This window comes from Micromonospora sp. NPDC002411 (genome assembly GCF_053592955.1).
Genome location: NZ_JBSFBM010000005.1, coordinates 1 through 55,954, shown reverse-complemented (window position 1 = coordinate 55,954; position 55,954 = coordinate 1). Strand labels below are relative to the sequence as shown.

General features: G+C 70.3%; 58 protein-coding genes and 1 pseudogene (1 of these 59 cut by a window edge). 35 read left to right on the top strand and 24 right to left on the bottom strand.

Going from position 1 to position 55,954, the window contains the following annotated elements:
* Positions 1-1,566: the 5' portion of a HelD family protein gene (locus tag ACWCO3_RS01675; RefSeq protein ID WP_358053475.1), read on the bottom strand. It extends 609 nt beyond the left edge of the window; the window shows 1,566 of its 2,175 coding nt (coding positions 1-1,566); it begins with the start codon at positions 1,564-1,566; the stop codon falls past the left edge of the window.
* A gap of 274 nt (positions 1,567-1,840) precedes the next feature.
* Between ACWCO3_RS01675 and ACWCO3_RS01670 the strand changes: the two genes are divergently transcribed.
* Together ACWCO3_RS01670 and ACWCO3_RS01665 are read left to right on the top strand one after the other, a co-directional pair.
* A complete protein-coding gene (locus ACWCO3_RS01670) occupies positions 1,841-2,500 on the top strand; it encodes an MSMEG_1061 family FMN-dependent PPOX-type flavoprotein (RefSeq protein ID WP_145783267.1) in 660 nt (219 codons plus the stop codon).
* Between the two features lie 36 nt (positions 2,501-2,536).
* On the top strand, positions 2,537-3,031 hold the full coding sequence (locus ACWCO3_RS01665) for a nuclear transport factor 2 family protein (RefSeq protein WP_167524863.1): 495 nt from the start codon (positions 2,537-2,539) through the stop codon (positions 3,029-3,031).
* A gap of 36 nt (positions 3,032-3,067) precedes the next feature.
* Here the strand turns inward: ACWCO3_RS01665 and ACWCO3_RS01660 are convergent, their stop codons facing one another.
* From ACWCO3_RS01660 to ACWCO3_RS01645, 4 genes are all read right to left on the bottom strand, one after another.
* Positions 3,068-5,551: a tetratricopeptide repeat protein gene (locus tag ACWCO3_RS01660; RefSeq protein WP_450007937.1), complete on the bottom strand. Its 2,484-nt coding sequence runs from the start codon at positions 5,549-5,551 to the stop codon at positions 3,068-3,070.
* A 66-nt stretch (positions 5,552-5,617) separates the two neighbouring features.
* Positions 5,618-6,640, bottom strand: a complete 1,023-nt coding sequence (locus ACWCO3_RS01655; protein WP_167524862.1) for a zinc-dependent alcohol dehydrogenase — start codon at positions 6,638-6,640, stop codon at positions 5,618-5,620.
* A complete protein-coding gene (locus ACWCO3_RS01650) occupies positions 6,637-7,827 on the bottom strand; it encodes a radical SAM/SPASM domain-containing protein (protein WP_357936963.1) in 1,191 nt (396 codons plus the stop codon). Before ACWCO3_RS01650 ends, ACWCO3_RS01655 begins: the two co-directional genes overlap by 4 nt.
* Positions 7,828-7,924: 97 nt before the next feature.
* Positions 7,925-8,392 (bottom strand): NUDIX hydrolase, encoded by a 468-nt coding sequence (locus ACWCO3_RS01645; protein WP_450007934.1) that lies wholly within the window; start codon positions 8,390-8,392, stop codon positions 7,925-7,927.
* Here ACWCO3_RS01645 and ACWCO3_RS01640 point away from each other — a divergent pair.
* Entirely contained in the window at positions 8,370-9,296 is a 927-nt protein-coding gene (locus tag ACWCO3_RS01640; protein WP_357936965.1) for an AAA family ATPase, read from the top strand. The genes ACWCO3_RS01645 and ACWCO3_RS01640 overlap by 23 nt on opposite strands.
* Here ACWCO3_RS01640 and ACWCO3_RS01635 read toward each other — a convergent pair.
* Positions 9,194-9,934: a class I SAM-dependent methyltransferase gene (locus ACWCO3_RS01635; protein ID WP_357936966.1), complete on the bottom strand. Its 741-nt coding sequence runs from the start codon at positions 9,932-9,934 to the stop codon at positions 9,194-9,196. The genes ACWCO3_RS01640 and ACWCO3_RS01635 overlap by 103 nt on opposite strands.
* 124 nt (positions 9,935-10,058) lie before the next feature.
* Here ACWCO3_RS01635 and ACWCO3_RS01630 point away from each other — a divergent pair, with 124 nt between their 5' ends.
* Positions 10,059-10,499, top strand: a complete 441-nt coding sequence (locus ACWCO3_RS01630; protein ID WP_357936967.1) for a hypothetical protein — start codon at positions 10,059-10,061, stop codon at positions 10,497-10,499.
* 97 nt (positions 10,500-10,596) lie between these two features.
* Positions 10,597-11,169, top strand: a complete 573-nt coding sequence (locus ACWCO3_RS01625) for an AAA family ATPase (RefSeq protein ID WP_145783254.1) — start codon at positions 10,597-10,599, stop codon at positions 11,167-11,169.
* A gap of 149 nt (positions 11,170-11,318) precedes the next feature.
* Here ACWCO3_RS01625 and ACWCO3_RS01620 read toward each other — a convergent pair whose 3' ends face one another.
* Positions 11,319-11,597, bottom strand: coding sequence for a hypothetical protein (locus ACWCO3_RS01620; RefSeq protein ID WP_145783252.1), 279 nt, complete (start codon positions 11,595-11,597; stop codon positions 11,319-11,321).
* Positions 11,598-11,659: 62 nt separating this feature from the next.
* Here ACWCO3_RS01620 and ACWCO3_RS01615 point away from each other — a divergent pair, with 62 nt between their 5' ends.
* On the top strand, positions 11,660-12,214 hold the full coding sequence (locus ACWCO3_RS01615; RefSeq protein ID WP_145783248.1) for an HAD domain-containing protein: 555 nt from the start codon (positions 11,660-11,662) through the stop codon (positions 12,212-12,214).
* A gap of 105 nt (positions 12,215-12,319) precedes the next feature.
* Here the strand turns inward: ACWCO3_RS01615 and ACWCO3_RS01610 are convergent, their stop codons facing one another.
* The 3 genes from ACWCO3_RS01610 to ACWCO3_RS01600 form a co-directional block, all read right to left on the bottom strand.
* Positions 12,320-14,167, bottom strand: a complete 1,848-nt coding sequence (locus ACWCO3_RS01610) for a glycoside hydrolase family 15 protein (RefSeq protein WP_358053487.1) — start codon at positions 14,165-14,167, stop codon at positions 12,320-12,322.
* 118 nt (positions 14,168-14,285) lie between these two features.
* Complete coding sequence (locus ACWCO3_RS01605) at positions 14,286-14,888, bottom strand: response regulator transcription factor (RefSeq protein ID WP_145783244.1); 603 nt, start codon at positions 14,886-14,888, stop codon at positions 14,286-14,288.
* A complete protein-coding gene (locus ACWCO3_RS01600) occupies positions 14,885-16,033 on the bottom strand; it encodes a sensor histidine kinase (protein ID WP_357936969.1) in 1,149 nt (382 codons plus the stop codon). The genes ACWCO3_RS01605 and ACWCO3_RS01600 overlap by 4 nt, the downstream gene beginning before the upstream one ends.
* A 107-nt stretch (positions 16,034-16,140) precedes the next feature.
* Between ACWCO3_RS01600 and ACWCO3_RS01595 the strand changes: the two genes are divergently transcribed.
* The 4 genes from ACWCO3_RS01595 (at position 16,141) to ACWCO3_RS01580 (ending at position 19,870) form a co-directional block, all read left to right on the top strand.
* Positions 16,141-17,040, top strand: a complete 900-nt coding sequence (locus tag ACWCO3_RS01595; RefSeq protein ID WP_145783241.1) for an ABC transporter ATP-binding protein — start codon at positions 16,141-16,143, stop codon at positions 17,038-17,040.
* A 19-nt stretch (positions 17,041-17,059) separates the two neighbouring features.
* Entirely contained in the window at positions 17,060-17,779 is a 720-nt protein-coding gene (locus ACWCO3_RS01590) for an ABC transporter permease (protein ID WP_358053492.1), read from the top strand.
* 53 nt (positions 17,780-17,832) lie between these two features.
* Complete coding sequence (locus ACWCO3_RS01585) at positions 17,833-18,546, top strand: GOLPH3/VPS74 family protein (protein WP_357936970.1); 714 nt, start codon at positions 17,833-17,835, stop codon at positions 18,544-18,546.
* 130 nt (positions 18,547-18,676) lie between these two features.
* A complete protein-coding gene (locus ACWCO3_RS01580) occupies positions 18,677-19,870 on the top strand; it encodes a low temperature requirement protein A (protein ID WP_145783237.1) in 1,194 nt (397 codons plus the stop codon).
* A gap of 20 nt (positions 19,871-19,890) precedes the next feature.
* Here ACWCO3_RS01580 and ACWCO3_RS01575 read toward each other — a convergent pair whose 3' ends face one another.
* Entirely contained in the window at positions 19,891-20,445 is a 555-nt protein-coding gene (locus ACWCO3_RS01575; RefSeq protein ID WP_145783235.1) for a hypothetical protein, read from the bottom strand.
* Positions 20,446-20,924: 479 nt separating this feature from the next.
* Here ACWCO3_RS01575 and ACWCO3_RS01570 point away from each other — a divergent pair, with 479 nt between their 5' ends.
* The 11 genes from ACWCO3_RS01570 (at position 20,925) to ACWCO3_RS01520 (ending at position 30,614) form a co-directional block, all read left to right on the top strand.
* The gene (locus ACWCO3_RS01570; RefSeq protein WP_208745048.1) at positions 20,925-21,701 is read left to right on the top strand and encodes a hypothetical protein; all 777 of its coding nucleotides are present in this window, start codon (positions 20,925-20,927) and stop codon (positions 21,699-21,701) included.
* Positions 21,702-21,915: 214 nt separating this feature from the next.
* Positions 21,916-22,791, top strand: a complete 876-nt coding sequence (locus ACWCO3_RS01565) for an endonuclease/exonuclease/phosphatase family protein (protein ID WP_450007925.1) — start codon at positions 21,916-21,918, stop codon at positions 22,789-22,791.
* Between the two features lie 375 nt (positions 22,792-23,166).
* Positions 23,167-23,496, top strand: a complete 330-nt coding sequence (locus tag ACWCO3_RS01560; RefSeq protein WP_354887701.1) for a TraR/DksA family transcriptional regulator — start codon at positions 23,167-23,169, stop codon at positions 23,494-23,496.
* A 173-nt stretch (positions 23,497-23,669) separates the two neighbouring features.
* A complete protein-coding gene (locus ACWCO3_RS01555; RefSeq protein WP_450007922.1) occupies positions 23,670-24,713 on the top strand; it encodes an aromatic ring-hydroxylating dioxygenase subunit alpha in 1,044 nt (347 codons plus the stop codon).
* Positions 24,710-24,916, top strand: a complete 207-nt coding sequence (locus tag ACWCO3_RS01550; RefSeq protein ID WP_145783224.1) for a hypothetical protein — start codon at positions 24,710-24,712, stop codon at positions 24,914-24,916. Before ACWCO3_RS01555 ends, ACWCO3_RS01550 begins: the two co-directional genes overlap by 4 nt.
* A 2-nt stretch (positions 24,917-24,918) precedes the next feature.
* Positions 24,919-25,866, top strand: coding sequence for a PDR/VanB family oxidoreductase (locus tag ACWCO3_RS01545; protein WP_145785714.1), 948 nt, complete (start codon positions 24,919-24,921; stop codon positions 25,864-25,866).
* A 30-nt stretch (positions 25,867-25,896) separates the two neighbouring features.
* The gene (locus ACWCO3_RS01540; protein ID WP_450007919.1) at positions 25,897-26,652 is read left to right on the top strand and encodes an IclR family transcriptional regulator; all 756 of its coding nucleotides are present in this window, start codon (positions 25,897-25,899) and stop codon (positions 26,650-26,652) included.
* 76 nt (positions 26,653-26,728) lie between these two features.
* A complete protein-coding gene (locus tag ACWCO3_RS01535; protein WP_145783220.1) occupies positions 26,729-27,655 on the top strand; it encodes an SDR family oxidoreductase in 927 nt (308 codons plus the stop codon).
* 23 nt (positions 27,656-27,678) lie between these two features.
* A complete protein-coding gene (locus tag ACWCO3_RS01530; RefSeq protein WP_145783218.1) occupies positions 27,679-28,560 on the top strand; it encodes an amidohydrolase family protein in 882 nt (293 codons plus the stop codon).
* 17 nt (positions 28,561-28,577) lie between these two features.
* A complete protein-coding gene (locus ACWCO3_RS01525; protein WP_358165448.1) occupies positions 28,578-29,030 on the top strand; it encodes a MaoC family dehydratase in 453 nt (150 codons plus the stop codon).
* A 60-nt stretch (positions 29,031-29,090) separates the two neighbouring features.
* Entirely contained in the window at positions 29,091-30,614 is a 1,524-nt protein-coding gene (locus ACWCO3_RS01520; protein WP_357936974.1) for an acyl-CoA synthetase, read from the top strand.
* Here the strand turns inward: ACWCO3_RS01520 and ACWCO3_RS01515 are convergent.
* The 7 genes from ACWCO3_RS01515 to ACWCO3_RS01485 form a co-directional block, all read right to left on the bottom strand.
* Positions 30,538-31,425: a PaaX family transcriptional regulator gene (locus ACWCO3_RS01515; RefSeq protein WP_358074442.1), complete on the bottom strand. Its 888-nt coding sequence runs from the start codon at positions 31,423-31,425 to the stop codon at positions 30,538-30,540. The genes ACWCO3_RS01520 and ACWCO3_RS01515 overlap by 77 nt on opposite strands.
* A 39-nt stretch (positions 31,426-31,464) precedes the next feature.
* Positions 31,465-32,277: an ABC transporter ATP-binding protein gene (locus ACWCO3_RS01510; protein ID WP_145783210.1), complete on the bottom strand. Its 813-nt coding sequence runs from the start codon at positions 32,275-32,277 to the stop codon at positions 31,465-31,467.
* Positions 32,270-33,094 (bottom strand): ABC transporter permease, encoded by an 825-nt coding sequence (locus ACWCO3_RS01505; protein ID WP_145783208.1) that lies wholly within the window; start codon positions 33,092-33,094, stop codon positions 32,270-32,272. Before ACWCO3_RS01505 ends, ACWCO3_RS01510 begins: the two co-directional genes overlap by 8 nt.
* Positions 33,091-33,891: an ABC transporter permease gene (locus ACWCO3_RS01500; RefSeq protein WP_145783206.1), complete on the bottom strand. Its 801-nt coding sequence runs from the start codon at positions 33,889-33,891 to the stop codon at positions 33,091-33,093. The genes ACWCO3_RS01505 and ACWCO3_RS01500 overlap by 4 nt, the downstream gene beginning before the upstream one ends.
* 65 nt (positions 33,892-33,956) lie before the next feature.
* Entirely contained in the window at positions 33,957-34,931 is a 975-nt protein-coding gene (locus ACWCO3_RS01495; RefSeq protein WP_450007913.1) for an ABC transporter substrate-binding protein, read from the bottom strand.
* Positions 34,932-35,125: 194 nt separating this feature from the next.
* Positions 35,126-36,298: a 4-hydroxybenzoate 3-monooxygenase gene (gene pobA / locus ACWCO3_RS01490; RefSeq protein ID WP_450007911.1), complete on the bottom strand. Its 1,173-nt coding sequence runs from the start codon at positions 36,296-36,298 to the stop codon at positions 35,126-35,128.
* Between the two features lie 27 nt (positions 36,299-36,325).
* Entirely contained in the window at positions 36,326-37,786 is a 1,461-nt protein-coding gene (locus ACWCO3_RS01485) for a benzaldehyde dehydrogenase (RefSeq protein WP_450007909.1), read from the bottom strand.
* Positions 37,787-38,015: 229 nt separating this feature from the next.
* Between ACWCO3_RS01485 and ACWCO3_RS01480 the strand changes: the two genes are divergently transcribed.
* The 8 genes from ACWCO3_RS01480 to ACWCO3_RS01445 are packed head-to-tail and all read left to right on the top strand — an operon-like array spanning position 38,016 to position 44,243.
* Positions 38,016-38,876: a CoA transferase subunit A gene (locus ACWCO3_RS01480; RefSeq protein ID WP_244311764.1), complete on the top strand. Its 861-nt coding sequence runs from the start codon at positions 38,016-38,018 to the stop codon at positions 38,874-38,876.
* Positions 38,873-39,661, top strand: coding sequence for a CoA-transferase subunit beta (locus tag ACWCO3_RS01475; RefSeq protein WP_450007907.1), 789 nt, complete (start codon positions 38,873-38,875; stop codon positions 39,659-39,661). Before ACWCO3_RS01480 ends, ACWCO3_RS01475 begins: the two co-directional genes overlap by 4 nt.
* Positions 39,658-40,407: a protocatechuate 3,4-dioxygenase subunit beta gene (gene pcaH, locus ACWCO3_RS01470; RefSeq protein ID WP_450007905.1), complete on the top strand. Its 750-nt coding sequence runs from the start codon at positions 39,658-39,660 to the stop codon at positions 40,405-40,407. The genes ACWCO3_RS01475 and pcaH overlap by 4 nt, the downstream gene beginning before the upstream one ends.
* On the top strand, positions 40,400-40,972 hold the full coding sequence (gene pcaG, locus ACWCO3_RS01465) for a protocatechuate 3,4-dioxygenase subunit alpha (protein ID WP_145783196.1): 573 nt from the start codon (positions 40,400-40,402) through the stop codon (positions 40,970-40,972). Before pcaH ends, pcaG begins: the two co-directional genes overlap by 8 nt.
* Positions 40,947-42,287, top strand: a complete 1,341-nt coding sequence (gene pcaB, locus ACWCO3_RS01460; RefSeq protein ID WP_450007902.1) for a 3-carboxy-cis,cis-muconate cycloisomerase — start codon at positions 40,947-40,949, stop codon at positions 42,285-42,287. Before pcaG ends, pcaB begins: the two co-directional genes overlap by 26 nt.
* Entirely contained in the window at positions 42,284-43,063 is a 780-nt protein-coding gene (gene pcaD / locus ACWCO3_RS01455) for a 3-oxoadipate enol-lactonase (protein ID WP_357936982.1), read from the top strand. The genes pcaB and pcaD overlap by 4 nt, the downstream gene beginning before the upstream one ends.
* Positions 43,060-43,440: a 4-carboxymuconolactone decarboxylase gene (pcaC, locus tag ACWCO3_RS01450; RefSeq protein ID WP_145783191.1), complete on the top strand. Its 381-nt coding sequence runs from the start codon at positions 43,060-43,062 to the stop codon at positions 43,438-43,440. Before pcaD ends, pcaC begins: the two co-directional genes overlap by 4 nt.
* Positions 43,437-44,243: an IclR family transcriptional regulator gene (locus ACWCO3_RS01445; protein ID WP_244311762.1), complete on the top strand. Its 807-nt coding sequence runs from the start codon at positions 43,437-43,439 to the stop codon at positions 44,241-44,243. The genes pcaC and ACWCO3_RS01445 overlap by 4 nt, the downstream gene beginning before the upstream one ends.
* Here ACWCO3_RS01445 and ACWCO3_RS01440 read toward each other — a convergent pair.
* From ACWCO3_RS01440 to ACWCO3_RS01430, 3 genes are all read right to left on the bottom strand, one after another.
* Positions 44,234-45,610 carry a permease prefix domain 1-containing protein gene (locus tag ACWCO3_RS01440; protein ID WP_145783189.1) on the bottom strand — a complete coding sequence of 459 codons (1,377 nt, stop codon included), beginning with the start codon at positions 45,608-45,610 and terminating at the stop codon, positions 44,234-44,236. The genes ACWCO3_RS01445 and ACWCO3_RS01440 overlap by 10 nt on opposite strands.
* Entirely contained in the window at positions 45,607-45,972 is a 366-nt protein-coding gene (locus ACWCO3_RS01435) for a PadR family transcriptional regulator (RefSeq protein ID WP_145783187.1), read from the bottom strand. The genes ACWCO3_RS01440 and ACWCO3_RS01435 overlap by 4 nt, the downstream gene beginning before the upstream one ends.
* 157 nt (positions 45,973-46,129) lie before the next feature.
* Complete coding sequence (locus ACWCO3_RS01430) at positions 46,130-46,873, bottom strand: SDR family NAD(P)-dependent oxidoreductase (protein ID WP_450007897.1); 744 nt, start codon at positions 46,871-46,873, stop codon at positions 46,130-46,132.
* Between the two features lie 178 nt (positions 46,874-47,051).
* On the opposite strand from ACWCO3_RS01430, the gene ACWCO3_RS01425 reads away from it, so the two are divergent.
* The 4 genes from ACWCO3_RS01425 to ACWCO3_RS01410 all read left to right on the top strand — a co-directional run bounded on the left by ACWCO3_RS01425 (position 47,052) and on the right by ACWCO3_RS01410 (position 51,819).
* Positions 47,052-48,779 (top strand): phosphodiester glycosidase family protein, encoded by a 1,728-nt coding sequence (locus ACWCO3_RS01425; protein WP_450007895.1) that lies wholly within the window; start codon positions 47,052-47,054, stop codon positions 48,777-48,779.
* A gap of 67 nt (positions 48,780-48,846) precedes the next feature.
* A complete protein-coding gene (locus ACWCO3_RS01420) occupies positions 48,847-50,172 on the top strand; it encodes an SWIM zinc finger family protein (RefSeq protein WP_450007893.1) in 1,326 nt (441 codons plus the stop codon).
* A 93-nt stretch (positions 50,173-50,265) separates the two neighbouring features.
* Positions 50,266-50,835, top strand: coding sequence for an RNA polymerase sigma factor (locus ACWCO3_RS01415; protein WP_145783178.1), 570 nt, complete (start codon positions 50,266-50,268; stop codon positions 50,833-50,835).
* Between the two features lie 18 nt (positions 50,836-50,853).
* Entirely contained in the window at positions 50,854-51,819 is a 966-nt protein-coding gene (locus ACWCO3_RS01410; protein ID WP_450007890.1) for a CU044_5270 family protein, read from the top strand.
* 51 nt (positions 51,820-51,870) lie between these two features.
* Here ACWCO3_RS01410 and ACWCO3_RS01405 read toward each other — a convergent pair whose 3' ends face one another.
* From ACWCO3_RS01405 to ACWCO3_RS01395, 3 genes are all read right to left on the bottom strand, one after another.
* Positions 51,871-52,947 carry an SMP-30/gluconolactonase/LRE family protein gene (locus ACWCO3_RS01405; RefSeq protein WP_450007888.1) on the bottom strand — a complete coding sequence of 359 codons (1,077 nt, stop codon included), beginning with the start codon at positions 52,945-52,947 and terminating at the stop codon, positions 51,871-51,873.
* 168 nt (positions 52,948-53,115) lie between these two features.
* Positions 53,116-53,805, bottom strand: a complete 690-nt coding sequence (locus tag ACWCO3_RS01400) for a haloacid dehalogenase-like hydrolase (protein ID WP_450007886.1) — start codon at positions 53,803-53,805, stop codon at positions 53,116-53,118.
* A 28-nt stretch (positions 53,806-53,833) separates the two neighbouring features.
* On the bottom strand, positions 53,834-54,220 hold the full coding sequence (locus ACWCO3_RS01395) for a hypothetical protein (RefSeq protein WP_450007884.1): 387 nt from the start codon (positions 54,218-54,220) through the stop codon (positions 53,834-53,836).
* A 128-nt stretch (positions 54,221-54,348) separates the two neighbouring features.
* On the opposite strand from ACWCO3_RS01395, the gene ACWCO3_RS01390 reads away from it, so the two are divergent.
* The gene (locus ACWCO3_RS01390; RefSeq protein WP_450007882.1) at positions 54,349-55,527 is read left to right on the top strand and encodes a MalY/PatB family protein; all 1,179 of its coding nucleotides are present in this window, start codon (positions 54,349-54,351) and stop codon (positions 55,525-55,527) included.
* 156 nt (positions 55,528-55,683) lie between these two features.
* Positions 55,684-55,954: pseudogene (locus ACWCO3_RS01385) on the top strand (hypothetical protein); the annotation flags it as partial.

Sequence of the window (55,954 nt, the reverse complement as noted above, 5' to 3'; positions counted from 1 at the left end):
GTACACCCACCCGCGCTGCCGGCGGGCGCGGTCGGCGACGAACTCACCCTGTGGGTGCGGGGCGTCGACCTCGCCGAGTAGGTCGGCAAGGGCGTCGAGCAGGGGAATGTCGCTCGATGCCCACTGTGGAGGCTCGGCCGACACGGCGGTGATCTGCTCGGGGGACAGTTGCGGTGCGAACCGGGTCAGCAGGGTGCGGTCGGTCAGGAAACCACCCAACAGGGCTTCGGCGTCGAGGGTGGGCCACCATGCCTCGACGAACCGGGCGATGGTGGCGTTCTCGGCGATCCGATCACGGAGGTGTTCGACCTCTTCCTCGGACAGTAATCCGTCGATGTCACTGCCGGCGGGCTTCCGACTCGAATGGTGGTCCTGCTGCATGTCCCTGTCGACGCGGGCGAGGATGTCCTCGAAGCCCTCTTCCATCTCGTCCATCAGCGCCTCGCGATGCTCGACGACGGCTTCGGCGAGCAGGTGGTGCAACTGCTCGGCGAACGCGGCGCGGGCGCGGTGGTACGAGCGTCCCTCCACCGCCGAGGCGAGCGCCTGCGTCACCGATTCGGCTGCGATGACGTAGGACTCACCCTCCCAGCGCAACGTCAGCTCGCGGGGCCGGGGGAGCAGCGACGTGACGTAGTTTTCCAGCGCGAGCTGCCAGAGAGCGCGCCCCTTGATCTCGGCGACGAGCCTGCTCTCGTCGCGGCCCACGCGGATCTCGGGTAGCAGGGTGTCGCAGGTCGCCGAGACGACGGCGGTCTCACCGAGAGCGGGCAGCACCTGGGCGATGTACTGGAGGAACCGCGGCGAAGGGCCGAGGACCAGGACCGCCTGGTCGGCCATCCGCTGGTGGGCGAACAGCAGGTAGGCGACGCGGTGCAGGGCAACAACTGTCTTACCGGTGCCGGGACCCCCTTGGACGATCAGCGGACCGGTCGCCTCAGCCCGGATGATGTCGTCCTGTTCGCGTTGCAGCGTGGAGATCGCCGTCGACATGTGGCCGGTACGCCGCTGGTCGAGGGCGGCAAGGAGCGCGCCTTCACCCACGAGTTCCCCGGTGACCGTCCCGTCCAGTGGCTCGTCGTCCACCCCGACGACGACCGAATCCCTCGTTCGTATGTGACGGCGCCGTGCCTGACCCTGTGGGTCGACAGCCGTCGCGGTGTAGAACGGGCGAGCCGCGGGAGCGCGCCAATCGAGTAGCAGCGGCTCACTGTCCTCGCCGTCGGTGCGGAGACCGACCCGACCCACGTGTCGCACTGTGCCGTCAAGATCGTCGAGCCGGCCGAAGACCAGCCCCTCCTGTGCTCGCCGTAGCTCCTCGTACTGCCGGCGGAGCATGCGCTGCCGGGCCTGCTCCAACGCGTCCAGGGCATCCGACGAAAGCTCGGCCTGAAGGTGGTCGACCACCCTGTCGCGCTGGGCTGTGGCCAGGTCGAGAAATGCCTGCTCCTCGGCGACCGCGGATCGGCGCGCGACGCCATCTGCGGTAGAGGTCGACGGTTCGCCGTCCGGTGTTACTCCGCTGACCCCAGCAGGGCCGTTGTTCAGGGCAGACTCCCGGCGCATTCGCAAGTCCTTGTATTCGTGTCATCCCGGCCCGGATGGGCCGCAGCGCATTCGGCGGCAAGCATAGAAGTGGTTTCCCTCGCCGGCCAGGAACTCCGCCGACAGAGATGGGAATCTCAATTTCTTGCAGTTCCGGGTCGATTGTGGCCGCAATCAATAGTGATTCCCTTATTGACAGGACGGTCCTTATCTGATCTGCGAGCGAGGGGCCGGAGGGGCGGCATCGGCGTTCTCGGGACGTCGTCTGCCGAGTCGTTCCATTAGTGTCTGCGGTATGACGTCGGCCCCTGCCACCAGTGCCTTCGACTCGCTGCGTCACGACGCGGTGCGCGACCACGAGACGCTGCGTCGGGCCTACGAACTCCCGAGCGACGCGGCAGTACGCAAGCAGATGACCGAGCTCACCGAGCAGACCCGGCAGCTGATCGCCTGCTCGTCGCTGGTCCTGGTCGCCAGCGTGGACGCCGAGGGCAACTGTGACGTCTCCCCGCGCGGTGGCCCCGCCGGGTTCGTCGCCGTCCTGGACGCGCGGACGGTGGCGATACCGGACGCGACGGGCAACAAGCGTCTGGACAGCCTGCAGAACATCGTGACGACGGGGCGAGCCGGGCTGCTGTTCGTCATCCCGGGGCGCACCACGACGCTCAGGGTGAACGGTCGGGCCTGTGTCTCCACCCGCCCCGACCTGCTGTCGCAACTCACCGCCGTGGGCAAGCCGCCAGCCAGTGCGTTGGTGGTGGGCATCGAAGAGGTCTACCCGCACTGCCCCAAGGCGTTGCTGCGCAGCGGGGCCTGGAAGCCGGAGCAGTGGCTGCCGGCGGACGCCCAGCCGACCTCGGCCGAGGTGACGCTGGCCCAGCTGCGTATGCCGGAACTGACGATCGCCGACATCGAACAGGCGGAGGCCGACTCGCTCAGGTACCGCTACGAGTGAGAGCCCTCCCGACAACCAGCGAACATGGGGGCATCCGTGGACCAGTCGTATGACGCCGTCGCCGCGTGGCGGGCCGCCGGCGAGGCGCGGGACGCCGCTGCTGCGGTCGCCGCCCTCAGCCCTGACGTCACTGTGGTCTCGCCGATCACCGAGCAGTTCACCTTTCGAGGCCACCGGCAGGTACGCACACTGCTCGACGTGGCCCTGGCCGCGATCGACGACATCACCTACACCGACCAGGTCGCCGAAGGCCGTACGGTGGCCCTCTTCTACGAGGCGCGGGTCGGCGCGACGCGTCTCTACGAAGCCCAGCGGCTGCGCCTGGGCGCCGACGGCCTGATCAGCGACATCACCCTCTACGTCCGGCCCCTACCGGCGCTGACTCTGTTGATGACCCGCCTCGGCCCCGACCTGGCCCGGCGCAACGGACAGCCGGGCCTGGCCCGGCTCATCCCGCTCGCCAGTGGCGCGATGCACTCGATGGCCGTCACCGGTGAACAGAAGATCATGCCGAGAGTGGCACCCCGATAGCAGCTTCGTCAGCAACGGCCGCCGTCGAACTCGCCCTCATCCGGTCGACGTCGACCCGGAGCCACCCTCTGGTGCCGCCGCTCCGCCGAGAGCACGGTGCTTCAGCGTCAGCCGCTCGCCGGCCCGCTCCTCCTCCCGCATCCCGAGTCGGCCGGCGAGCCGAGTCGCCTCGCCCAGCGTCTGGGCAGCCTCGTGCACTCGGCCCTGGTCCAGTTGGACGTCGGCGAGACGGATCAGGAGAGTGGCCAGGTTGGACGCACTGCCGTGTTCCCGGGTGAAGTCCACCGCCCGCTGGAGCAACGCCGAGGCCGACGCGAGGTTGTCGCGGCGATGCTCGACCACGCCGAGGTTGCCGAGAACGCGTACCGCCCACTCGGGGTCATACGTCGGCGTCTCGCCGTCGGCCAACGCCCGGGTGACCGCCTCGGGATCGAACACTCGACTGGTTTCGCGGAAGGCGCGCTCGGCGGCGTCCCAGTCGCCCAGGTCGCGTGCCAGCTTCCCCGCCTCGAAGGTCAGGTGGGCCACCAGGCCGGACGCCGCAGGCGTGGTGAGGTCGGGCACCAACGCCTGCGCCTGGTCGAGGTGCGCCGCGGCCTCCTTGTGGCGTCCCTCCCGACGGCATGTCTGCGCGCAGCAGACCTGATGGCGCAACCGTTCCTCGGGCGTCGTGGGCAGGTGCGAGACCCGGTCGAGGGCAAGCCACGCCTGGTCGAACTCGCCGCGCTGCGCGTAGATCCAGTTCTGGTACCAGCCGGTGTGCAGGACGAGATCGTCGGCAGCCGTGGAGGACGCGTAGCTCTCGACTTCCGCGCAGGTCGCGAGCAGGTCGTCCCACCGGCCCACGGCGTCGAGGTCGGCCAGCACCGCACCGGCGAGCGCCAGCGCGTGGTGGACCTGCCCGCTGTCACGCGCCCACCCGTACGCGACGTGCAGGTGCGGGCCGAGGGAGCGCAGCCGAGTGAGATCACGCCAGCTCGGATCGGGGAGCCGGTACTGGGCGGCGACCTCCAGCATGGTGGTCAGCCAGGCGGTACGTACGCGGTCGCGGAGGTCGGGTTGTTCGTCCAGGAGGCGCTCGACGTAGGTCCGTGTCAGCGGCAGGAGCGTGAACATGCCGGCCCGCAGATCGATCAGTGACAGCTGGATGAGCGTCTGGATGCCGTCGTCCCGGGCGACGACGTCCTCGCCGAGGCCCGCCGCGCGGCCGAGGAGAGTGCGGTCCACGGGATCCTCGAACATGGCGATCGCCGCGAGCACCCACAACGCCTCCGTGCCCTCCAGCGCCCGGACGCTCTCCCGGAAGCAGAACGCGGCGATGTCGCTGTGACCGGAGCCGAGGCGTCGGAGCACGGACTCGACCGAGTGCCCGAGGTTCATCAGGCTCAGGCTCCAGACGATGGCGAGCGGAATACCGCCCGTCTTGCGAGTGAGAGCGGACGCCTCCGCCTGGCTCAGCACCAGGTCACGCTGGTCGGCCTGGGCGGCGATCAACTGCGCCGCCTCATCCACCGGCAGCCCGGACAGGCGTAGGGAGTAGGCGACGTCGAGGCGGTGCCGGGACGTGACGATCGCCTTGGTGGGTTGGGGCAGGTCGCGCAGGAAGGCGGCGATCTCGTCATCGTCGACGGTCTCCAGGTTGTCCAGGACGAGTAGGACCCTGGTGTCACCGGAGAGCAGCTCCCCGATGACAGCCCGCTGTTCGCGGAACGGCATCTGGATCAGCTCGCCGCGTCCGAGCACCGAGCCCATCACGGTGAACAGGTCCCGGAGCACCGCCAGCTCGGGCTGCCGCGTGTTGATGCCGTGTGCCGTCAGCAGAGTCTGTTTCGCCGAGACCCAGATCGCCGCGTCGAACTGCCGTTGCCCCGGGTCGCCGTCGATCAGCTGGTATGCCGCCTCCAGGGCCAGTGACGTCTTGCCCACGCCCCCGATGCCGTCGATCACGACCACCCACGTCCGGTCCTCGGGACGCATCCGCTTGAGCACCAGCTCAAGCTCCGTGGCACGCCCGACGAGGCGGTGGTACGTCCGGTGTGGCAGGTTGTGCCGCGACGATCGGTCGCTCTGTGACGGGGAGGTCGGCCGAGCCGTCGCCCGCAACACCTCGAGCTGCTGTTGCTGGTACATCAGGGCGAAGGACGGTTGGAGCTCCGGCAGGTGCTGCAGCTCGTCGCGTAGGCAGCGGACCAGTTCCTGCAACGCCCGGTCGACCCTCTCCTCGTCCACCGCCGGGGCGAACCGTCGGAGCACCTGCGCGAAGTCCTGGCTCGCCTGGTCCTCCGACCGGGCCGGGTATAACACGAGCTGCCGCAGAGCCTCACCGACGCTGGGCAGGTCCAGAACGGGCGCGTCGTCCAGGAGGAACAGGGTCAGTTCCCGGTCGACCGAGAGGTGCCGGTCGCGGAACCGGTCCACCGCGCGCTCGGTGGCCGCTCGCAGCCGCCGATCGAAGTCACGCTTGCGGAGGTGGGCGCCGACCGCCGTCTCCACGGCCCGCACGAGGACATCTGCCAGCATGCCTAGCACCGTAGGGCTTCGCCGCCACCTCGTGATCGGACCATCGGTCGAGATGAGACGGTGTCGTCACCGAGCTCTCGGCAGCACCATCGTCCGACGACCGGGGTGAGTCACTGCGTGCAGCATCGCCTGCTGGGCGTCCGCCAGTTCGAAGGCTCGGCCGACCAGGCCCTGGGTCGGCACGGCCCCGGACGCCACCAGCGCCGCGGCTGCGGCGAAGTCCTCCCGGGTGTGGCTCACGGAACCGGTCAACGAGATCTCTCCGCTGCGCAGGCGCGGCAGGTTGAGGTCGAGCGGAACCGACGGGGCCACGGACTCGAACAGGACCACCTGACCGCCGAGTCCGACGACCTCCAGCGCCGCCTCGATCGACGCGATGCCGCCACGGGTGACGACGGCCGCAGCCACCTCCGATCCGACCGCGTCGCGAATGCTCCGCGCCGGGTCCCGCCCGTCCGGCTCGACGACCACATCCGCTTCGACCGGCGCACGTCCGTCCGCGTCGCGGGCTGTGGCGACGCCGACCGTGCGCAGGCCGCGGGCGCGGGCGGCGGCAAGGTGAAGAGCCCCGGTGAACCCGAGGCCGAACACGGCGAGCAGATCTCCCGGTCGACATCCGCTTCGATCGAGCGAGTGGACGACACAGGCCGTCGGCTCGACCAACGCGGCGTCCTGGCACGTCGCCGCCGGTCCGACGGGAAAGACGTCGACATGCGGGACCACGAGCAGGTCGGACATACCCCTGGGCCCCTGGGGCTGCCGCCGCGGCGCCGCGGCCTTCGCGTACGAGCACAGGTTGCTCCGGCCGGCCCGGCAGAACGGGCAGTCACCGCAACGCGGAAGCAGTGAGACGGCGACCACCTCGCCCGATTGCAGGCCCGTCGAGGGAGGCGCGTCGAGGACTACCGCTCCCACCTCGTGCCCGCCGAGGAGCGGGTACTCGGGTCGAACGCCGCGGAACACCCGCTGCTCCCACGTGCAGATCCCACACGCGCCGACCGAGACCAGCACCTCCTGAGCAGCCCGCCGGGGCTCGGGCACGTCGTGGACCTCGACGCGGCGCGGCGCCACGAAGACCGCCTGCTTCACCGACCACCGGGGCCGGTCGAGGACAGCGCTGTCAGCGGGAGCAGACGCCGACCCGGCCCGCCCTCCGTCGCCGGCTCCGCGTCGGCGTACGGGGTGGGACGAGCGGCGTCGCGCAACATCGTCGCGGGAAAGTGGCCGCCGTCGTAGAGCACCTGGCAGAGGGGGTACGGAGCACGCAGGTCGCGGTAGCGGGCGATGGCGCTGGCCCGGCACAACCCGCGACACGACTCTGCGACGGCGCAGTTGCCGCAGACCCCGTGCAGGTCGTCGACCTGCCAGGCCCGGGTGCTGGTGAAGAGCGGACTCTCCTGCCAGATGTCGGCCAGCGAGCGATCCCGAACGTTGCCGGCCTTGGCCTGGTCGAACTCGTACATGCCCTGGCAGATGGCCACCTCGCCGTTGGCGAGTACGGCGAGGAAGGACTTGCTCCAACCACAGGTGGTCGTCGCGCCGTCCGGTTGGAAGGCAGGCGGAAGGGTGGTCATCAGCACCGGCGTGCGCGATCGGTGCGGATCCCAGGCGTAGTCCCAGAGGCGCTGCGGCGGCAGGCGGGCCAGGAGGTCGAACAGCTCGTCGGCGTCGATGACGTCCTTGGCGAGGCCGTGGCCACGCCCCAGCTCGTGCACGCTGAGGATCAGCTTCAGTTGGGACGCGCCCAGGTCGCCGGCCAGGTCGAGGATGTCGTGGACCTCGTGCAGGTTGCCCCGCCGGACGACAGTGTGAATGGAGAAGTAGAGGTCGTTGTCGCGCAGCCGGCGAAGGTTGTCGACAGTACGTGTGAATGCGCCGCGCTGCCCACGGAAGGAATCATGGGTGGCCGCCGACGCGCCGTCCAGGCTGACGTAGAGGTGTAGCCGGTCACCGATCCGGGTGAGCTCGCCCAGCGTCGCCTCACTCAGGACGGTGCCGTTCGTCTCCAACGAGATGCGGAACCCCTGGTCGTACGCGCAGCGCATCAGGTCGACGAAGCCCGGACGCAGCAGGGGTTCACCGCCGGTGAACTTGACGTGCCGAGCGCCCAGGCGGCGCGCCTGCGTGAGAACCGACCGGATCTCGTCGTCGTCGAGCTCGCCGGGCTGTGCCTTCCCGGCGTCGACCCAGCAGTGTTGGCATGCCTGGTTACAGGCCAGCGTGAGGGAGATGGTGAGGTTCTCGAGAGAGTGGGAGCCGGGCTCGCGGTCGGTCATGCATGGCCCCTCGCTGTCGGCGGATGGAAGCCCCAGCGGATGGTCCCACGCCCACTCGCGGGTGTGAAGTGTCGTGATTCCGGTTGCGGCGCCGACATCATTCCTCGTTGCGGGTGCCCAACCAGTCGAGCGCGGCCGTTACCAGTGCGGGCAGTTCCGGTGGGGTGTCGAGGTGTTCGACCTCCGCCTCCGAGAACCAGCGGCAGGCGCTGACCTCGCTCAGTTGTGGATGTAGGGTGCCCTCGTCAGGTCGGCAGACGTAGATCATCTCGACGTGGTGGTGGACCTCGAGCGCGGCGGTCTTCATGTCTATCTCGAGAATGGCGAACGGGGAGGGAATCGTCCGGGCCGCAGGATGGACGAACGGCTGCCGGTCGACGACACGGACGCGGATGCCGGTCTCCTCGCGGACCTCACGCACCGCCGCCTCCACCGGATCCTCCTGCTCGGCCAGATGGCCTCCTGGATAGATCCACATCCGAATCTTGTTGTGATGGACCAGCAACACCCGACGGTCGTCGTCGACCACGATCGCGGCAGCCGTGAAGTGGCGGGCGGGTCTCATCAGCATCTCCGATACGGCGGCGTCCGGTGGCGTCAGACAGCTGATGCTGCCACGCCAGGACCCCGATGACCCCGTGGCGACACGACAGATCCATCGTCAGCACATTGTGACTCCGCTCGACGCGGTTAGGCTTGTCGATCGCCGAGAGGCGGCTGCCCACGGCGGGATCAGGTGGCGACGGGGAGAGCGGGTCATGACCTATCACGAGACGCAGGACAGTCGCCTCGTCGTCATCACCGGCGGACCGGGGTCCGGCAAGACCGCCCTGGTGGACGCGCTGCACCTGGAGGGATTCCGGGCGGTACCCGAAGCGGGCCGCGCCATCGTCACCGATCAACGTGCGATCGGCGGCCGCCTGCTTCCCTGGAACGATCCCGCCCTCTTCGACGAACTGGTCCTCGCGATGGGGATGCGCGCCCACGAGGACGCCTGCGCTATCGGCGGGACCGCCTTCTTCGACCATGCGATTCCCTGCACCGTCGGATTCATCAGAGCCCGCGCCGAGCCGGTGCCGGCTCACTTCCACGCCGCCGTCGCCCGCTTCCGGTATCACCCGACGGTCTTCGTGGCACCGCCATGGCGCGCGATCTACCGGCGTGACGAGGCACGGTGGGAGAGCTTCGAGCAGGCGCAGGACATCCACGCGGCCATCGTCGAGGCGTACCGTGAGGTCGGCTACCGGTGCGTGGAGCTGCCCCGCGCCGACGTCGCGACGCGGGTGCGAGTGGTCCTGGACCGGCTCGGCGGTGACGACGAGCGTCAGCGGGGTGACGGCCTGACCCGCGGCGAACCGTCCCGGCCTCACCCTCCGTCGGGGTCGCGACGCGATCGACCGAACGCAGTCACCAACGAGAACACGACGAAGGCGGGGCAGGACGACAGGCGATCGGCGACCTCCGGGTAGCGCTCGCGCATCCGCTCCGACGGTCGCGGTTCATGGATCCGCTCGATGAGGAAACCCCCCTCGCGGAACTCGTCACACATCACGTCCAGCGGCTGACGCCAGTAGGCCACCTCCCACCCCTTGTTCCACTGCTCCCGCACCCTCTCCACTGTGAAGTAGCTCCCGCCCAGACGGCGCCAGTCGTCCATGGGGTGATGGGTGGAGACGACGAGCCGCCCACCGGGCCGGAGCAGCCGGGCGACCTCCCGCAGGGCACCGACCCGATCGTCGACGTGGGGCAGCACCAACGGCATCACTGCCACGTCGAACTCCCCGTCGGTGGCCCACGCCATCGGGGTGTTGAGATCGTGTCGACGGAACTCGACCGGCCCGCGAACCCGCTCACCCGCCAACCGCACCATCGCCGCGCTGGCATCCACACCGACGACCCGGCGAGCACCCTGCGCCACCAGGCTCTCGGCATACAGCCCCGGTCCGCAGCCCAGGTCGAGGACCGCGAGGTCACGCACGGAGCCCAGGACGGACAGCACAGCGGGCCGGTCGTAGTAGGCGTTGTAGGCGCCATCACTGGCGTGTTCGAGGAACTCCTCGGCGAAGGCGTCGTACATGCCGACGTCCGACTGCGGATTCTTGCTCACCGGGTCATGCCTACCAGCACCGGTGCCGCTTGTCGCTCGCAATTCGGTGCCGTCCGTTCATACCGCTCGACTCGTACGTCTGCTGGCCGAGGGGCTCCGCTCCTGCTACACACGGCGGGTGGGGATGGACATCATCGAGCAGCACGAGCGGGACGCCGACGAGTACCTGGTGGCCCATGGCCTTCGCGTCGACGCTGGCCGCGTTCCGATCGTTCGGGACATCCTGATACGCGAGACCCGGCACGAGGCAGACTTCTACGCGGGGACGGGCACGGTTCCCGGCAACACGCAGCTGATGCGGATCTGCGCTGTCCAACTCTGGCACGCCGGCGCCGTCGAGGACGCGCTGCTGGTGAGCCGCGCACGCGGCACCAGTATGGATGCGACAGGTGCCATCGACGTCGAGTTGATGCTGGGAGCAGGCGTGGCCAGGACCCGGGAGTACGTCGGAGCTCTGCACACCGATGAAGCCCGCGAGATCCTCGACGAGATCGCCTGGGTGCAGGAATCCTACGACGCTGGGCGCTACGCGGCTCTCCTCGACGAGTACTACCGCGTTGCGTGAGAGGGTGGTTCGGTAGCCCTCGTCCATTCTGGTGTTGACACCGAAGGGCTCCGAGCCAAGCTCAAAACGCCAGCAGACTTCAGGGCGGGAGGCATCCGTGAAACTGGACGACGGGATCGTCGTGCTCTCGGGCCCTCCGTGCTCGGGCAAGACCACGGCAGGGGCGGTTCTGGCTGCCGAGCGGTCCTTCCCGGGTCACCGTCGGGTCCACCTGGCGGTCGACACCCTCTTCGACCTCCTGTTCCCTGGATCCGATCGAAACCGTGACGATCGCCTGCGCGCCTACCACGGCGCACATCTCCTCGCCCGCATGCTTGTGGATCGTGGGGAGACTGTGGTCCTTGAGTGCACCTACGCTCGGCGTGAGCAGCGAGCAAGTCTCCTGAAAGCGTTGGCCGGCTCCACTGCATCGCTCTGGGTCGTCGAGTTCTTCGTGACGCCCGAAGAGGCCGTGAGCCGATTCCGGGAGCGTCGCCAAGCCACGGATCTCGACGAAGCGCTCGTCCGCGAGCGGGCCGATGCGTTCCCGTACTTCGACGAGGCCCTCCGCCTGGAGTCATCCGCTGGGACCCCCGAGGAACACGCCCAGCGCATCACCACGTGGCTGCAACAGGGTCCTCGGCCAGTGGACCAGGAGGCGTGGACTCGGGCTGGAAGAGGCTGGAACTGAGGCCGCACTTCCATCGGCCGGATCCACACGTCGAGAGACCGGTTGTGCGGCCCGCGGTGCACTCGCAGCCGTACCTACCTCTGTCATCAGACCTGTACGCCGCCACATCGGACACTGGTTCCCGAGCCACCGTCTGAAGGCTCGGGCGTTCAGCCGGCGGAGTCCCAGGCGTCCTCGAAAGTGGTTCTCGCGATGACGAACCGGCGCCAGTCCTCACCGAGATCATCCAGGCTCGCCTGTCCGAGGCCACCGAACTGGTCTTCCTCACGTCCGGGTCCGTAGCGGAGAACCGGGCCGCTGTCGTACACCACGATCTGCCGAACCGGCCAACCGTCGTCGTCCACCTCGAGAAACCAGACCGACTGGCCCCAGGCGTCGAACTCGTCGCCGCGCGTCTCGTCCCAGCGACGACGGTAGAAGCGGGCCATGACCGCAAGGGTAGATCCGGTCTGCGGGCGGCCGTTCTCCCTGCCCACCTGGCGCAGATCGGATGGACCCACGATACGGTTCGAGCGTGATCGCTGGCCGTGCAAAGAGCCCGTTGATCTTCGTGGATGTCGACGGACCGTTGATCCCGTTCCGGGCCCGGCGGGTCAGCCGGCAGCGTCCGTCGCGCGGTGCGGATGTGCGGCAACTGGACCGTACCGGCAACCCGCTGCTCGATCGGCTTGAGCCAGATGACGGGCGGATGCTGTTGGCGCTGGGCTGCCAGTTGGTTTGGGCGACGACATGGATGGCGGAAGCCAACGAGGTCATCTCGCCACGGCTCGGGCTCCCCGATCTACCGGTCGTCGAATGGCCGGACGACGACGGGGATCCGGAGCACGGCCTGCACTGGAAGACCGCATTCCTTACCCGGTGGGCAGCCGGCCGCCCGTTCGTCTGGCTTGACGACGAGATAGGCGATGCTGACCGCCGATGGGTCGCGGCACACCACCCGGTGAGGGCGCTGCTGCAACGCGTCGACCCGTACGTGGGTCTGGCCGAAGCGGATTTCTCGGCGGTCCGTCGATGGATCGGGCAGATCGGCGCCACTGATCGGTGACCAGCGCGCCCGCTCGGCAGGCCTGCGACCCATGGCGATGATCCTCCGGGCCGTGGCCCCAGGCCGCCATCCACGGGCGTTTCCGGCTGCGGATGGCTGCCCGTGCTACCGGCGGCGGTGGGCGTCGGCCTCGGCGTCGAGCAGGTCGTTGAGGGTCAGCGCCGAATTGATCAACGACAGGTGGCTGAACGCCTGGGGGTAGTTGCCGATCTGCTCACCTGTCGACGCGATCTCCTCGGCGTACAGACCCAGGTGGTTGCTGAAGGTGAACATCTTCTCGAACGTGAGTCGGGCGTCGTCGAGGCGACCGGAACGGGCCAGCGCCTCGACGTACCAGAAGGTGCACATGTTGAAGGTGCCCTCGTGACCGGGGAGGCCGTCGGGGGAGTGGACCGGGTCGTACCGGTGGACCAGGCTGTCGGAGACGAGTTCGCGCTCGATCGCGGCCAACGTGGACTGCCACAGTGGGTCGCTCGGCGTGACGAAACCGACCGCCGGCATGGCGAGCAACGCCGCGTCCAGCACGCTCTCGTCGTAGGCCTGCACGAAGGTGCCGCGACCCCGGTCGTACCCGCGCTCCATCACCTGGTTGTAGATGCGGTTGCGTTGGTCGGTCCAGCTGGTGATGTCTCCGGGCCGGCCGGTCCGGGTAGCCAGGCGGACGGCCCGGTCCAGCGCGACCCAGGACATCACCCGGCCGAAGGTGTAGTTGCGGGGGTGGTGGCGGCTCTCCCAGATGCCGGCGTCGGCCTGGTCCCAGTGGCGGCAGAGCCAGTCGACCAGCCGGACGGTGCTCTTCCACACCTGGTGTGAGACGCGGATGCCCTGCTCGTCGGCGAGGTGCATGGCGTAGAGCGCCTCGCCGTGGATGTCGAGTTGGAGTTGGTCGGCGGCGCCGTTGCCGATGCGCACCGGTCGGGAGCCGCGGTAGCCCTCCAGGTGATCGAGGGTCTCCTCGTGCAGGTCGGAGGAGCCGTCCACCCGGTACATGATCTTCAGGGGGTCCTGGAGGTCGCCGGCCTCGCGGATCCGCTCGTCCAGCCAGTCCATGTACCGGCTGACCTCCTCGGTGAAGCCGAGGCCGAGCAGCGCGTGCACCGAGAACGACGTGTCGCGGACCCAGGTGTAGCGGTAGTCCCAGTTGCGGGTTCCGCCCACGAGTTCGGGCAGCGCGGCGGTGGGTGCGGCGATCATCGCCCCGGTCGGGGCGTACGTCATGAGTTTCAGCGTGATGGCGGAGCGCTCGACCATCTCCCGCCAACGGCCGGTGTAGCGCGAGCGTTCGAGCCAGCGCCGCCAGTAGTCCCGGGTCCACTCGAACATCCCCTGGACCTCTTCGGGCGAGAAGATCCGCGGGTCGGCGTCGCCCGTCTCCAGGACCACTCCGCCGGTGTCGCCCTGGTTCAGGGTGCCGTACGCGACCAGGTCGCCGTTCTCGAGGCGGACGTCGCCGCGCTCGGCGATCAGGTGCCGGACCGGGTCGACCGGGTTGAACGTCAGGCTCGCCGATCTGCTGCGGAAGATGTAGCCGTGGCGGTGGGTCTCCAACTGGTGCTCTTCGCGGGCGTAGTCGAACCGGGGCCGGCACTCGACCTTGAAGCGCATGCTGCCGCGGACCATGGTGACGAGGCGGACCAGGCGGTGCGTGTCGGTGGCCCGCTCGCCGGTGACCGGCATGAAGTCCATCACCTCGGCCACGCCGTCCGCGCTGATGAACCGGGTGATCAGGATGGGTGTGCCAGGAAGGTAGAGCTGTTTGGTCACGTACCGCACGTCGCATGGCGCGATCCGGAAGTACCCGCCCTTGTCCTTGTCGAGCAGCGCGGCGAAGATGCTCGGCGAGTCGAAGCGGGGCGCGCAGAACCAGTCGACCGTCCCGTCGCAGGTCACCAACGCGGCGGTCTGCAGGTCGCCGATGAGCCCGTGATCTTCGATCGCCGGATAGCTGTCCACGTCTCTCCCCGGTTCGGCGGCCTCCTGCGCATCGAACCTAGGGGAGAAATTGTCGGGTTAGGTGTGTTTCGCGTTCCGCCACCCGGTTGCGTACACGATGGGTCCCGACGTGGTGGTGTCACAGCCAGTCGTGTTCCCGGGCGTAACGCGCCGCCTCGTGGCGGGTCCGGGTCTGGGTCTTCTGCATCGCGTTGGAGAGGTAGTTGCGCACGGTGCCCTGCGCGAGGTGCAGCCGGGCGGCGATGTCGGCTACCGAGTAGCCCTCGCCGGTCACCCGCAGCACGTCGATCTCCCGTTCGGTGAGCGGGCAGTCGTCGATGACGGCCAGCGCGGACACCTCCGGGTCGATCCAGCGTCTGCCGGCGTGCAGGGTGGCGATGACCGAGGTGATGTGCGACGGCTCGGCGGACTTGCTGACGAAGCCTTGCACACCGAGCTTCAGAGCCTGGCGCAGCACGCCGGGCCGGGCATGCCGGGTCAGCATGAGGACGACCTGCTCGGGACGCTCACGACGGATCTGCGCGACCGCGCCGAGCCCGTCCACGCCCGGCATTTCCAGGTCGATCACCAGCACGTCGGGCTGGTGTCGCAGCGTCGCCTCGACCGCCGTCGCACCGTCGGACGCCTCGGCGAGGACGGTGATGTCGCCCTCCATCGGCAGCAGCGTGGCCAGCGCAGTCCGGAGCAGCGCCTCGTCGTCGGCGAGCACGATCGTCGTCATCGCCCGCCCTCCGGTGCGCCCGCTGACGTGCGGGCACGGGCGGGCGGGAACACCGCAGCCGTCCGGAACCGCCCCTGCTGCTGTTCCACGGTCAACTCACCCCCGTCACCCGCCACCCGCTGCCGCAGGGCGGACAGTCCTCTGAGTTCGCCCGGGCCGTCACCGGTCGCTCCGTCGTTGACAATGGTGATGCCCGACTCGGAGAGCGTGATCTGCACCTGAGTGGCCTGCGCGTGCCGCAGGATGTTCGTCGTCGTCTCCCGCAACACCTGACCCAAGAGTTCGCTGGCGCCGACGTTCACCTCGGCCTCCCGCGTCACCCGCACCCGGATGCCCGCCGCCTCGAACAGGTTCTTCGCGTTCTCAAGCTCCGTGGAGAGGTTGAGCCGCCGCTGGGCGTACGCCAGGTCCTTGGTCTGGGTGATGGTGTCGCTGACCAGGGCGTACGTCTCCCGGAGCTCCTTCTCCGCCCGCCCGGCGTCAGCGAGCAGCAGCTTCCGCGCCAGCGCGATCTTCAGTTTGACGACGTGCAGGGTGTGACCCTGGATGTCGTGCAGGTCGCTGGCGAACCGGACACGTTCCCGGACGACAGCCAGCTCCGCCTCGCGTTCCCGGGTCTGTTCGAGCTCCCGGATGAGGTCGTAGAACCGTTCGCCGACGACCGTCAGGACGGTCACCAGGACGGTGATGACGGTCGGCACGAGGACGTAGGTGAACAGGACGGCGCCCGCGTCGTCGCGTTCCACCAGGAGCCGTGTCGCGCCGACGGCAGCCACGTAGAACAGGAGCGCGACAGATGCCCGTACCTTCCGCCGCACCTCGCGCAGGGCCAGGGAGCCCACGGCGCAGAACCCCCAGTACGCGTTGGGGCTGCCGGTCACCAGCACCCCCAGTGGCCACACCGCTGCCGCCACGGTCAGACACGGAAGGGCGACCCGGGCGAGGTCGTTCGCGGTCCACCGCTCGAAGGCCACCAACGCCGCGCCGACACCGGGGGCGAGGACGATGAAATGCCACCAGGTGTGCGCGTCGCTGAACAGGAGGACCGCCGCGGCGATCAGGACCGGCGGCAGCGACGTCACCAGGGTGAGCCGGCGCAGCCGTCCCTGCGTCGACTCGGTGAAACGCTCCGATCGTGCGGTCACCACCTCAGTATCCGGCAAGCATCGGCGACGACCAGTGACACCGCGTCACAAGCGGTGGTGACGCAGCGCCACTGACGGCCGGCGCGGATCCGCGCTGTCATGGGTACATGTCCACCACACCAGTCATCGAAGTCGACCGGCTGAACCTCACCTACGGTGATTTCCACGCCGTCAAGGACCTCTCCTTCGAAGTGCGGCCCGGCGAGCTCTACGCGCTGCTCGGCACGAACGGGGCGGGCAAGACCTCGACGCTGGAGACCATCGAGGGCCACCGGGCCCCGACCTCCGGCACCGTACGAATCTTCGGGCGCAGCCCGCAGGATCGGCGGGCGGTTCGTCCCCGGATGGGTGTCATGCTCCAGGAGAGCGGATTCTCCCCGGACCTCACCGTCCGGGAGTCGGTGCACCTCATCGGCCGGCTCACCCGCCGTACCGACGACGTCGACCGGGTGCTCGACCTCGTCGATCTCACCGATCGGGCCGGCCGGAAGGTCGCACAGCTCTCCGGCGGGGAGAAGCGGCGGCTGGACTTCGCCACCGCCGTCTACGGGACCCCGAAGCTGATCTTCCTGGACGAGCCGACCACCGGCCTGGACATCCAGTCCCGCGATGCCCTGTGGGCAACTGTGGACCGGCTCCGCGAGAACGGCACCACAGTCGTGCTCACCACCCACTACCTGGAGGAGGCGCAGCAGCGCGCCGACCGCATCGGGCTCATGCACGGAGGCACCCTCCACCGGGAGGGCACCGTCTCCGAGCTGACCCGCACCCTGCCGGCCGTCATCCGCTTCGAGCTGGCAGCGCCGGTGTCCACGCTGCCGTCGCAGGCCGTCGTCGGCCACGACGGAAAGGTCGTGATCGAGACCTTCGAGTTGCAGAACGACCTGCACGCCCTGCTCCGCTGGGCGCAGGACCACGACGTCGAACTGCGGGACCTCCAGGCCGGGGCGACTCGGCTCGACGACGTCTTCCGCGCCATCAGCGGCACGCCCGCTGCCAACTCCTGACCCGTTAAGGACCAGAATCATGCTTCCCATCGCATTCGGCGAGCTGATCCAGATCTTCCGCAACCGGCTGGTGCTGGTCACCGGCCTCATCATCCCCGTGGCGGTGAGCGCGCTCTTCGTCCGCCAGCACGAGACCTTCGCCGCCATCGGCAGCCTCGGCTACATCGCAGCCATCGTGATGTTCACAGTGGCCGCCTTCGGGCTCTACACCACTGCTGTCACCACCTTGGCGTCCCGGCGACAGAACCTGTTCCTCAAGCGGCTGCGCTCCACCGCCGAAGGCGACACCGGCATCCTCGCCGGGTTGCTGCTGCCCGCCACCGCCATCGCCCTGGTACAGGTGACCGCGATCCTGACCGTGCTGGCCGCGATCACCGGCGAGCCGGGCAACGTCGTCCTGCTGGCGGTGGCGGTCCTCGCGACCCTGGCCATGATGATCGGTCTCGCCCTGGCGACCGCCGGGCTGACCAACTCACCGGAGCACGCCCAGGTCACCACCCTGCCCGTCAGCCTGGGCGTGATCGGTGTCGCCACCTGGGTCGGCACCACCGGCACCGCCGACCTCACAGTGCTCAAGCGGCTGCTGCCGGGGGGCGCGGCCACCGAGCTGACAGTGAACGCCTGGAACGGCGGCGTAGCCCTGAGCGAATCTCTCGTCCTGCTGGCGCCGACCCTGTCCTGGATCGTCGTCGCCGTCCTGCTCGCCAACCGGCTCTTCCGCTGGGAGCCCCGCCGCTAGCCACGCCGCGAGAATCCCAGCGCCGACGACCACAACCGTGAAAGGTAGGACCGATGGCCACGCGACAAGACATGGGGTACGGGGCGGAGGCGAGCCTCGCCGAGGACCTGCTGCTGCTCCTGTTCCAGCCGAACGCCGGCTTCCGGGGCAGCGGGGTGATCGCCGGGGAGAACACGCTCTTCTACGTACTCGCCGGGGCGGTGCTCGCCGACCTGGCGCTCGGGGAACAGGTGCGCACCTCGGGCCGGGGCTCGTCGACGCGGGTCGAGGCCGTCGCGGACCGCCCGCCGTCGGACGAGATCCTGCGCTCCGCGTGGGACTACGTCGCGCAGAAGCCCCGCGGTGTGCAGACCGTCCTCGCGGCGGTCGGGCCGACGCTGCGCGGCCCGGTGCTCGACCGCCTCGTCGACAGTGGCGACATCCGTCGTACACGCCGCCGGACCCTCGGCCTGTTCACCACGACGGCGTTGGAGGACGGGGGGACCGGCCGTCGGTCCGTGCTCCTCGGAGATGTACGCGATGTGCTCGTCGAGGGCGTCGAACCGCGACCCCGGGTGGCTGCCCTCGGGGCGCTGCTGTCGGCGAGCGGAACACTGCCCCAGTTCGACCGCGACATCCCCTGGACCTCCCCGGTGATCAACCGCGCGAAGGAACTCGAGCAGGGCGACTGGGGAGCCGGTGCCGCTGCCGACGCGGTCGCCCGTACCGTCACCGCGACCATCATCAACAGCGTCGTCGTGGCGACGGCCGTCATTCCGCGGCCCTGACCCCGTGGCCCTGACGGGGCTGCCCAGGCGGGTGAAAGGACGCGGCTGCTGGCGGTAACAGCCCCGGCAGAACGTCGGGAATGGTATCAATTCTCGGAGGACGAACGAAGCTGGCAGGATCGGCGGCCGTATGTCAACGAAGGCGGCAGCGCTGCTTCGTAAGCCAGGGCAACCTGAGCGGCCGAACCTCCTGGAGCTCTTCTTCGACCTGGTGTTCGTCTTCGCCCTGAACCGGGTCTCCCACCGGCTGGTGGAGGATCTCACCGAGCGGCGAGGGGTCCTCGTTGAAGCCGGCGAGACGGTGCTGTTGCTGCTGGCCTTCCTCGTCCTCTGGTTCGTCACGGCGTGGGTCACCGACATCTACGACCTGCAGACGCCGCAGCTCCAGGGGATGGTCTACACGGCCATGCTCGGCGCCATGATCATGGCGGTCGCGGTGCCCCGGGCGTTCGGCGACGGGAGCCTGGCGTTCGCCGGCGCGTACGTCGCGGTCCACATCATCCGTGGTCTCGTCATCGTGCCGGCGCTGCGCGGTCACGCGGCGCAGCGCCGCGCCGCCGGGGTGCTCCTCTGGTTCTCGCTGTCCGCCCTTCCGTGGATCGCCGGCGCGATTCTGCCCGACCCGGCTCGCGGGCTGCTGTGGGCGCTCGCGATCGCCATCGACGGCACGGCACTGCTGCTCTTCTACCCCGCGCCGTGGACCCTGCGCACTCCACAGCAGTGGCCCGTCTCCGCCGAGTACATATCCGAGCGGTACCGGCAGTTCTTCATCATCGCCCTCGGCGAGCTCATCCTGACGACCGGATCGGCCTACAGCGACACCTCGCCTCAGCAGGGTGGTGCCGCCGCGGCCTTCGCCGTCTCGTTCGTCACCACCGTGCTGCTGTTCCGGGTCTATCTCTTCAAGGCGGGCCAACTGTTACCCGAAGCGCTCGCCGCCGCTCGCGAACCACCCCGTCTCATCCGTGAGGCGTTCCTCGCACACGTCCTCATGGTCACGGGCATCGTCGCGGTCGCCGTCGGCTACGAAATCGTGATCAGGCACCCCTTCGGGCGCACCGAGGCAGCCTGGACCGTTGCCATCCTCGGCGGGCCGATCCTGTTCCTGATCGGGCGTGCCCTGGCGGAACACGCGGTGTTCGCCCGGGTCTCCCGTTCCCGGCTGATCGGCGCACTCGTGCTCGCCGGGATCGCGCCCGCCGTGACCCTCGTGCCGCCGCTGGCCGTGGCCGTCGTCGCCGTTCTCGTTCTGGCCGCTATCGCCGTCTCCGACATGATGCGCGCCAGCGGCAAACCACCCGAGCGGCCGACCGTACCCCACTGAACGGGCTGGCAAGCAGGTGGTCAGCCCAACGTGAAGGTCACGTCGTCGACGTCGAAGGTCGTGACGCCGTTGCCGGCCGTCTCGCTGGCCAGGAAGCTGACCGTCGCGGTGCGCTCGGTGCTCGCCCTGCCGCTCGACATGCTGTACTGCCGCCACTGCGCCCCGCCGTCGAACGCCAGCGAGAACCTCGTCTTCGGGGGTATCCCGGTGACGGCCAGTCCGACGTTCAGGTAGTCGCCGCGGGTGGTCTCCGTGGTGGTGGTGCGTACCCAGAAGCGGACGGTCAGGTCGCAGTCGGCGGGCACGGTGACTGTGGTGCGCAGCAGGTCGCTACGCGTCACGTCCAGCCCGGCGAAGGTGGCGTACGCGCGGCCGGTGTGCGCGGGTCGGGCCGCGTCGCCGAACACGACGATGCGGGGGCCGGCGGTCCAGTCGGTGGTGCCGCGTTCGAACCCGGGGTTGGCGTGGATCTGCCCGGCGCAGGGTGCGTCGGCCGTCGGCCGACCGTGCGACGCGCTGCCCGTGGCCAGGAGTAGCAGGGCCGTCGCCGAGACGATGGTGACCAGAGCCTTCATGAGTCCTCCCCGTGTCACGCATTCGGGTTTGTCGATGCCTGATCGACCATGAGTGATGGACGTCGGCGCGTCAAGTCCTTCCCGGCCCGTAGGTCGCGGACAGCGCGAAGCGGGCCCGCCCACTCGGTGAGGACGGGCGGGCAGAGGTGCGTGTCGATGTTGCCGGGGTGGTTGCGGGTGTGCTGGAATGGCTCGGCCGCAGCGCGGGGGCAACCGCGCTGGGAACGGTCAGCACGGGAGCCCAGTGCAGGCAACCCCGCCTCGTCCGCGGGCGTACGCCGCACCGCCGGGCCATCTCCACGACGACGGGTAGTTACCCGACGTACGCGCGTCGCGCCACGACCTCTGACACCGGAATGTCCGATGCGCCAGGTCGGCGCACCCGGCCGGCGACGAGGCAGGCGGCGATCGCCATGTTCGGGAGAGCCGTTCCCGCCCCTGGCCGCTGAGGTGGGGGCCCAATGTCACGAAGGATGACCATGCGCCGTTACCTCGCGGTGTTCACCGCAGCCCTGATCCTCGGCACAACCGCCGGTAGTGTTCCGGCGAGCGCGTCGGGCGCCTCCCAGCGCTCGTGCGCCACCCGTGGCCTGCTCTTCTGTGAAGACTTCGAGCGGCTCCCGCCGGGCGGTGCCAGCACGTTGGACTGGGGCGTCGACACCCGCAACGGCACGCTCACCGTGGAGCGTGGCCGGCGCGGCAACCAGGTTCTGCACGTCCGCACCGTCGACAACGGGCGCGCCTTCCTGCGCGTCGACGACTTCGCCGCACCCGGTAACCGCTTCTACGGGCGGATGCGGCTGCGCGTCGACGCCTTCCCCACCGCCCCCGACTGGGCGCACTTCACGCTGGTGGAGGCGACCGGCGCGGGCAGTTCGGAGGTCGTCCGTCCGGTCGGCGGCCAGTACGCGCCCACGGTGCCGGGGATCTTCTGGGGTGTGGGTGCCGACGGCGGCCCGACCGGGGACTGGACCAACTGGCGTGAGTCCGCCCCGGTCACCGAGGACACCTGGCAGTGCTTCGAGTGGAAACTCGACCCGACGGACAACCGCGTCGCCGTGTGGATCGACGGCGTGGCGAACCCGGAACTGACCGCCTCCACGACCGAGCACGGGGGCAACGACGTGCCCTTCGTCCTGCCGACGGTCAACACCGTGAAGATCGGCTGGCAGCTCTACCAGGGCGGGACCACGCCGGGCCAGTTCGACCTGTGGATCGACGACATCGCCCTCTCGACCAAACGTCTCGGCTGCTGACGTCGATCGCCACGACTCACCGCTGGCAACAACCGGCCGCCGCCCCGGGTGTCGACGACGCCCGGGGTGGTTCCCGGTCTCGGGGGGACAGAATCTCCGACGACCGAGCCGTCCTGTCCATCGTCTGTTCCCCGGTGTTCAACGCCATGTCGATGTGAATCGATAGTGTGCGTCGCTGGTCGCCATCGACGGCGGCTCGGGCGAAGGAGAGTCGATGCGCAAGACAACAGCCTGGTCCATCCGCGCCCTGGGTGCTGTCGCGAGCGCGGTGACACTGGTGGCGGCCCTGCTGCCAGCCACACCGGCGGCCGCCGCGAACGTGGCCTTCAAGGCGGCGACGCTGAACATCTACAACGGGCTGAGCCAGGCGGACTTCGTCCACGACCTGAACCTGATCGCGTCCACGGCGGATGTCGTCGGCCTCAACGAGGTCGGCAACCGCAAGGCCTTCCTGGAGAGCTGGGCCGCGAACAACGGCTGGTGGCTGTACGCGCCGGGCCGGACCAACCAGGCCGGAGAGGCGCTGATCGCCAAGAAGAGCATGTTCGACGTACTCGACAAGGGTTCGGTCTTCGTCTGTGACACCAACGGTCCGGGTGAGGTGCCGCCCGCGCGGTACAACAACTGGGTCAGGTACCGGCACAAGGCCACTGGTCGCGCCGTGACGCACATCAACGCCCACGCGGTCGCCGGCATCGAATCCGCCGGCCGACCGGAGGACCTGCCCCGCACCAGGTGCGCCGAGGCGCAGTTCCAGAACCTCAAGGACCTGGCGGTCGCCAAGCAGGCCGAGGGCCAGGTCATCGTCAGCGGCGACCTCAACGTCGACTTCAGCGCCGACCGGAGCTACGGGTACGCGAAGTTCCCGTGGCAGGTCTTCGAGGCCAACGAGCTGCCGAACCTGCGCTCCAACTACAACCTCCACGGCGAGAAGGGCACCGGGACGCACGGCAACCGGCACATCGACTACGTCTATTTCTGGAAGCGGCTGCCGGACCATCAGCTCATGTGGATGACCGGCTACGACATCGTCGGCGGCACGAAGTCCGACCACAACGGCGTCGTCGCGACGTTCTCGATCCAGAACTGACTCGCTCACCGTCCCGCTGGCTCCGAGCCCCGCTCCCGCCTGGAGCGGGGCTGACGGGTCCCGGGCATTGGCATTGCGGCGAGCGCCGCCCTATGGTGGAGGGCATGCCGCCGGTGACTCTCCGCTCGCCTGCCGTCACTGAGGTGGCGGCATTCGGTGCTGCCCGGATGGCGACGGCGGCCCGCCTGACGGCCGACCTGCGGGTGCCGGTCGTCCGCGCGTCTCACACCGCGCCCACACACCGGCTGTCCAGCCCGGTGCGAACCGGCCGAGACCCTCCCGCGGAATCGTTGCATCCCAGAACGACCGCCAGGGCGAAGCCATCAGAGCTTCGGCCTTTTTCTTTTTTTGCACCCCTTTTCGGAAAGGTAGGCCATGAGCCTCGATCATCGAACTGTCGACCAGGGTTGGCTGGCTGATCTGCGAGCGTCCCTGGCGGACGATTTCGCCACACAGACGGCCCGGCTCCGGGAACTGACCGAGCTCAACGCGGACACCGGCGACCCGGGCGAGGCCCACAACCAAGCCGCGCTGCTGGCGGCCGCCCGCCGCAACATCGAGCAGATCACCGGTGCGCTGGGCCGGATCAGCGACGGCACCTACGGCCTCTGCGAGAAGTGCCGCAAGAGCATCCCGGCCGAGCGGCTCGAAGTGCTTCCGCATGCTCGCTTCTGCGTGCCGTGCCAGGAGAAGCAGAACAAGTGACGCGTCGTGTGGCTGCCGGGCCCTGAGCGCGGCAGCCACACACCTGCGGCCGGCCGAGGCCGGTGAAGACGAACGCCGGGCTTTTCACCCAGTGAAAGCTCCGGTCCCCACCGCCGACGGCGCACGGGATGATTCGGCTCCATCGACGTTCGTCTGCGTGGAGGTCCGGTCGCATGGCATTCGCTCGTAACCAGTGGTATGTGGCGGCCTACGGCAGTGAGGTCGGGCGGGACCTGCTCGCCCGCACGGTGCTCGGAGAGCCGCTGGTGCTGTACCGCACCGGTGCCGGACTGGCCGTGGCTCTCGCCGACAGGTGCGTGCACCGGCGCTACCCGCTGTCGGAGAGTCGGCTCGACGGCGACACGATCGTCTGCGGTTACCACGGCTTCACCTACGACCCGACCGGCGCGTGTGTCTTCGTACCCGGTCAGCAGCGCATCCCGCGCACCGCACGTGTCCTCTCCTTCCCGGTGGTGGAACAGGACTCCTTCGTCTGGGTCTGGATCGGCGACCTGGACCGGGCCGATCCGGCAGCGATTCCCCGCGCGCCGTGGCTGGCGGACCCTCGGTACGCCGTGGTGCGGGGCATGGCCCCGTTGAACGCGCGGTACGGCCTGCTGGTGGACAACCTGTTGGACCTGTCCCACGAGACGTACCTGCACGGTGGCTACATCGGCACGCCGGAGGTGGCGAACACCCCGATCACCACCACTGTGGACGAGGACCGGGGCGTCGTCCACGTCAGCCGGCACATGGACGACGCCGCCTGCCCGCCGTTCTACGCCCGCTCGACCGGGATCCAGGGCCGGATCACCCGGTGGCAGGACATCGAGTACCACCCGCCCTGCCTGTACCTCCTGCACAGCCGGATCGCTCCGCAGGGCGTCTACCCGCCGGCCGAGGGCGAGGACAACGAGGCCTTCCACGCCGAGATCGTGTACGCGATCACCCCGTCGACCGAGCACACCACCTACGACTTCTGGGCCGTGGCGCGCGACTTCGCGATCGACGACGAGTCGGTCAGCGAGTACCTGCACGACAGCAACCACACAGTGGTCATGCAGGACGTGCGGGCGCTCGACATCCTGGAGAAGGTGATCGCCGCCGAGCCGGACCGGTACCAGGAGTTGAGCATCAACATCGACACCGGAGGCCTGGCCGCCCGGCGGATGCTGGCCCGACTGGTGGAGTCGGGGACGGTGGGAGCGCCGCAATGAGTTCCCACGCCGGGGAGCGGATCTACCGGGTCCACTGGTTGCCGGGCACCGACATCCTGCGGGGGAGCTGTCACTGCGGCGCCGAGCGCCTCGCCGAGGAGCCGATCGAGCTGTGGGAGTGGCTGCTGGGCCACCCGCAGGGCCACCAGGCCGCAGCCGTGCCGGCACCCGACCCGCCGACCCGGTTGGCGATGCCAGCGTGACGATGGACGAGTTGGCCGGTGTGGAGCTGGTGGTCACGCGCCGCGACCAGGTGGCGACGGAGGTCGTCGCGATCAGTCTGGGCCGGCCGGATGGTGCCGACCTGCCCGACTGGACACCGGGCGCGCACATCGACCTGGAGCTGGGGGCGGGCCTGACCCGCCAGTACTCACTCTGCGGCGACCCGGCGGACCGGTCGGTCCTGCGAATCGCCGTGCAACGGGAACCGGACGGGCGCGGCGGCTCCCGGCTGGCGCACGAGCGGCTCACCGTCGGCGCGACCGTCCGAGTGCGCGGGCCCCGCAACACCTTCCGGCTGGTCGCGGCCCGGCGATACCTCTTCGTCGCCGGCGGCATCGGCATCACCCCCATCGCACCGATGGTCGCCGCCGCCGACGCCGCGGGCGCCGACTGGCAGCTGGTGTACGGGGGACGCAGCCGCGCCACCATGGCCTTCGCCACCACCCTGCGGGAGAGGTACGGCGACCGGGTGAACCTGTGTCCGCAGGACGAGACCGGGCTGCTCGACCTGGCCGGGTTGCTGGGTCGGCCGGACGACCGGTTGGTCTACTGCTGCGGCCCGGAACCACTGCTGAAGGCGGTCGAGGAGCGGTGCCTCGGCTGGCCGCCCGGTCGGCTGCACGTCGAACGTTTCACCCCGCTGGCCACCACCGGCGGGGAGGAGACGACGATCGAGGTCGAGCTGGTGCTCTCCAGGAAGACGGTCACCGTGCCGCCGGGCACACCGATCCTGCAGGCGGTGGAGGAGGCCGGCGTGTCTGTCCTCTCGTCCTGCCGGGAGGGCACCTGCGGCACCTGTGAGACACCGGTGCTCGACGGTGTGCCGGATCATCGCGACAGCCTGCTCACCGCTCAGGAGCGGGCCGCCGGGGACATGATGATGATCTGTGTGTCCCGGGCCCGTACGCCCCGACTCGTGCTGGAGCTGTGACCTGCCGGCGCGGGCGGGGATGATGGCGAGGTGCGCGCACAACCGGGACGGTCGGTGACGAGCAAGGTGCTGGCCCTGCTCGACGCGTTCAGCCCGGCCACTCCGGCGTTGACCCTGAGCGAGCTGGCCCGCCGCTCCGGTCTGCCGGTGCCCACTGTGCACAGACGTGCCGCGGAGCTGGTCGCGTGGGGCGCCCTGGAGCGCGGCGACGACGGGCGGTACCGGATCGGCCTGCGGTTGTGGGAGGTGGGTTCCCTCGCGCCACGAGGTCTGGGGCTGCGCGAACTCGCCCTGCCGGTCATGGAGGACCTGTACGAGGTGACCCACGAGAACGTCCAACTCGCCGTCCGGCAGGACCTCGAACTCGTCTTCATCGAACGGATCTCCGGGCGGCACGCGGTGCCCGTGCTCACCCGGGTGGGCGGCCGCTTCGCGTTGCACGCCACCGGAGTCGGGTTGGTCCTGCTCGCCCACGCCCCTGTCGAGGTGCAGGAGCAGGTGCTGGCCGCGCCCTTGGAGCGGTACACCGACATGACCATCACCGACCCGAGGCGGCTACGCCGCTGCCTCGCCGAGGTGCGCCGGGTCGGGTACGCGGTCAGCGACCGTCAGGTCACGATGGACGCTCTCTCGGTGGCCGCGCCGATCCGCGTACCGGAGGGTGTGGCGGCGGCGATCTCGCTGGTGGTCGCGCACGACCGGGCGGACCCGGTGGCGCTGGCCCCGCTGGTGCGGGCGGCGGGCCGAGCGCTCTCCCGGGCGCTGGGAAAGACTGCAGATCGTTGACGCCCGATCAAATTCTGCATTACGTTGCCGGTGCGCGTAGTACCCGGAGGGCCACCATCGACGACAGGGAGCGCTCATGTCACTGGACGGCAAAGTCGCCATCGTCACCGGGGCCGCACGGGGCCTGGGCCTCGCCTACGCGCGGGAGCTGGCGCGGCGCGGTGCCGCAGTCGTGGTTAACGACGTCGACGCCGAGGCCACGGCCGACGCCGTGACAGGGATCCAGGCGTCCGGCGGCAGGGCCGTCGCCGTGGTCGCGCCGGTCGGTCCGACCGAGACCGCGAAGGAACTCGTCAGCACGGCGGTCGAGCACTTCGGGCGGCTGGACATCCTCGTCACCAACGCCGGCGTCCTCCGCGACACAGTGCTGTGGAAGATGAGCGACGACGACTTCGACACCGTCGTCAACGTGCACCTGCGCGGCACGTTCACCACAGTGCGCGAGGCGGTGCAGCACATGCGGCAGGCCGGCGAGGGCGGGCGGATCATCTGCGTCGGGTCACCCACCGGGCAGCGGGGCACCTTCGGCCAGACCAACTACGCGGCGGCCAAAGCGGGCATCGTCGGCATGGTCCGCACCTGGGCGCTGGAGCTCAAGCGGGCCGGTATCACCGCCAACACCGTCGTCCCGGTCGCCGCGACCGCGATGACCGCCACCGTCCCCTACTTCGCGGCGGCGGTACGCGCCGAGGCGAACGGCGAGCCGATGCCCGCGTTCTTCCGACACGACCTGGGGTTCGGCACGGCGGACGACGTCGCCGGGCTCGTCGCGTTCCTCGGCTCCGACGCGGCGGCCTCGGTGACCGGCCAGGTGATCGGGGTCGGCGGGGACCGCCTGCAGATCTGGACCCACCCGGAGGCGGCGGTGACCGCGCACCGCGAGGGCGGCTGGACGTACGACGCGCTCGTGGACGCCTGGCCGACGACGTTCGCCGACGCCGAGCAGAGCGTCGGCGAACGCTTCCCGAAACTCCCCGAGGAGTTCGAGCCCGCGACGTCCTGACCCGCCCGACGAAGGTTGGCCCCATGTACCAGCCCGCGATCGACCTCGACACCGTCACGGCGATCGACATGCACGTACATATCGAGGTCGACGACCACGGTCATGCCTCACTGCCCGAACCTCTCGTGGCGGCGGCGTCGGCGTACTTCCGGACGGACGGCCCACGGCCGGCGGTCGGCGCGGTGGCCCGGTACTACCGCGAGCGGAGCATGGCGGCAGTCGTCTTCACCGTCGACGCGCGTACCCAACTGAAGCACCAGCCACTGTCGAGCGCCGACATCGCCCGCGCGGCGGCCGAGCACGCCGACGTGCTCATCCCGTTCGGGTCGGTCGACCCGCGTACGGGGGAGGCCGCCCTCGACCTCGCCACCCGACTGATCGAGGAGGACGGCGTACGCGGCTTCAAGTTCCACCCCACAGTGCAGGGCTTCGACCCCAGCCACGACGAGTACGCGCCGCTGTGGGGTCTCCTCGAGCGGGCCGGCGTCCCGGCGCTCTTTCACACCGGGCAGACCGGCATCGGCGCGGGCACCCCGGGCGGCTACGGTCTGCGGCTCGGCCTGTCGAATCCGATCCTGCTCGACCCGATCGCCGCCGACTTCCCCGACCTGCAGATCATCATGGCCCACCCGTCGGTGCCCTGGCAGGACGAGGCGTTGTCGGTGGCCACGCACAAGCACAACACCTGGATCGACCTGTCCGGCTGGAGCCCGAAGTACTTCCCGGCCGAGTTGGTGCGCTACGCCAACTCGGTGCTGAAGCGGCGGGTGCTCTTCGGCACCGACTACCCCCTGCTCACCCCCGACCGGTGGCTGCGCGACGTGCAAGCGACCGATCTCAAGCCGGACGTGCTCCCGGGCATCCTCAAGGACAACGCGGCCCGACTGCTGGGCCTCGCCGGGTGACGACGAGAGGAAGCGCCATGACGACGACCATCACCTACGAGCGGCTGGGCGACCTCGCCGGCACCGATCTCGGTCACACCGAGTACCGCACGGTCACCCAGGACCAGGTCGACCTGTTCGCGGACGCGACGGACGACCACCAGTGGATCCACGTCGACCCCGAACGGGCGAGGACCGGGCCGTTCGGCGCGCCGATCGCGCACGGCTTTCTCACCCTCTCCCTGGCCGTTCCCTTCTGGACCGAGCTGCTCGAGGTCAAGGGCGTGACCACGAAGGTCAACTATGGCCTCGACAAGGTGCGTTTCCCCGCGCCGGTCGTGGTCGGGGCGCGGGTACGCATGCGGGCCACCGTCGTCGAGGTCGTCGAGGTCCGCGGTGGCTACCAGATCGCCGTCGACCAGACGATCGAGATCGAGGGCGGCACCAAGCCCGCGGTCGTCGCGAGAGGGCTGTACCGCTTCTACGCCTGAGCGCCCGGGGCGTCCGCCGAGCCGGGTGAGCACACCACCTCCACCACCGGGAGACTGATGATGCACCAGCACGGAATCGGCGCCTGGTTGGTCAAGCGCCGGCTCAAGTCCCCGCACACTGTCGCCCTCATCCACGGCGACGGCTCGACCATGACGTACGGCCAGTTCGCCGACGCCACCGACCGGATCTCGGCGGTGCTGCGCGAGTGGGGCGTCGGTAGGGGTGACGCGGTTGCCTACCTGGGTGAGAACAGCCCCGAGTTCCTTCAGGTGATGTTCGCGGCGGCGCAGGTCGGGGCCGTCTTCGTGCCGGTCAACACCCGGCTCGCCGCGCCCGAGATCGCGTACGTGCTCGCGGACTGCGACGCCCGGGTGCTGATCCACGACCCGGACTTCGCGGTGCCGGTGGCGGCCGCCACGTCGACCGCCCGGACCCCGCACGTCCTCGTCACCGGCGAGGGCGCGGCGGACCGCCCCGGTCTGGCTCACCTGGCGCGGGCCGCCGCCGCGTTCACCGACCACGCCGACACCACCCACCGGGAACCGGCGGCGATCGTCTACACCTCGGGCACGACCGGTCGGCCCAAGGGCGCCGTGCTGACCCACGGCAACCTCACCTGGGTGGCGCTCAACTGTGTGGTCGACTACGACGTCGTCTCCACCGACGTCGCGCTCATGATCTCGCCGCTGTTCCACGTCGCCTCGCTCGGCATGGGCGCCCTGCCCGTCATCCTCAAGGGCGCCACGATGGTCATCGAGAAGGGCTTCGAGCCGGGCCGCGCGCTCGCGCAGATCGAACGGCACGGGGTCACCATGCTCAGCGGCGTGCCGACCACCTACCAGTTGATGGCCGACCATCCCGCCTGGGCGTCGACCGACCTGTCGACGCTGACGAAGCTCACCTGCGGAGGTTCGGCGGTGCCCGCCCGCATCCTCAACGCGTACGAGGCGCGGGGTCTGTCGTTCGCGCAGGGGTACGGCATGACCGAGGCGTCGCCGGGCGCGACCGCGCTGCCCGCGACGATGACCCGCGTCAAGCAGGGCAGTGTCGGTCTGCCGCACTTCTTCACCGACGTGCGGATCACCGACCCGACAGGAGCGGTGCTGCCCACCGGCGGTGTCGGCGAGATCGAGGTGGCCGGCCCCAACGTCTTCCCCGGCTACCACGGGCGCCCGGAGGCGACCGCCGAGGCGTTCACGGCCGACGGGTGGTTCCGCTCCGGCGACCTCGGCCACCTGGACGCCGACGGCTACCTCTACATCTCCGGCCGCCTCAAGGACATGATCATATCGGGGGGCGAGAACATCTACCCGCTCGAACTCGAACAGCTCCTCACCGAGATCGACGGGGTGACCTCGGCGGCGGTCATCGGCGTACCGGACGAGCGCTGGGGAGAGGTGCCGTGGGCGATCCTGACCGTACGGGAGGGGGCATCGGTGGACACCGACACCGTGCGGGCGTGCCTCGACGGCAGGATCGCGCGCTACAAGCTTCCGAAGAACGTCGTCATCGTGGACGAGTTGCCGCGGACGGCGTCGGGGAAGGTGCGGAAGGCTGATCTGCGGACCCGTTTCGGCGTCTAGCCGCGGGCCGGGCCGTGACGAGTGCCGCGAACTCCGCCGTGGACGCCCCGGCCAGCTTCTGGTGCATCCGGCGGTAGGTCTCCACCGATCTCGTGGCGGGCCATTCCGCGTCCATGAACTCGGCCGGCAGCCTCGGGTCGGCGCGCAGCAGCGCGAGCCAGTCCGCCACGAGCATCGTCCGTACGGTCAGCGCGCTGGACGCCATCGCCGCCGCGGACGGGTCGTCCCACACCTCGATGAAGGCGAGGTGCGCACGCCGGATCGCCTCGATGTCCCACGCGGCGCGGACGCTCTCGCCGATGGGGAACCCGGCGAGTTCGCGGGCGTGGAAGGCGACCACGGTGTTGGGCGCGAGGTCCTGGCGCAGGGGCTCCAGCGACCCGGCGAGGTCGACCTCGCCGGGCGCGAGCCAGAGCCCGTCCCGGATCGGCGCGAAGCCCTCCCAGGTGAGGGTCGAGCGCAGCCGGTGCCGCAGCATCCGCTGACCTTCCGGGATCGAGAAGGTGACGAGCGTCCAGCCGCTGCCCTGCGGGTCGAACGGCCGCGGCCCGCGAACGCGGTCCTTCGCCTCGCGCAGCACGGCGACGCCGTGCTCGGTCAGCGAGAACAGGGTCTCCCGGCCACTTCGGCTGCGGGCCAGGATGCCGCTGTGCACGAGACGGTCGAGGGTCGCCCGGGTGGCCGGCGCGGCGACGTCGGCACCCTCCAGCACGGTGATCAGGACGCTCGCCCGGATCGGCCCCGTGTCGCCGTCGACGACATGCTCGCCGAAGAAGGCGAGCAGCAACTGCTTCGGCTGACGACTACCCACAGCGGTTCCCTTCGGCGAATTCGTTGCCCTGGCCGCCGGTCACCGCGCGGGTTGCGGGGCCACAGCCTGCCCGCGTTTGGCCCGCTGGATCTGGTCGTAGACGTGCGTCCGCAGTTCCGTGAAACGGGGCAGGGCGCGGGTCGTGATCTGATCGCGCTCCGGCGGCAGGTCGATCGCGAGGTCCTCCTGGACCCAGGTCGGCGACGTGGACAATACTAGAACCCGCTGACCCAGATACACCGACTCGTCGATGTCGTGGGTGACGAAGACGATCGAGATGGTCCGGCTGGCGTGCAGCTCGCGGACCAGGTCCTCCAGGTCGGCCCGGGTCTGGGCGTCCACGGCCGCGAACGGTTCGTCCATGATCAGCACGTCTGGCTCGTAGGCGATAGCCCGCGCGATCGCCACGCGCTGCTGCATCCCCCCGGAGAGCTGCCACGGGTGGCTTCGCGCGGCGTGCGCGAGACCCACCGCCTCCAGGGCGTCGACGACCAGTTTGTTCCGGTCCGCGCGGGGGAGCTTCTTGTGCCGCAGCGGAAGCTCGACGTTCCCGCGCACGGTCAGCCAGGGGTAGAGGCTGCGACCGTACTCCTGGAACACGACGGCCATGGCGGGGCTCGGGCCGGTCACCGGCGCGCCGTCCATCTCGACCACGCCGCTGGTGGGTCGCAGCAGGCCGGCGAGGCACTTCAGCAGGGTGGTCTTGCCGCAGCCGGACGGCCCGACGATGCAGACGAGCTCACCGGCCCGCATCGTGAAGCTGATGTCCCCGATCGCCTCGACGTCGCCCGTCGCGGACTCGTAGACCTTCCGCAGGTGCTCGACCCGCAGCAGGGCGCTCCGATCAGGCACGGTTGACCTCCCTGATTCCGTGGTACCAGCGCAGGACGCGCCGTTCGACGAGACCGAAAGCTACGGCGAGGAAGACGCCGACGAGACCGAGCAGGAGGATGCCGCTCCACATCTCGGCGATCAGGTAGTTGCGCTGGAAGTAGGCGATCCGGTAACCGAGGCCGGAGGACGAGGCGAACATCTCGGAGATGACCATCAGGATCAGCGCTACCGAGAGGGCCTGACGGACGCCGGCCATGATCCGTGGGCTCGCGGCCGGGAGCACGAGGAACCAGAGCCGCTCCCACCAGGACACCCGGAACGATTGCGCCGTCTCCGTCATGACGCTGTCCGTGCCCCGGACACCCTCGATCGTGTTCAACAGGATCGGCCAGACCGCCCCGGAGACGATCACGACCACCTTCATGGTGTCCGTGATCCCGAGCAGGAGCATGGCCACCGGAATCAGCACCGGTGGCGGGATGGCCCGGAGGAACTCCAGCAGCGGTTCGAGGAGCTCACGCAGCCAGTGGGTCAGGCCGATCACGGTGCCGGCCGCGATGCCCAGCACGATCGACGCGGCCACACCGAGGCCGAGGCGGGCGAGACTCGGCAGCACGTCCTCGACGAACGCCGGGCCGACCCAGGTCTCCCGGAACGCCTCGGCGATCGTCAGCGGGTCGGGGAAGAACTGGCTCGTCGCTCTCGTCGCCACCAGAGCCCAGAGCACCAGGAGCAGCGTCGGCAGCCCCAGCGTGTGGAGGATGCTCGCCGCGATCCGGGTCCCGACGTTGCGGCTGCGCTGCGTGGTGGCGATCCGACCGGTGTACGCGGTCACCGCACCTCCTCTCCTCGTATCGACTGGTGCCAGTGCAGCACCCGACGCTCGACGAACCGGAAGACGAGGTTCACCGTGAGCCCGAGCAGACCGGTGACCACGACCAGCGCGTACAGGCCGGCGGCGTCTCCGGCGGAGCGGGACAGCTCGATCATGCGCCCGAGGCCGGGGTTGCCGATCACCATCTCCGCGGTGATGGCGAGGATGAGCGCGACCGCCGCCGCGAGCCGCAGGCCCGTCATGAGGTACGGCAGGGTGGTCGGCAGGACGAGGTGCGACAACTGCTCCCGCCGGGTCAGACCGAAACTGCGGGCGGTGTCCCGGGCCACCGCGTCGACGTCGGCGACGCCGTAGATCACCTGCACGAACACCTGCCAGAACGACGCGTAGATGATGATGACGAGAGCGGCCTGCATCTGGATGCCGAACAACAGCACGGCGAGCGGGATGAGGGCGACCGACGGGATCGGGCGCAGGAACTCGACGGCCGTGTGGGTCGCGCGCCGCAGGAACGGCACCAACCCGACGACGGTCCCGAGGACGACCGCGGCAAGCGTCGCCACCGTCAGACCGATCGCCCAGGACGTCATGGTGCTGCCCAGCCGCCGCCAGAACGCGAGGTCGACCAGCTGCTCGAACAGCCGGGCCAGCACGTCCGTCACGTACGGCAGGTACAGCGGGTTGACCAGACCCAGCGTCGGAATCAGCTGCCAGACGACGAGGAACCCGGTCAGGCCGACCACGCCCAGCATGGCCTTGCGTAACGCGCGCAGGCGTCGGGTGGAGAACACGCGCATGTCACTCCCGTCGTCACGCGGGCGGCGAGGCCCTCCCCGGTCCGGGGAGGGCGGGATCGCGCCGGCTACTTCTGCTGGATGAGACGGTCGAAGTTGGGTTGCTTGTCGAGCACCTTGTACTTCTGCGCGAGCTCGGCGAGCGTCTGCAGGCTGGACCTGTCGACCTCCCACCCGAAGGCCGGAAGCCGCACCGAGTCGGCCACCGGCGGGGGCAGCTGCAGGTTGTCCTTGATGGCCTGCCGCAGGGGTGCCACGTTCGCGGGGTCGTTGGCCCACTGCAACGTCTTCTTCATCGCCGCCGTGAAGTCCTCGACCAGCTTGGCGTCCTTCTCCGTGCGTTCCTTGGTGGTGATCGTGGTGAGGGTGGTCAGACCGGGCACCACCGCCTGGTAGGGCGCGACGACGAAGGTGTCCCCACGGGCCTTCAGCTGCGTGACGAACGGCTCCGGCACCCAGGCGGCGTCGATGTTGCCGGACTCCAGTTGGGCCGGGGCGTCCGGGAAGGCGACCTCGACGAACTTGATCGTCTTGGGATCGCCGCCGTCCTTCTCGACCGCCGCCATGATCGTCACGTCGCCGGCGGCGCCGAGGCTGTTGACCGCGACCCGCTTGCCCGCGAGGTCGGCCGGCCGCTTGATGCCGGACTTCGCCGAGGCCACCACCGCGTTGATGTCGTCGCCGTCGGCGTACGAGGAGGCGTAGTTGCCGATGATGACGACGCCGAGATCCCGCAGGTCGGCGCGGAACGGGCCGAAGGGCTGGCCGATCGCGAAGTCGATGTCGCCGTTCATCAGGGCGGGAATGGCCTGCGCGCCACCCTGGGCGGGCAGCACCTCGACCTGGAGCCCGCGTTCGGCGAAGTGCCCTGCCTTGATGCCGCCCCAGAGCGCGGCGGTCTCGGTGATGGGCAGCGCCGCGACCCGGACCTTGCGCAACTCGCCCGAGGTCTGTTCGGACGGCGTGGACGCGTCGGAGTCGGTACATCCGGTGAGGGCGATCGCGGTAGCGGCGATCAGCCCGAGAGCCATGACCTTCTTCATTGACGAGGCCCTTCCTGGGCGGGGGTGGTGGGTGCGTCGGAAGTCGGCGGATGCCTCGGATCTGCAGGTGAACTACCGCTGCGTGGGGGCGCACGCCGCTGTGGTGGCCATGGTCAGTCACCCCGGCATCGAAAGTCAATAATTTCTGACGCCCGTCATGAATAAGTTGAATAATGCATCGTGGCGTGGCGCGCTCAGACCTCGGGCAGACCCACGTAGTTCTCCGACAGGCTCCTGGCGTAGGCCTCCGAGGTGGCGACGTACCGCAACGTGGAGGTCTGCAACTGCGTCTCGTACGGGTCGTCGCGCTCCAGTCGGTGCAGCATCGACGTCATCCACCAGGAGAAGTGCTGGGCCCGCCAGACCCGGCGCAGGGCCGTCGCCGAGTAGGCGTCCAGCAGGTCGGCGTGCCCGTCGTCGTACCACGCGGCGAAGGCGTCCCCGAGCAGCGCGACGTCGGCGAGGGCCAGGTTCATGCCCTTCGCGCCGGTGGGCGGGACGATGTGCACGGCGTCGCCGGCCAGGAACAGCCGCTCCCACCGCATCGGCTCCACCACGAAGCTGCGCATTCCGGTGATGGACTTCTCCAGGATCGGCCCCTCGTTGAGCGACCACCCCGGCACCGTCTCCAACCGCGCCCGCAGCTCCGTCCAGATCCGCTCGTCCGGCCACTCGGCGATGTCCTCGTCCGGCGCGACCTGGAGATACAGCCGGGACAGCTCGGGGGAGCGCATGCTGTAGAGGGCGAAGCCGCGTTCGTGGTTGGCGTAGATGAGCTCCTCCACCGCGGGCGGGGCGGCGGCGAGGACCCCCAACCAGGCGAACGGGTACACGCGCTCGTAGGTGGTCAGCACCCCGTCGGGCACCGCGCCCCGGCTCACCCCGTGGAACCCGTCGCAGCCCGCTACGAAGTCGCAGTGCAGCTCCTCGTCGCGCCCGTCACGTCGAAAGTGGACGACCGGCGAGTCGCTGTCGAGACCGTCCAGTCGGACGACCTCGGCCTCGAAGAGGACCGAGCCGCCGGCGGCGAGCCGGGCGGCGATCAGGTCCTTGACCACCTCCTGCTGCCCGTAGACGGTGATCGCCCGGCCCGTCAGGTCGGTCATCGGCACCCGGTGCGACTCCCCGGCGAAGCGCAGCTCGATGCCCTCGTGCCGCAGCCCCTCCCGTCGTAGGCGGTCGCCGACACCGGAGCGGCAGAGCAGGTCGACCGAGCCCTGTTCGAGGACCCCGGCCCGCAGCCGATGCTCGACGTAGTCGCGGCTGCGGCTCTCCAACACCACGGACTCGATCCCGCGCAGGTGCAGCAGGTGCGCCAGCATGAGCCCCGCCGGCCCGGCGCCGACGATGCCGACCTGGGTACGCATTCCCGGCATCCTTCTCGCTCCCTCAGGTCAGAACGGGTACCGCGCGATGCTGCCCCGCACGGTGAGCCACTGGGTCTCGGTGAACGCCTCGACGTTCGCCGCGGGCCCGCCGAACCGGGAACCGGTGCCCGAGGCCCCGACCCCGCCGAACGGCGCCACCGCCTCGTCGCTGACCGTCTGGTCGTTGATGTGCACGATCCCGCTGGGGATCCGGTCGGCGAGGGCCATCGCCCTCATCACGTCCCGGCCGAGGATGCCCAGCGACAGGCCGTACTCGGTCTGCCGGGCCAACTCCACGGCCTCGTCCTGGTCGGCGAAGGTGGTCACCGGCGCGACCGGGCCGAACACCTCCTGGGCGTACGCCGGGGTCGTGGAGGTGACGTCGGCGAGGACCGTCGGTCGGTAGAACAGCCCCTCGTAGGTGCCTCCGGCCGCCAATCGGGCGCCCGCGTCGACGCTCGCCGTGACCAGTGCGTGGATCTTGTCGCGTTGGTGCTCGTCGATGATCGGCCCGAGCGCCACCTGCTCCTTCGCCGGGTCGCCGACCGGCAGGTGGTCCGCCTTCTCGGCCAACCGCTCCACGTACCGCTCGGCCAGGCTCTCGTGCACCAGATGCCGTCCGGTGGTCATGCAGATCTGACCCTGGTGCAGGAAGGAGCCCCACGCGCCGGCGGAGACCGCGAGGTCCAGGTCGGCGTCGTCGAGCACGATGAGCGCTGAGTTGCCACCGAGTTCGAGGTGCGCCCGCTTGAGGTGGCGTGCGGCCGCCTCGCCGACCTTGCGGCCGGCCGCTGTCGAACCGGTGAAGCTGACCACCCGCACGTTCGGGTCGGCCACCAGCGCCTCGCCGACCTCGGCCCCGCCCGGCAGGACGTGCAGCAGGCCGTCGGGCAGGCCGGCCTCCTCGAAGACCCGGGCGATCGAGACGCCACCGCAGACGGCCGTGCGCGGATCGGGTTTGAGCACCACGGCGTTGCCCAGCGCCAGGGCCGGGGCGACGGAACGGGTGGCCAGGATGAGCGGGAAGTTGAACGGCGCGATGACCCCGACGACGCCGACGGGTAACCGGCGGGCCAGGCTGAGCCGCTGTTGCGCGCTCGGGATGATCTCGCCGAGCGGGTGCGAGGCCAGCGCCGCCGCCTCGTAGCACTCCTGCGCCGCGGTGTCGGTCTCGACGCCGGCCTTGGGCGGGATGGATCCGGCCTCCCGCACGATCCAGTCGCCGATCTCGGCGGCGTGCTGTTCGAACAGCTGCCCGGCCCGACGGAGCACCGCGGCCCGCTCGGCGTAACCGGTGGCGGCCCAGGCGCGCTGCGCGGCACTGGCCCGGGCGCAGGCTCGCGTCACGTCGTCGGCGGTCGCCACGCCGACCTGGCCGATCTCCTCCCCGGTGGCGGGGGACCGCACGGCCGCCGTGCCGCCGGCCGGTTCCACCCAGCCGTCGCTGTGCAGCGTGCCGTGCCAGGTCGTGGCGTCCAGCAGTGTCATGGCTGTCCTCCTGGGAGCGTGGGGCCGGTGGGGGTGGTCCCGGGTGGTCGGGCGTGACGGGCGCTCACGAGTGGCCCGATGTGTTCGCTTACCGAACGGCCGTTCTCTGCATGAACGTTGGCACGTGGTCCGGCTCGCGTCAACGCATCGGTCAGCGTGACTTGGCGGCACTGTGGACGGCCGGACCAACCTGTCGTTGACGGATGTCGTCCCCCGTCGTACGTTCGAGATGAGTACGGCGGTCCGCATGGCGAACAAGGGCGGGAGGCTCATGGCGAAGCTCGTCTCGCTGGCCGAGGGTGTGGCGCACCTGGTTCGCGACGGTGACGTGGTGGCCCTGGAAGGGTTCACCCACCTCATCCCGTTCGCCGCCGGGCACGAGATCATCCGCCAGGAACGGCAGGATCTGACCCTGGTGCGAATGACCCCCGACGTCATCTACGACCAGCTCATCGGCGCGGGATGTGCCCGCCGCCTGGTCTTCTCGTGGGGTGGCAACCCGGGCGTCGGGTCGCTGCACCGCTTCCGGGACGCGGTGCAGAACGCCTGGCCGCGTCCCCTCGAGTTGGAGGAGCACAGCCACGCGGGCATGGCCAACCGGTACGTCGCCGGCGCGTCCGGGCTGCCGTTCGCCGTCCTGCGCGGCTACACCGGCACCGACCTGCCGGCCCACACGACGAACATCCGCCCCATCACCTGCCCCTTCACCGGTGAGACGCTCACCGCCGTTCCCGCCCTGCGCCCCGACGTGACAGTGGTGCACGCCCAGCGCGCCGACCGCGACGGCAACGTGCAGATGTGGGGCATCACCGGGGTGCAGAAGGAGGCGGTGCTCGCCGCCGACCGGTCCCTGGTCACCGTCGAGGAGATCGTCGACGAGCTGGAACCCGTACCCGGGCAGGTGGTCCTGCCCGGCTGGGCGATCACTGCGGTGGCCGAGGTGCCCGGTGGCGCGCACCCCTCCTACGCCCACGGCTACTCGGTGCGGGACAACGACTTCTACCGGGCCTGGGACGCTGTCAGCCGGCACCGCGACACCTTCCGTGCCTGGCTCGACCAGCACGTGCACCGGGCGGGGGCGGCGGCGTGACCGACGAGACCACGACGACCGGCTGGACCGCGGACGAGATGATGACCGTCGCCGCCGCCCGGCAACTACGCGACGGCACCGCCTGCTTCGTCGGGATCGGGTTGCCCAGCACCGCGGCGAACCTGGCCCGCGCCACCCACGCCCCGAACCTGGTGCTCATCTACGAATCCGGGTGCCTCGGTGCGAAGCCGGGCCGGCTCCCGCTGTCCATCGGCGACGGGGTCCTCGCCGACACGGCGGACGCTGTGGTGTCGGTGCCTGAGGTTTTCAACTACTGGCTCCAGCCAGGCCGGATCGACGTGGGCTTCCTCGGCGCCGCGCAGCTCGACCGGTACGGCAACATCAACACCACGGTCGTCGGAGGTGACTACGGCGCCCCGAAGGTCCGGCTGCCCGGCGCGGGTGGCGCCCCGGAGATCGCCGCCTCCTGCGGTGAGGTCGTGGTGATCGTCCGGCAGGACCTCCGGACGTTCACCGAACGGGTCGACTTCGTCACCTCGGTCGGTTACGGGACGGGCCCGGGCGACCGGGAGCGACTCGGCCTGCGGGGCGGAGGCCCTCGAGTGGTGATCACCGATCTCGGCGTCCTCGCACCCGATCCGGTCACCTGCGAGCTCACGCTGACCCGCCTGCACCCCGGTGTGACGCGGGAACAGGCGCAGGCGGCCACCGGTTGGGACCTCGCCGTCGCGGAGGGGCTGACCACGGGCGAGCCGCCGACGGCGCGGGAACTCGCCGTGCTGCGGGCGCTGGAGGCGACGAAGGCTGACGGGAGACGACAATGACCACCCAGGACACCCGGGCCGGCGGCGGCCTGGTGCTACCGAGCTACCGGCGCGACGACGTCGACGCCCACCCGCCCCTGCTCAGCCCCGGCTACAAGTCGACTGTGGCAAGGGCACCGAAACAGCCACTCGTCCACCTGCCGCAGCGGCTGACCGAGATCACCGGGCCGTTGCTGGGGGAGGGGCGCCTCGGCGACCTCGACCACGACCTGACCCGTCAACACGACGGTGAGCCGCAGGGACAGCGGATCATCGTGCACGGACGGGTCCGCGACGGCGACGGGCGACCCGTGCCCCACACGCTCGTCGAGATCTGGCAGGCCAACGCCGCAGGCCGGTACCGCGACGCCCGGGACACCTGGCCCGCACCGCTCGACCCCAACTTCGAAGGGGTGGGTCGGGCGCTCACCGACGACCAGGGAAGGTACCGGTTCGTCACCGTGCAACCCGGGGCGTACCCCTGGCGTAACCACGACAACGCCTGGCGGCCGGCGCACATCCACTTCTCCCTCTTCGGCCGCGCGTTCACCCAGCGGCTGGTGACGCAGATGTACTTCCCGGGAGACCCGCTCTTCTTCCAGGACCCGATCTTCAACTCGGTCCGCGACCCGAAGGCCCGCGAACGGATGGTCGCCCGGTACGACCACGCCAGCACCACACCCGAGTGGGCGCTGGCGTACGAGTTCGACATCGTGCTGCGCGGCCGGGACAGCACCCCCTTCGAGGACGAGGACGACGATGAGTGAGCAGCTGGGCGTCATGCCCGCGCAGACCGTCGGGCCGTACCTGCACATCGGCCTGCGCTGGCCCGACGGCCCGTACGTCGTACCCGAGTCCACGCCGGGAGCGTTTTGGATCAGGGGTCGGATCTTCGACGGCACCGGGACGCCGGTGGTCGACGCGATGGTGGAGAGCTGGCAGGCCGATCCGGACGGCCGGTTCGACCACCCGGACGACCCGCGTGGGGCCCGGCCACCCGCGCTCGCCGGCTTTCGGGGTTTCGGGCGTAGCGAGACCGACGGGCAGGGGTGGTACCGGCTGTTGACCGTCAAACCGGGCTCGCTGCCCGCGCCGGACGGCGGCACCGAGGCGCCCCACCTGGCCCTGTCGGTCTTCGGGCGTGGGCTTCTGCACCGCCTCGTCACCCGGCTCTACTTCCCCGACGAGCCGGCGGCCAACGCCGTCGACCCGGTGCTGCGCAGCGTCGACGCCGACCGCCGTGACACCCTGCTGGCGAGGCCCGCGACGGACGGGCTCCGGTTCGACATCCACCTCCAGGGTGACCATGAGACAGTCTTCTTCGCCGTCTGACCGACTGCTCGGCGGCGTCTCCGGTGCCCCGGACGTCGACACGGAACTCAGCGACCCGTCAGTGCTCCAGGCGATGCTCGACGCGGAGGCGGCGCTCGCCCGGGCCACGGCGGACGTCGGCATCCTGCCCGCACCGGCGGCCGAGGCGATCGTCGAGCAGTGCCGCGCCGACCGGTACGACCCGGGGGCGCTCGGCAGGGCGGCGGACGCCGCGGGCAACCCGGTCGTCGCGCTCGTGGGCGAGCTGACCGCCGCCGTACCCGAGCACGCCCGTGGCTGGGTGCATCTCGGCGCGACCAGCCAGGACGTCCTGGACACCGCGCTGGTCCTGGTGTCCGTACGGGCGCTCGACCCGCTGCTGCGTCACCTGGACGCCGCGGTGGACGCCGCCGCCCGGCTGGCCGACACGCACCGGGACACCGTGCTGGTCGCCCGGACACTCGGGCAGCAGGCGGCACCCACCACGTTCGGGCTCAAGGCCGCGGGTTGGTTGACCGGTCTGGTCGAGGCCCGGGACCGACTGCGTCAGGCCCGTGCCGCCCAGCCGGCGCAGCTCGGCGGGGCGGTCGGCACCCTGGCCGCGTTCGGCCCGGCCGGCACGGAGGTCGTCGAGCGGTTCGCCGCGCACCTCGGCCTCCCGTCGAGCCCGCTGCCGTGGCACACCCGCCGCCAGCCCTGGCTCGACCTGGCCGCCGCCCTCGGCGGGCTCCTCGTGAGCACCGGCAAGGTCGCGCTCGACGTCGGGCTGCTCGCCCAGAACGACGTCGGCGAGGTCGCCGAGGGTGGCACCGGCCGGGGCGGCTCCTCGGCCATGCCGCACAAGCGCAACCCGGTCGACTCGATCCTCGTCACCGCCGCGGCGCGACGTGGTCCGGGTCTCGTCGCCACACTGTTCGCCACGGCGGTGCAGGAGAACGAGCGGGCCGCAGGCGCCTGGCACGCCGAGTGGGAACCCCTGCTCGACCTGCTGCACGTGGCCGGCGGCGCTGCCGCCCGCTGTGCACGGATGCTGGTCGGGTTGCAGGTCCACACCGCGCGGATGCGGGAGAACCTCGACGCGACCGGCGGCCTGGTGCTCGCCGAGGCCGTCGCCGCGCGCCTGGCACCTGTCGTCGGTCGCGGCGTCGCCCACGAGCTGGTGACCCGCGCCGCCGCCGGACCCTCGTTCCGCGCCGCGCTGCTTGCCGACCCCGCGATCCGCGCCCACCTGTCCGAGGCCGAGATCGACGAGGCACTCGACCCGTACCGCTGGCTCGGCTCGGCCGGCCGGTTCGTCGACAGCGCCCTGGCCACCGTTCGGGGCGCGGACCGGTGACCTCCCGATTGCACCTCGCCGTCGACGGCCCGGCCGGCGCGCCGACGCTGGTGCTCGGCAGTTCCCTCGGCACCGCCGCCGCGATGTGGGAGCCACAGATCCCGGCGCTCGCCGAACGGTTCCGGATCATCCGGTACGACCACCTGGGCCACGGCCGCTCGGCGGTGCCGCCCGGGCCGTACACGATGGATCTTCTCGGCCGGGAGCTGCTGCGCACGCTGGACGACCTGGACGTGCCGTGGGTCCACTACGCGGGGTTGTCCCTCGGCGGCATGGTGGGCATGTGGCTCGCCGCGCACGCGCCCGACCGGGTGCGGCGGATGGTGCTGCTCTGCACGTCGGCGTCGCTCGGCCCGCCCGGCCAGTGGCACCAACGGGCGGCGACGGTACGGGCCTCCGGTCTGCCGGCGATCGCCGACGCGGTGGTGGCTCGTTGGTTCACCCCGGCCTTCGCCACCGCCCGTCCCGACGTGGTCGCCGGTCACCGCGCCATGCTGACCGCGACACCCCCGGACGGTTACGCCGCCTGCTGCGAGGCGATCGCCGCGATGGACCTCCGACCCGACCTGGGCCGCATCACCGCGCCGACGCTCGTCGTCGCGGGGGCGGACGACCCGGCCACCCCGGTCGAGCACGCCCGCGAGATCGTCGGGGGCATCCCTCGGGCCCGACTCGCCGTGGTCGACGCGGCGGCGCACCTGGCCAACGTCGAGCAACCCGAGCAGGTGAGCCGACTCCTGCTGGAACACCTCCACGAGGAACGCGGGGACCGATGAACGACAGTGAGCGGCACGAGACGGGCATGACGGTACGCCGACAGGTGCTGGGCGACGCCCACGTCGACCGCGCGATCGACGGCACTGACGAGTTCACCGCCGACTTCCAGGACTTCATCACCCGCTACGCCTGGGGAGAGGTGTGGAGCCGCCCGGGCCTCGACCGGCGTACCCGCAGCTGCATCACCCTCGCCGTGCTCGCCACCCTGCACCACGACGAGGAGTTGGCGATGCACGTCCGCGCCGCGCTGCGCAACGGGCTGAGCCCGGCGGAGGTGGCGGAGGTCCTGCTCCAGGTCGGCGTCTACGCTGGCGTACCGGCGGCGAACCGGGCGTTCAAGGTGGCCCGGGAGACCCTGCGACAGGAGGCCGGGTGAACGTGAGCGAGGACGCGGCGAGGTCGCCGGAGTTCGTCCAGTCACTGGAACGCGGACTCGCGGTAATCCGGGCGTTCGACGCCGAACACCCGCAGCTCACCCTCAGCGAGGTGGCCCGCAGGACCGGGCTGACCCGGGCCGCGGCGCGTCGGTTCCTGCTCACCCTCGTCGAGTTGGGCTACGTGCACACCGACGGGCGGCTCTTCTCGCTGCGCGCGCGGATCCTCGAACTCGGCTACGCGTACCTGTCGAGCCTGAGTCTGCCCGAGGTCGCGCGGCGGCACATGGAGGCGCTGGTCGCCCAGGTGCACGAGTCCTGCTCGGTGTCGGTGCTCGACGGCGACGAGGTGGTCTACGTGGCCCGCGTACCCACCAAACGGATCATGACGGTGGGGATCAGCGTCGGCACCCGGTTCCCCGCCTATGCCACCTCGATGGGCCGGGTGCTGCTCGCCGCGCAACCGGTGGACTGGTTGGACGACTACCTCGCCACGGCCGAGCTGCGGCCGTTGACCCGGCGCACCGTCACCGACCCGGCGAAGCTCCGCGCCGCCCTGACGAAGATCGCCGCTCAGGGGTACGCCATCGTCGACCAGGAGTTGGAGGAGGGGCTGCGCTCGGTGGCCGCCCCGATCCACGGCGAGAACGGGTCGGTGGTCGCGGCGGTGAACGTCTCCGCGCACGCCTCCCGAGGCTCCTTCGAAATGATCCGTCGGGAACTGCTTCCGCCGCTGCTGGTTGCCGCGAAGCGGATCGAGGAGGACGTTCGGGGTGGCCCGAGCCGGCTGGTCGGTCAGGCGTAGGCGAACAACGGCGGAAAGACCAGGACCACGAACCACGCCCAGCCGGCGTACACCGGCAGGTAGCCGGTCTGCCACCGTTCGAGGGCCGCGAACGGCGCGCGCCGACGGATGAAGGTCAGCAGGAGCCACGCCGACCACGCGAGGTTGACCAGCAGGATGACGTTCTCGCCGAGCGCGGCTGCCCTGTTGGGGGTACTGCCGTAGTCGTCGGTGATGCGTCCGGTGATCTCCACCAGCACGAGCACGTCGATGGCCAACGCGCTGACCACCAGCGCCAGTTGGAGTTTGTCGAACGGGCCGGGCGGGGCCAGCGGATCACGGGCCGACAGCGAGTAGAGCAGCAACCCCAGCACCACGACCAGCAACAGGTCGAACAGGATCAGGGTCTCGCGTTCAACGTCGATGCCGTGACTGGTCAAGACGACAGCGACGAGGAACGCGAGAAGGGCGGCCGTGAAGAGCGGAGTGAACAGTCGGGTGAGGACCGGCGCGATGTTCTCCACGACACTCTGCTTGGCCTCGACCAGCCACCCGGCCACCACGACCGCGGCTGCCGCGCCGCACGGCAGGAGCCACTGCGAGATGAACTCCTCCGGGGCGATGCCGATGGCCGCGAACGTGTTGAACAGGAACGCGGAGAGCACGCCGCCACCGAGGCCCATGAGGACGAGGTAGATGAACCATTCGCCGGTGAAGCGGATGAAGTCCATCCGTCGCCGGGAGGACCGCCAGTCGTCGGCGACGTAGGCCAGACCGACCACGAGCCACAGGGCGATGGGGAGGTGAATGCTGGTGACGACGATGGACTGCGAGTCGTCCGCCAGCGGATAGACATTGGCCGCCACCGCGCCGAGAACGAACAGCGCCACCAAGGTCACGATCACCGACCGTCGTGCACCGCGCCGCCAGGCCAGGAACGCCGCCAGCCAGGGCAGCGCGAACAGGGCGAAGTTCCGCGCGTAGAACGAGCCGTCGTCGTCGAAGCCCAACCCGAACAGCGCGGGCACCTTGACCGACGCCACCGCGCCCGCCGCGCAGGCGAGCATCGCCCACAGGTCCCGCCGCGAGCGCGTACCGGCGACCGGGCTGCTCGGGTCGCCGGTCAGCACCAGTTGCTTCCACAGCCGTTCCGAGTGCTCCCGGGCGAACTCGCGGGAGAGCTCGTCGAGGCTGCCCATTCGTTTGACAGCGACCAGGAACGCCTCGTCCGGGCTCAGCCCTCTCGCGACGAGCTCGTCGACGGAGCCACGGAGGTGGTCTTCCAACTCGTCGGCGTCCGTCGGTTGCAGCTCCCGGCGGCGGAGCACGTACTGGCGCCACTGCTCGAACTGAGCCTCCAGCTCCTGCTGCCCGTCGTCGTCCGTCATGCGAGGCCCTCCAGTGGGTCCACTGTCAGTGGCACCCGGTCATGCCAGATTTCCTTCAACGCGCCCACGACGGTGTCCCACTGCCGGCGCTGCTCGGCCAGCTCGGCCAGGCCCTTCTCGGTGATGCGGTAGTACTTGCGCTTGCGCTCGCCGGTGGCCGACTGCCAGCTCGACTCCACGTGGCCGAGCCGCTCGAGCCGGTGCAGCAACGGGTACAGCAGCCCCTCGGTCCAGTCGAGCTCACCCCCGGACAGCTCGTTGATCCGTTTGAGGATGGCGTAGCCGTAGCTCTCACCCTCGGTCAGGATGCCGAGCACCATCGGCGTGGCCGAGGCGGCCACCAGGTCCTTCGCGACCTTCACCAGAATCACCCCGCTCCCAACCCTAGAGGTACGAGGCATAGTACTGCTAGGTATTAGCGCGACGCAACGGCCGGTCGGGCCACGGCCCGTCCACGCTCGAGAGCAGGAGGACGGGCCGTGACCGTTGAGGATGGACGCGACGGTGGTGAGCCGACGATCAGATGGTGAAGCCACCGTCGACGTTGACCGTCGCCCCGGTGATGTAGCGCCCGCCCGGGCCGGCGAGGAAGGCCACCGTGGCGGCCACGTCACTGGGCTCCGCGAAGTGGCCGAGGGCGGTGAAGCCCTTGATCGTGTCGGCATTGGGGCCGTCGGCCGGGTTCAACTCGGTGTCGGTGGCCCCGGGATTGACCAGATTCACGGTGATCGCCCTTCCGCCGAGTTCGCGTCCGAGCGCCTTGGTCAGGCCGATCAGTGCGGTCTTGCTCATCGCGTACAGCGCGAAGCCTGGGAAGACCGCCCGCTCGGCTGCGTTGCTGCCGATGTTGATGACCCGACCGCCAGCCCTCATGTGGCGTACCGCCGCCTGCGCAGCGACGAACGGGGCCCGGACATTGACCGCGACGGTCTGTTCGAACTCCTCCAGGCTCAACTGCTCCAACGGTCCGAGCAGGAACGCGCCGGCGTTGTTCACCAGGATGTCCAGTCGGCCCAGTTCGCCGACGACCCGGTCGACCGCGCCGACCACCGCCGCCGGGTCGGAACTGTCCACCTGCATGGCGACAGCCATCCGTCCCACGGCCTTGATCTGGTCCACCACACCATCCGCGCGTCGCTGATTCTGCTGGAACGTCAGTGCCACATCGGCGCCCTCCTCCGCCAGGCGCAACGCCACCGCTGCGCCAATACCACGACCACCACCGGTGACCAGGGCCACCTTGCCGTCAAGTGCGTTGTTCATGACGGCAAGCCTGGTCGGCGAGAGACCATTCGTCTGGCGACGATCGGACGCCGCGTTCCGGCGCGTTGACGGGCAGATGCCGTCTCGGCTGTGCGACGGGCCGCGCGTTGTTGCTCCGGATGCGAGACTCTCCTGCGCCACCTGGTGGCCGCGAGCATCGATCCACGGGGGAACCGCCATGTATCACCGTCACCGCGTTCGTCTGACCGTCCTGGCCGTCGTCGCCACCATCGCGCCGGCGGTCGTCACGTCGGCCGCGCCGCGCCCGGCCGCAGCCCAGGCGGGCATGCCCTCCGCGAGCGGCTCGGTTCCCTTCAAGGACCCGGTGGACCGGATGCCCCTCGGGCCGGAGAGCCTGGTCACCAAGATCGGGTCGGTGCAGACGCCCGCCTCCGGAGTCACCTACCGCAAGTACACCCAGGGCTACGCCTCATCGTCCTGGACCATCGCCCTGCACTTCCCACCGGCGCGCGCCGACCTGGTGACCCGCGACTCGCAACGGGCCGACACCTTCGTGGCGGACCTGCACGCGGCCGGGTACCCGGAGGCCACAAAGGTCACCTACGACCCACCCCTGCCGGCGGACCTGCAGTATCGCCCGCCGGCCGACGCGACCATGCTCTACGCCGTGCACCTCGGCACGTTCGGCGACGCCACCTCGGCGGAGGCGCGACTGGCGCAGGTCAGGAGCGCTGGCATCACCGGTGTCGTCGAACACCAGGCGTTCCGGGAACAGGTCAGCACCGGCCCGTGGGAGGTCCGGGCCCTGGTCGTGGAACCCGATGCCGCCGTGACGGTCGGCGCCGCGCACGGACCGGAGCTGCGCAGCGCCGACCGGGTACGCGACATCGCCCGGCACGCGGGTGCGCTGGCTGCGGTGAACGCGAGCGAGTTCGACATCGACAGCCCGAACAACCCGGACTTCAACGGCTTCGACGGCGACCCGTTGGGCATCTACGTGCAGGGCAACAACCTGCTGAGCGAAGCCGTGAACGGACGTACCGCGCTGCTGCTCAACGGAGCGAACGGTCCGCTACGAATCACGGAGCTGACCTCGACGACCACCGTGAAGGCCCCGGACGGTGCGCAGTGGCAGGTCGACGGCTTGCACCGCAAACCGGGGAAGATCGCGCACTGCGGTGGTGTCGGCGGTGACCTCCGGCCGCCGTCCACGCCTGGCGGTACGCCCGGCGACCTGCCCTACGCCGACCAGCCGTGGCGGTTCGAGACCTGCACCGACCCGGACGAGATCGTCGTGTTCCGCCCCGAGTGGGGGACGGAGACACCGGTCGGACCCACCGGCAGTGTCGACGTGGTGGTGGACGGCAACTGGGTGGCGAAGCAGCTGCGCAGTCCAGCCGGTGGCCCCATCCCCGCCGGTGGCCGCGTACTCCAGGGGATCGGTGCCGGCGGGACGTGGCTGCGCGACCACACCGTCCTCAACAAGGCCTTTCAGCCCGGCACCCAGATCCTCGACCCGCAGGGGCAGCGGGTGACCAGCCCGACCTTTGCCGCGGTCTCCGGTGGCCCGGCGCTGGTGCGGGGCGGCCAGGTGTGGATCAATGTGGGCGCGAACGGCTACCGGTCTCGCGACGGCTACCACACCAGTCTCTTCCTGGACCGGCATCCGCGGACCCTCGCCGGCATCACCGCTGCCGGTCAGCTCCTGCTGGTGGTGATCGACGGACGACGGCCGGGGGTGAGCGTCGGCGTGACGATGCCGGAAGCCGCAGCGGTGATGAAGTGGTTGGGGGCGGTCGACGCCATCATGTTCGGTATCGGCGGGGACAGCACCCTCGTGATCGACGACATCCTGTACAACCGGCCCACCGACTACTGGGGCCACGAACCGGTGACCGAGCGGCGCGTCGGCAACGCGATCGTGCTCCTGCCCAAGGCGGGGTAGACCGGCCCCTTCGCAGAGTGCCGATCAGAGGCTCGAAGTGTCGGTAGGGACTCCTACGGTGTGTGCCGTGAACGCTGTTCAGACGTACCGATATCTCCAGCCGTCGGCTCTGCGCACCGCTGGCCTGGACCTCCAGACCAGCGGCGGCCCGGCCGCCAACCCGCGCTTCTTCTCGGGGTTCCTGACCACACCGGCGGCGGCCGCCGCCGGCCTGCTCGCCGTGGCCGAGGTGGCCCGCACCCGCTACCACCAGCCGGTCAGCCCCGCCAGCCTGGACCCGGTGGTCACCGGCAGCCGCGAGCGGTTGCGCTTCGAGTCGTTCTCCGGCTGCTGCGGGGTGTACGCCCGGATGGACGTGGTGCCGGCTGGCTTCGACGGCGAGGTCGTCGGGCACGGCACCACGAACGTGGACGTCAACCCGCCGCTGCGCGAAGCGCTCGCCCGGGTGGGAGGGATCGAACCGCTGCACGTCGCGGTCGGTCCGGACGACCTCACCGTCTCCACCATGGACGGCGCCGTGGTGGAGCGGAAGGTGCCACTGCCGCGCCGCTGGTTGCGCGGCTTCGCCGAGGTGCAGGTGCTCAGCGCCGGCTTCGAACCGCGCGCCGAGATCCCCGCCGCCGAGGCGGTGGCGTTCCTGCGTCGGCTGCCCGGCGCCCGCGACCGCTCGGTGCTCTGGGCGGTGCCCGCCGGGCGTACCCTCCGACTGACCTCGCGGCCTGTGCCCGGGGCCGTCTGCCTGGCCGGCGCGGGCCGGCTCGCGGCGCTGCGCGGGCTGTTCCGACACGCGCGGAGCCTCCGGGTGTACGGGCCGGCGGTGCGCGCCGGATCGCCGGCCGTGCCGAGCACCTGGGAACTGGACACCGGTGCCCTGCGGCTGTCCCTGACCCTCTCACCCGAGCCGTACCGGGGGTTTTCCGGTGAGGGGGCCGCCCTGCTCGCGCTCGCCGGTGACGAGGTGATCGACGACGCGGAACTGGTCGGCGGGCTGCTCGCCTGGGATCCGACCGTCGACGTCGCCGCGCTGGCCGACGCAACCGGGTTGCCCGACGACCGCGTCCGCGCCGCACTGGCCCAGCTCGGCACCGCCGGGCGGGTCGGGTTCGACGTCGCCGAGGGGGCGTACTTCCACCGTGCGATGCCCTACGACGCGGGTCGGGCCGAGCGGGACAACCCCCGCCTGGTCGGCGCGCGGACGTTGGTGGAGCAGGGCGCCGTCCGCCGGGATGGGGAGCACGCCACGGTACGCAGCGGCGACGAGGACTATCGGGTACGCCGGCTGCCCGACGGGAGCTTCACCTGTACCTGCCGTTGGTGGGCGAAGCACCGGGGTCAGCGCGGCCCGTGCAAGCACGCCCTCGCGGTGGCGATGATGGCGGAGGTGACTGTCTAACGGACCTTTGCGGCGCGTTTCTCCGGCGAGCCGGTAACACCCGCGCCCCGCCGCACGAAGAAGAGGTGTGACGGCAACCAGAGGGGACGGCCTGTGAGTGACCCCAGTCCATCCGACGGCGACATCTCCGGCATCGGCGTCGATCCGGTGGCCTTCGCGGTGTTCTACCGGCGGCACGTGGAGGCGGTGAGCCGGTTCGTGGCGCGGCGGGTGGACGACCCGCACCTGGCCGCCGACCTGACCGCCGACGTGTTCCTGGCGGTGATCGAAACAGCGGCCGGCTACCGGCCGGACCGGGGGAGCCACATCGGCTGGCTGTTCGGGGTGGCCCGCAACGTCATCGGCGACGAGCGGCGTCGGGCGGCCCAACGCCTGCGGGTGTCCGGTCGACTGGCCGGACGACGCGACCTGGGTCCGGACGACATCGCCCGCATCGAGGAGCGAATCGACGCCGAGTCGGCGGCCCGCCGTACCTATCGGGCGCTGCGCGAGCTGCCCGAGGGCACCCGGACGCTTGTCGAACTCGTCGCGGTGGACGGCCTCACCGTCGCCGAGGCGGCGACCGCGCTCGGGATTTCCCCGGTCGCCGCCCGGGTCCGTCTGCATCGTGCCCGTCGCGTCGTCCGCGCCGTGCTCGCCCGCCCGGCCGCCACCCTCGCCTGATGACACGGAGATGACGCTGTGCACACCATCGATCAGCCGCCGCGCGGCTTCGAAGAACAACTCCTCACCGATCTGACGGCCCACGTCAGCCGGCGTGCCGAGACGGCCGGGGCGGCCCGTTCGGCCGGACGCCGTAGGCGCTTGCTTCCCGGCTGGCGTCTCGCCGGAGCGTTCGGGCTGGCAGTCACGCTGACCGCCGGTGGCCTGGTGGTCCAGACCACGAGGGTGGGCGACCGCACGCCGCCCACGGCCAGCGCCTCGGAGATCCTCCGGCTGGCCGCCGACGCCGCCCGGCAGCAGCCCGAGCTCACCGCTCGACCCGATCAGTACGTCTTCACGGAAACCGTGACGACGTTCCGGGAGGAGCCGGACAGAGGCCCGTACACCAACGCTCGGGTGCAGCGGTGGGAGTCGGCCGGAGGCGTCGCGCACACGCAGGGACGGCACCGACTGGAGTCCGAACCGAACGGATGGAGCGACCTGAAGGTGCTCCGCCTGGACGATCCGGGCGACCCCACCAAGGAACTCGACGTGTTCCCGCCGCCCGCGTACCACGGCGACCTGCCCGCCGACCCGGACGAGTTGTTTCGCTACCTCCGGGACAACCCGGTCGACCTGCACCTAGCCGAAGGCGCCGACGAAGAGGCCGTCTACGGGAGCGAGAACATGGTGTACACCACCGCTCGGTCGATGCTCGACGGCTACGTGCCCCCGCGAGCGCTGGCGGCGCTGTACGAGCTGCTGGCACGGGAGCCCGGCGCGGTCGTCCTGTCGGGCGGTGTGGTGGACGCCGCCGGCCGGCCGGCAGTGGCGATCCGGGTGCCCGGCAGCATCGGCGGACACACGGACATCCTCTTCGACCGCGACACGCACGTCTACGTCGGCCGCCGCATGTCGGTGGTACGCAACGGCAAGGAGTCGCTGTACGGGGCGGGGGCGGTGATCCGGCTCGCCATCGTCGACCGTCCGGGTCAGCAGCCCTGAACGCGCCGGTGCCGGCGCCCGGCTCGGGGCGGGCGCCGGCACCATTCGGGTTCAGTACGGATAGCCGGGCACGTTCAGCCGCACGCTGTACAGGCCCGAGTCGTACCGGGGCCCCGAGGTGACGAAGAGGGTCTGCCGGTCGGGCCCGCCGAAGGCCACGTTGGTCGTGCCGGTGTTGCCGGACCGGATCATGCCGAGCTGGACGCCCGTGGGGGAGTAGACGTGGACCAGCGAGTCGAAGCCCGACGTCCAGTACACGTTGCCGGCGCAGTCGATAGTGCCGCCGTCCGGGCCGCCGATGTAGTTGACGAAGACACTCCGGGCACCGGTGCTGCCGTCGGGCTGTACCGCGTACTTGTAGATCTTGTTCTCCGAGTACGCCCCCACGTACAGCGCCGTCCCGTCCGGCGAGAGCGAGATGCCGTTGGGCTGGCGTAGCCGGTCGTCGACCAGCGACACCTGGCCTCCGGCGACGCGGAAGACGCTGGTGCGGCCGTTCATCTGGTCCGGCCGGTTGCCGCGCTGGAAGTTGGGGTCGGTGAAGTAGACGACCCCATCCGAGCGCACTGCCACGTCGTTGGGTGAGTTGAACGCCCGGCCCTGGTAGTTCGCCGCGACGGTGCTGCGGCTCCGGTCGCTCAGCCGGTACGCGGAGACACTCCGCTGGTCGTGGGTGGCCGCGATGATCTGCTGCCCGTCGGCGCTCAGTGCCAGGCCGTTGCTGCCGGCGTTGGCGAGGAACGTGTCGAAGGTCGCCGGCGGGGTGAACCGGTGGATCGTGGACGGCTGGACGTTGTACGGGCCACTGCCGGCGGCCATGTCGGACATCAGCAGATAGCCGCCGTCTGCCACCCAGACGGGCCCTTCGAGGAAGGAGAAGCCACTCCGGATCTTCGTCGCGGTCATGGAGCTTGCCGGCAGCGGTGAGCCGTAGCCGGTCCCCGCCGGGCAGGCGCCGGGCGGTGTGCCGGGCGGATTGTCGAGCGCGGCGCCGGCTGCGGCGTGAGCGTTAACATGGGCAGCGCGCGGGTTTCCGGCGGGTGCTGCGGCTGCCCCGGTGGGCACCGCTGCGGCGCTGAGCGCGAGGCACAGACCGGCCAGCGGGGCCATGGTTGGACGCCAGTTCATCGGAGACTCCAATCGACATCGGCCGGTCGTGGAGACCGGCGATCGACGGCGTGCGTGGTCGCGGGGGCGGCGCGGCGTGAGCACTGGCCGTCGGTGCAGTGTCGCAAGCATAGGCGCTCGTCGATATATTGTCCCATTGAACTCGCGCCGGTCGCGGGTCAGTGCTGGTCAGATGCCCTCATCGGCTGCGGTTTCCAGCCGATCGCCGCTCCAGGTGACGGTGGTCAGCCGGTCACCGAGCAGCCGACGCGCCCGGGCGACACGCCGCATGCCGGCGTTGACCAGCACCGCCTGCTCCGCCGCGTCGAGGATCGGCAGATCCGACAGCGAGTCGCTGTAGGCCATCCGCCAGGGCGGCCGCACTCCCTGTGCGGCGAGCTGCGCCAGCTTGGTCGCCCCGTGGTTGTGCACGAGCAGCTTCGGCCCGTCGATCTGCGAGGCCACGAGTTCGACAGCGGAGAGGCCGATCGTGTCGAGCACCGCACGCGCCAGGGTGTGTTCACACGCGGTGACCACGACGACCCGGTCACCCGCCGCGAGGTGAGCCTGGACCATCCGCAGACCGGGAGCGATGATCCGCCCTGGTTCCGTACCGAGGTCCGCGCCGAACCGCCCGAGCTCGGTCCGCAACCGGTCCGCGCTCCGGCCCGACAAGCCGACCCAGCTCATCAACCGGGCCACCCGCAGACGCCAGGCGGGGATGGCGGCGACGGGTGCGAGAAGCACGAGCAGGGCGACGGCGAGCGGCAGTCGCGCACCCGCGAAGGCGACGCGTCGCAGGAAGAGGGCGAACGCGTCCCCGCGTACGAGTACGCCGTCGAGATCGAAGAGGACGGTGTGGGCGGAGGCAGTCCTCACCGGCCCGGGGGGCGTGGACACCCCCGCGTCAGGTGGTCGCGGACGGTCGAGGAGCCCCGGCGCCCACCGCACTGGCGATCAGGAGCACCACCGCCGGAAGGAACGCCACGCCGATGCCCAGCCCGAGCAGCAGCCCCCACGCGGTGATGCCCAGCGCGGCCACCACGTCGGCGACCCCGGTCAGCCGACCGGCCCACTGCGCGAGAACCGGCAGCAACGCGGCGACGACGGGCACGCCGAGCAGATAGGCGGCTGCGGCCCCGGAATCGTCAACGGTGTACGGGGTCAGTGCGGCGGCCACCAGCACCGTGATCGCCAGGGCCGACCAGCGGGCCACCCTCCGAACATCGGGTGGGCGGCGAACCAGCACCGCGACACCGACGAGCAGGACAGCGGCGATTGCGCCGACGGTCACCGGACCGATCATGATGCCCTCCCCGACCGCAGGTGGCCCCTCATCGACGGTAACAAGCGCACGCAGCGCGACGACGTCCCCCGCCGTCAGCCGAACGGGTACGAAACGCAGCGGATTAGGCTTCGGCCATGAGTGGTGTGCTGAGTGGTGCCCGGGACTCGGCGAACCCCCTTCGCCAACTCACGATCGGCCAGCTCCGGCAGCGGACCAGCCTCAAGTGGCGGGAGTACCCCGACGACGTGCTGCCGCTCTGGGTGGCGGAGATGGACGTGCCGCTGGCCGAGCCGGTGGCGCGGGCGATCACCGACGCCGTCGCACGTGGCGACACCGGCTACACCACCGGCACGGCGTACCCGCAGGCGCTGGCCGAGTTCGCCCACCGTCGGTGGGGCTGGGACGGTTTGGCCGTGGAACGCACCACGCTGGTGCCCGACGTGATGCACGGCGTCGTCGAGGCGTTGCGGCTGGTCACCGACGTCGGGGACGCGGTGGTCGTCAACTGCCCGGTCTACCCGCCGTTCTACGACTTCGTGACGCACGCCGGCCGCCGGATCGTCGAAGCGCCGCTCGGCGAGGACCTGCGCATCGACCTCGGGGCACTGGAGGACGCGTTCCGGCAGGCTCGGGCCGGTGGCCGGCCAGCCGCGTACCTGCTGTGCAACCCCCACAACCCGACCGGCGTCCTGCACACCGCGGCCGAGTTGGCCGCCGTCGCCGGTCTCGCCGACCAGCACGGGGTACGAGTCGTCGCCGACGAGATCCACGCCCCGGTGGTGATCGGGGGAGCGCAGTTCGTGCCGTACCTCTCGGTGCCCGGAGCGGAGAACGGCCTGTCGCTGATGTCCGCCTCCAAGGGATGGAACCTGGCCGGTCTGCGCGGCGCGCTGCTCATGGCCGGCCCGGCGGCGGTGGGAGACCTCGCCCGGGTCCCGTTCGAGGCCAGCGTCAGCACCAGCCACCTCGGCGTGATCGCCCACACGGCCGCCTTCCGCAACGGCGGCGAGTGGCTCGACGCGGTGTTGACCGGCCTGGACGACAACCGCCGGCTCCTCGCGGCGCTGCTCGCCGAGCACCTGCCGGTCGTCCGGTACCAACCGGGTCAGGCCACCTACCTCGCCTGGCTCGACTGTCGGGCCCTGGGCCTCGGCGACGACCCCGCCAGCGTGTTCCTCGACCGGGGCCGGGTGGCGCTCAACCCCGGTACGGCCTTCGGCGCCGGCGGCGGTGGGCACGTGCGGCTGAACCTGGCCACCGCACCGGAGCTGATCACCGAGGCGGTACGCCGGATGGCCGCCGCCGTCGCCTGAGAGGGCCGGACGTACGCGCCGCTCCGGCACACGGTCGAGGGTCGCGAGTAGATCCGTTTGCTCAGAAGCTGTACGACAAGTCTTCAGGAGCGCATCGATCGAATGCCATGGTTGTCAGAGATGGTTGTCCTCCCACCCCCGCAGAGGAGACCCCTGATGTCGACGACCCCATCCGCACCTCGTCGTACCCGCGTGATGCAGCGCGCCGCCGCGATCGCCGTCAGTGCGCTCGCGATGGCCGGCCTGGCCGCCACGAACGCCCAGCCCGGTTGGGCCGCGCCGCCCGGGATTCCCTCCAAGGCGACCGCGCAGTCGCAGCTCAACGCCCTGACCGTGGCAGCGCAGGGATCGACCAGCGGTTACTCGCGTGACCTGTTCCCGCACTGGATCACGGTCAGCGGTAGCTGCAACACCCGTGAGCAGGTCC

Bases quoted from the DNA above. Each gene is read 5' to 3' on its own strand.
- ACWCO3_RS01670 (WP_145783267.1), top strand. From the start codon at position 1,841: ATGACGTCGGCCCCTGCCACCAGTGCCTTCGACTCGCTGCGTCACGAC.
- ACWCO3_RS01660 (WP_450007937.1), bottom strand. From the start codon at position 5,551: ATGCTGGCAGATGTCCTCGTGCGGGCCGTGGAGACGGCGGTCGGCGCC.
- ACWCO3_RS01650 (WP_357936963.1), bottom strand. From the start codon at position 7,827: ATGACCGACCGCGAGCCCGGCTCCCACTCTCTCGAGAACCTCACCATC.
- ACWCO3_RS01645 (WP_450007934.1), bottom strand. From the start codon at position 8,392: ATGAGACCCGCCCGCCACTTCACGGCTGCCGCGATCGTGGTCGACGAC.
- ACWCO3_RS01630 (WP_357936967.1), top strand. From the start codon at position 10,059: ATGGACATCATCGAGCAGCACGAGCGGGACGCCGACGAGTACCTGGTG.
- ACWCO3_RS01620 (WP_145783252.1), bottom strand. From the start codon at position 11,597: ATGGCCCGCTTCTACCGTCGTCGCTGGGACGAGACGCGCGGCGACGAG.
- ACWCO3_RS01615 (WP_145783248.1), top strand. From the start codon at position 11,660: ATGGACCCACGATACGGTTCGAGCGTGATCGCTGGCCGTGCAAAGAGC.
- ACWCO3_RS01605 (WP_145783244.1), bottom strand. From the start codon at position 14,888: ATGACGACGATCGTGCTCGCCGACGACGAGGCGCTGCTCCGGACTGCG.
- ACWCO3_RS01595 (WP_145783241.1), top strand. From the start codon at position 16,141: ATGTCCACCACACCAGTCATCGAAGTCGACCGGCTGAACCTCACCTAC.
- ACWCO3_RS01590 (WP_358053492.1), top strand. From the start codon at position 17,060: ATGCTTCCCATCGCATTCGGCGAGCTGATCCAGATCTTCCGCAACCGG.
- ACWCO3_RS01585 (WP_357936970.1), top strand. From the start codon at position 17,833: ATGGCCACGCGACAAGACATGGGGTACGGGGCGGAGGCGAGCCTCGCC.
- ACWCO3_RS01580 (WP_145783237.1), top strand. From the start codon at position 18,677: ATGTCAACGAAGGCGGCAGCGCTGCTTCGTAAGCCAGGGCAACCTGAG.
- ACWCO3_RS01575 (WP_145783235.1), bottom strand. From the start codon at position 20,445: ATGAAGGCTCTGGTCACCATCGTCTCGGCGACGGCCCTGCTACTCCTG.
- ACWCO3_RS01570 (WP_208745048.1), top strand. From the start codon at position 20,925: ATGCGCCGTTACCTCGCGGTGTTCACCGCAGCCCTGATCCTCGGCACA.
- ACWCO3_RS01565 (WP_450007925.1), top strand. From the start codon at position 21,916: ATGCGCAAGACAACAGCCTGGTCCATCCGCGCCCTGGGTGCTGTCGCG.
- ACWCO3_RS01560 (WP_354887701.1), top strand. From the start codon at position 23,167: ATGAGCCTCGATCATCGAACTGTCGACCAGGGTTGGCTGGCTGATCTG.
- ACWCO3_RS01555 (WP_450007922.1), top strand. From the start codon at position 23,670: ATGGCATTCGCTCGTAACCAGTGGTATGTGGCGGCCTACGGCAGTGAG.
- ACWCO3_RS01550 (WP_145783224.1), top strand. From the start codon at position 24,710: ATGAGTTCCCACGCCGGGGAGCGGATCTACCGGGTCCACTGGTTGCCG.
- ACWCO3_RS01545 (WP_145785714.1), top strand. From the start codon at position 24,919: ATGGACGAGTTGGCCGGTGTGGAGCTGGTGGTCACGCGCCGCGACCAG.
- ACWCO3_RS01535 (WP_145783220.1), top strand. From the start codon at position 26,729: ATGTCACTGGACGGCAAAGTCGCCATCGTCACCGGGGCCGCACGGGGC.
- ACWCO3_RS01530 (WP_145783218.1), top strand. From the start codon at position 27,679: ATGTACCAGCCCGCGATCGACCTCGACACCGTCACGGCGATCGACATG.
- ACWCO3_RS01525 (WP_358165448.1), top strand. From the start codon at position 28,578: ATGACGACGACCATCACCTACGAGCGGCTGGGCGACCTCGCCGGCACC.
- ACWCO3_RS01520 (WP_357936974.1), top strand. From the start codon at position 29,091: ATGCACCAGCACGGAATCGGCGCCTGGTTGGTCAAGCGCCGGCTCAAG.
- ACWCO3_RS01500 (WP_145783206.1), bottom strand. From the start codon at position 33,891: ATGCGCGTGTTCTCCACCCGACGCCTGCGCGCGTTACGCAAGGCCATG.
- ACWCO3_RS01495 (WP_450007913.1), bottom strand. From the start codon at position 34,931: ATGAAGAAGGTCATGGCTCTCGGGCTGATCGCCGCTACCGCGATCGCC.
- pobA (WP_450007911.1), bottom strand. From the start codon at position 36,298: ATGCGTACCCAGGTCGGCATCGTCGGCGCCGGGCCGGCGGGGCTCATG.
- ACWCO3_RS01485 (WP_450007909.1), bottom strand. From the start codon at position 37,786: ATGACACTGCTGGACGCCACGACCTGGCACGGCACGCTGCACAGCGAC.
- ACWCO3_RS01480 (WP_244311764.1), top strand. From the start codon at position 38,016: ATGAGTACGGCGGTCCGCATGGCGAACAAGGGCGGGAGGCTCATGGCG.
- pcaH (WP_450007905.1), top strand. From the start codon at position 39,658: ATGACCACCCAGGACACCCGGGCCGGCGGCGGCCTGGTGCTACCGAGC.
- pcaG (WP_145783196.1), top strand. From the start codon at position 40,400: ATGAGTGAGCAGCTGGGCGTCATGCCCGCGCAGACCGTCGGGCCGTAC.
- pcaB (WP_450007902.1), top strand. From the start codon at position 40,947: ATGAGACAGTCTTCTTCGCCGTCTGACCGACTGCTCGGCGGCGTCTCC.
- pcaC (WP_145783191.1), top strand. From the start codon at position 43,060: ATGAACGACAGTGAGCGGCACGAGACGGGCATGACGGTACGCCGACAG.
- ACWCO3_RS01440 (WP_145783189.1), bottom strand. From the start codon at position 45,610: ATGACGGACGACGACGGGCAGCAGGAGCTGGAGGCTCAGTTCGAGCAG.
- ACWCO3_RS01430 (WP_450007897.1), bottom strand. From the start codon at position 46,873: ATGAACAACGCACTTGACGGCAAGGTGGCCCTGGTCACCGGTGGTGGT.
- ACWCO3_RS01425 (WP_450007895.1), top strand. From the start codon at position 47,052: ATGTATCACCGTCACCGCGTTCGTCTGACCGTCCTGGCCGTCGTCGCC.
- ACWCO3_RS01405 (WP_450007888.1), bottom strand. From the start codon at position 52,947: ATGAACTGGCGTCCAACCATGGCCCCGCTGGCCGGTCTGTGCCTCGCG.
- ACWCO3_RS01390 (WP_450007882.1), top strand. From the start codon at position 54,349: ATGAGTGGTGTGCTGAGTGGTGCCCGGGACTCGGCGAACCCCCTTCGC.